Source organism: Bradyrhizobium sp. Crot121, assembly GCF_059512385.1.
Genome location: NZ_JCAMOR010000010.1, coordinates 1 through 56,582, shown reverse-complemented (window position 1 = coordinate 56,582; position 56,582 = coordinate 1). Strand labels below are relative to the sequence as shown.

Sequence of the window (56,582 nt, the reverse complement as noted above, 5' to 3'; positions counted from 1 at the left end):
TCACGAAAACTCAACTCGATGCCGTTCATGGCGGCGGAGATTGACGGGCCCGACCACTGCCGTCAATCGAAAATCGATTTTTCCTATTCTCGAGTTCCGCGACGCGACGACGTGCTTCGCAGCGTGTTCGCCGCGAGTGGTGCTGGTATTTCGGATACCATTTCGCAGTCGCAAAAAGTCTGACCGCTTGAAGACGGAGCAGGGCGATGCGCCATTGCAGTAGCAAGTCGGAACGGTTCGGCGTCCAGTCTAGGCCGCGTGGATCGAACGCTGCTTCTGGTCGAGCAGAGCAGGGATCTGTTCGGCCGGAACCGGGCGGCCAATGAAATAGCCCTGGGCCTCGTCGCAATTGGTCTGGCGCAGATATTCGAGCTGGTCCGCCGTTTCCACGCCTTCCGCCACCACGCCGATGCGCAGCTCCTGCGCAAGCCCGATCACGGACTTGACGATCGCAGCGCAGTCGGGCTGCACCAGCATGTCGCGGATGAAGGATTGATCGATCTTGATGCGGCTAAAGGGCAGTTTGCGCAAGTATGTCAGCGACGAGAAGCCGGTGCCGAAATCGTCGAGCGCAACCCTCACCCCCAAATCCAACAGCGAGTTCAGGATCGACAAGGCTGATCCATACTTTGCGATCAGCATCGATTCCGTGATCTCGATCTCGAGCCGTTCGGGGCGCACGCCGGCTCGCGCAAGCGCCTGCACGATCGTCTGCAGGATGCCGGCATTGTTGAACTGCACCGCGGAGAAGTTCACGGCCACGCGGATGTCGTCGGGCCATTCCGCAAGCGCCAGGCAGGCGCGGTGGACCACCCATTCGCCGATCTGGTGAATCAGCCCGGTCTCTTCCGCGATCGGGATGAAGTCACCAGGCGACACCAGCCCACGCTCGGGATGCTGCCAGCGCAGCAGCGCTTCGAACCCGGTGATGCGGTTTTCGCCGATCTCGATGAACGGCTGATAGACCAGGAATAACTCGTTGCGCTCGATTGCCCCTTCCAGATCCCGCCGCAATGCCAGGCGATCGCGCGCCGACTTGTCGTCGCCGGGTTCGAAGAAACAGATCGTGCCGGGTCCCGCCTTCTTGGCGCGATACAGCGCGATGTCGACGTGTTTCATGAGGTCGTGGGGCGTGTTGCCGTCGCGCGGCGCCAGCACGATGCCGACGCTGGTTGCCCCGAACGCTTCGCGTCCATCGATCACCAACGGATCGTCGAAGGAGGCAACGAAACACTCGGCGATCTCGAAGGCCTCTTTCGGCCTGGTCAGATTGGCCATGATCAGCGCGAACTCGTCGCCACCGATGCGCGCGACGTGTTCGGTGGCGCGGGTGCAGCGCTGCAATCGCGCAGCCGCCTGGATCAGAAACTCGTCGCCGGCGGGATGGCCGAACTTGTCGTTCACTTCCTTGAAGCGGTCGAGATCGAGCAGCAGGACGGCAAACTCCTCGCCGGTGCGTGCCAGCCGGTCAAGCGCGGCTTCCAGGTTTTCGTTGAAGGCAATTCGGTTCGGCAGCCCCGTCAGCAGATCCCGCCGCACGGTCCGCTCCGCCTCAAGCTGGGTGATGATGCGCCGTGTGAATTCGAAGGAATTGACGAACACGGCGCGGAGCAGGACGAAGCCATAGATTGCGAGCAGGATTGCAACCAGCAGGTAGACAAAATCGCCAATCCTGTACAGGCAGATCGCGGAGCCGATGAAGATCGGCGTGGTGAAGGCGATGGTGGCGATCGGGATGGTGGCGAAGGCGAGCGCACCGCCCGCAAGCATTCCGGCGCAAAGACAGGTGATCACCAGTTGACCGCCATTCGAGGCGTTGGCAAAGAACGCCACCGGAACGATCGCCCACGCGGACCCTAGTACGACTGCATTTAGCACCAATCGATGCATGGTGCGTCGAGAGACGAATTGCGGCTTCGCGATCCGTCGCGACGCGCGTGACTGCCATCCGAGCCATGCTGCGCCGCCGGCCACGGCCGCGGTCCAGATGCTGGCACGAAGCCAGTCCGCCGAGTGCCAGAGCGCGATCGCAAGTATGATCGCATTGCAGATGTTGGCCAGCATGAAGCCGACGGCATGGCCGAGCACAAGCGACATCTGCTCGGAGCGGATATAGCCGGCGCCGGTCTCGTCGGTTGCCGGTCCGCCGAACGCGGCGAGATCGCCGGCGAACAGTTTTGAGAGATATGAGCTCAGATACGTCCGCATCCCTCGCCCTGCAGGCCTGGCCCCAAGGCGGGCGCCGATTGCGGAACCTCGCTGCAAAGCTTTGACAAACTATGAATTATGGACCGGGCGGACATTGCAACAAGACGTTGTGATAACCGCGTGCGCGTGCATCGCTAACAAATCGATACAAATGCGCTTGACCGCGATTGAGCGCGGCGCCGGCGGAGCCGCCAACTGAGCGCGGCAGTCAGGGCCCTCAGGCGAAGGCGCATGGCCATAAGTCTTTTCAAATTGTAGCTTTGTCTGTACGACCACAGAAAATAAAAACCCTGGGGGAAACAAAATGAACAATAACAATGACAGCTTGGAATTTGATTACGTCATCGTCGGCGCCGGTTCCGCCGGTTGCGTGCTCGCCAATCGCTTGAGCGCCGACGGCAAGAATTCGGTGCTGCTGCTCGAAGCGGGACCCAGGGACACCAACATCTGGATCCATGTGCCGCTCGGCTACGGCAAGCTGTTCAAGGAAAAAACCGTCAACTGGATGTACCAGACCGAGCCCGAGCCGGAACTCCACGGGCGCCAGGTGTTTCAGCCCCGCGGAAAAGTGCTGGGCGGTTCGAGCTCGATCAATGGTCTGCTCTATGTGCGCGGCCAGCACGAGGATTACGACCGCTGGCGTCAGCACGGCAATGCCGGTTGGGGCTATGACGACGTGCTGCCTTATTTCAAGCGGGCGGAAGACCAGCAGCGCGGCGCGAATAAGTATCACGGCGCCGGCGGTCCGCTGCCGGTCTCGGACTGGCGGCATCACGATCCGCTGTCGGAAGCCTTCGTGAAGGCGGCGGCCGAGGTCGGCATTCCCACCAATCCCGATTTCAATGGCGCGACGCAGGAAGGCGCCGGCTTCTTCCAGACCACGACGCGGCGCGGGCGCCGCGCCAGCAGCGCGTTCTCCTATCTGCGCCCGGCGATGAAGCGCGGCAATCTGCATGTCGAGACCTCGGCGCTGGCGCAGCGCATCGTCTTCGAAGGCCGCCGTGCTCGTGCGGTCGAATTCAAGCAGGAGGGGCGGGTCCGCACGGCGCGTGCGCGGCGCGAGATCCTGGTCGCCGGCGGCGCCTACAACTCACCGCAACTGCTGCAGCTCTCCGGCGTCGGTCCGGCGGCGCTCTTGAAGAAGCACGGCATCGAGGTCGTGCTCGACCAGGCGGGCGTCGGCAATGATCTGCAGGATCATCTGCAGGTGCGGCTGATCACGCGCTGCCTGCAACGCGTCACGCTCAACGACGTCGTCAACCATCCGCTGCGACGCCTTTGGGCGGGCGCGCATTATGCGGCCTTGCGGCGCGGCCCGCTGACGATCGCCGCCGGCACTTCGGGCGCATTCTTCAAGACCGATCCGCGACTGGCGACGCCGGACATCCAGATCCACTTCATCCCGTTCTCGACCGACAAGATGGGCGAGAACCTGCACATGTTTTCAGGCTTCACCGCCTCCGTCTGTCAGCTCCGCCCCGAAAGCCGCGGCTCGCTCCGCATCAAGAGTGCGGACGCTTCCGTGCCGCCGGAAATCCGCATCAATTATCTGTCGACCGAAACCGACCGTCGCGCCTTCATCGACGGCCTCCGCATCCTGCGCAAGATCCTCGCAGCGCCGGCGCTGAAGACCTATTGCGCGGAAGAGATCGAGCCGGGTCCGAAGACGATCAGCGATGAGGACCTGCTCGATTTCTGCCGCCGCACCGGCTCAACGGTCTATCACCCGACCTCGACCTGCCGCATGGGCAACGACGCGCTGGCCGTCGTCGACCAACGGCTCAAGGTGCGCGGCATCGAAGGTTTGCGCGTGGTCGATGCTTCGATCATGCCCGACCTGATGTCAGGCAACACCAACGCGCCGACGATCATGATCGCGGAAAAGGCGTCGGACATGATTTTGGAGGATGCGCGCTGATCGTCTCTCCCCGCCTGCGGCAGGGGAATCGCATATGGATTTGCGGCCTCTATTGCGTTGTTTTGCAGGATGGATTCTGAGAGCGGCTCCCACAAGGCGGAGGGAGTCGTATGGGGAAGTTCAAGAAGGCTTTTCGGCGGTTGTCGGACCCACGTGCAGCGAATGCACGACACGACCTTCTGGAGGTACTGGTTATCGCCTTGGCGGCGGTCCTGTGCGGAGCAGAGACCTGCTCGGACATGGCGGAGTTCGGACAGGCCAAGGCAGACCTGCTTCGGCTGTTTCTGCGCCTGGAACATGGGATTCCCAGCCACGACACTTTCAGTCGCGTGTTCCGTTTGCTCGAGCCGGAAGCCTTCGAGGCAGCGTTCCGGCGCTTCATGGCGGCGTTTGCCAAGGCCAACCGGCTCAATCTCAGCGGGGTGGTCGCGATCGACGGCAAAGCGCTGCGAGGCGCCTTCGAGCGCGGTTCGCGCTACGAGCCTCTGCATCTGGTCAACGTCTTTGCGGTGGAAGCGCGCATGTCGCTGGCCCAGCAGAAGGCTCCCGGCCGCAACGAGACCAAGGGGGCGTTGGAGGTATTGGCGCTGCTGTCGCTCGAAGGCTGCGTCGTCACGGCCGATGCGCTGCATTGCCATCGTGCAATGGCCAAGACGGTGCTCGATCGCGGTGGCGACTACGTGCTGGCGATCAAGGCCAACCGTGGACCTCTGTTCAAGACTGTGGTCGCGCAGTTTGCCCGGTCCGGCGAGCGCAGGGCCGTCAAGACGGTCGAACCGTCCACCCACGACCGGCGCGAAGCGCGCCGGGCAACCATCATGCGCAATACCAGCCTGGCTGCCGTCCATGGCTTCCCGGGCGTCGTTGCGATCGGCCGCGTCACCTCGCGCAGGCAATTGCAGGGCAATCGCGCCGAGCCGCCGGTCGTGCGCTATTACGTGCTCTCCAAGTCCATGTCCGCCAGGCGGCTGCTGCAGGTCACGCGCAGTCATTGGACCATCGAGAACCAATTGCACTGGGTGCTTGACGTCCACTTCGACGAGGACGGCAACCGGGCCAGAATGGACAATGCTCCCGAGAACCTCGCCATCCTGCGCAGGCTCGCGCTCAACATCCTTCGGTCTTGTCCTGGTCCCACCTCCATACGTCGAAAAATCAAGCGCGCCGGCTGGGACGACAGCTTCCTCCTCACCTTGCTCGGCCATATGCGATAGCCCTGCCGCCTGCGGGGAGAGGCCGGATCGCATCGCAACATGCGATCCGGGTGAGGGGAGCCTCCGCGAATCCGTCTGCCACCATATACGCGGCGAGAGCCCCTCACCCCAACCCTCTCCCCGTAAGAACGGGGAGAGGGAGAAGAAATAGCTAACCTCGATACGCCCGCACCCGCTGCACCATCTGCTCGACATGGGCGATCGGCGTCTCCGGCTGGATGCCGTGGCCGAGATTGAAGATCAGCCGGCCCTTGCCGTAATTCTCCAGCACATCGTCGATTGCGCGATCGAGCGCGTCGCCGCCGGCGATCAGCGCGAGCGGATCGAGATTGCCCTGCACCGCGGTGCGGCTCTGCACGCGTTCGCGGATCATCGCCGGCTCCGCAGTCCAGTCGATGCTGACGGCGTTGACGCCGGTTGCTTCCACATAGGCGGGAAGCATGCCGGCCGCGCCACGGGGAAAGCCGATGATCTTGGCGTCCGGCACCTGCCTGCGCACACCCTCGACGATGCGCCGCGCCGGCTCGATCGACCAGCGTTCGAATTCGCGCGGCGGCAGCACGCCCGCCCAGGTGTCGAATAGCTGCAGGCAGTCGGCACCGGCTTTCAACTGACCGACGAGATAGTGGATCGAATTCTCCACCAGTACGTCGATGATCTTTTCGAATGCCGCGGGCTGTCGATAGGCCATCATCCGCGCCGGCGCCTGATCGGGCGTGCCCTGGCCCGCGACCATATAGGTCGCGACCGTCCACGGCGCGCCGCAGAAGCCGATCAGCGCGATCCTGTCGTCAAGCTCGCGTCGCACGCGACGCAGCGCTTCAAAGACCGGCTCGAGCTTTGTGAAGTCCGCATGCGCGGCAAGCGACTTCACTTTCTCCGGCGTATCGAGGGGATCAAGCCGCGGGCCTTCGCCGGCCTCGAACCGCACCGAGCGTCCCAGCGCATAGGGAATCACGAGGATGTCGGAGAAGATGATCGCCGCATCGAAGTTGAAGCGGCGGATCGGCTGCAGCGTGACTTCGGCGGCATAGTCCGGTGTGAAGCAGAGGTCGAGGAAGCTGCCGGCCTTGGCCCGCAATTCGCGATATTCGGGCAGATAGCGGCCGGCCTGCCGCATCATCCAGATCGGCGGGATCGGCTGGCGCTTGCCGGCAAGCACATCAAGGAGCGGCTTGGGAGAATCTTGGGACAAGAAAGGTTCCTGCTGAAACGGCTGACATTTTGACGCTTCTGATACACGGCGCGCCGCGTCCGGCCAAGGCGGATCTGGAACCGCCGGCGAGCACGGTGCGTTGATCCCGCGCAAATGGAGGGAGCATATGGCTGAGAAATTCAATCCGGCGCCGCATGACAAGCATGCCGATGACCCGCGCGAGGCGCTCGCCGCCGATCGCGAGACGCACGAGAAACTTGAGGCTGGCCTGGAGCACACCTTTCCGGCCTCCGACCCCGTGAGCGCGGCCCAACCTTCGCCGACCAAGGACAATGGCGAGCGCGAAGGCCCATCGCTCTGGGAAAAGGCGAAGGCATTGTTCCGCTAACCGTCGTCGTCCTCGGACGACGGTCACACTTAATAATGCGGCGGCCGCTCGTTGATCGGAGCGGCCGTGTTGCTTTCGGCTTCCTGCAACCGCTCGCGCAATTCCCCCATTTGTCGCGTCAGCGCATCGATCTGCTTCCATTGCGCGGTGATGGTCTCGTTCAGCGTCTCGATCGTGTCGTCCTGATAGGCGATCCGCGTTTCCAGCGCATCGATGCGCTCGGCGAGTGTCTTCGCATCAGGCGTCTTGGCGTCAATCATGGGCGGTCTCTTTTCCGCGCTCGCGCAAGCCGTGGCCGAGCGCGACCCGTTCGTCGAATACGAAACATTCGCCGCGCCAGCGGCTCTCCTGCTTCGGCATCTCTTCCAGATATTTCAGAATGCCGCCCTTGAGGTGGTACACTTCACCGAAGCCGCGCGCGAGCAAAAAGCTGCTCGCCTTCTCGCAGCGGATGCCGCCGGTGCAGAACATCGCGATCTTCCGGTGCCTGGCCGGATCGAGCTCGCGCGCGGCAAAGTCCTTGAACTGTCCGAAACTCTTGATGCCGGGATCGACCGCGCCCTCGAACGTGCCCAGCGCGACCTCGAAGGCGTTGCGGGTGTCGATCACAAGCGTGTCAGGATCGGCGATCAGCGCATTCCACTCGGCGGGATCGACATAGATCCCGACCTGCCGCGTCGGGTCGACGGAGGTATCGCCGAGCGTGACGATCTCCTTCTTCAGCCGCACCTTCATTCGCCGGAACGGCATTGCGGAGGCTTCCGAGAATTTCAGCTCCAATCTGTCGAGCCGGCCGCCGAACAGCGCGCCGTGCCGCAGTTCCCCGACAAAGGCGTCGATCGCCTCGGCGCGTCCCGCGATCGTGCCATTGACGCCCTCGCTCGCCAGCAGGATGCTGCCCCTCAACCCGAGACCCGCAGAGATTGCGTGTAGGGGGTCGCGCAGCTCCCGGTAATCGGGCAGGCTGGCGAATTGGTAGAAGGCGGCGACTTTCAGCGGCATGGCGCGGATTTATCAGGCAGTTGGGCCAGCGAAAACCCTTAGTCGGATTTCCCGGCGCAACGCAGCTCTGGCATGCCAGCCATTGCAGAGAACGGCACGAATATGTCATGTAGCTCCCGCCCCGCCGGGAACTCCAATGCAGAACAACCAAGTGAGCTACCTTTAATGAGAAACTTCCATTTCGCCGGCCGCTCCACCGTCCACTCGCTCAACGGCATGGTGGCGACGTCGCACCCGGAGGCCGCGCTGGCGGCGATCGACGTGATGCGCGAGGGCGGCACGGCAGTGGATGCGGCGATCGCTGCGTCCGCGCTGCTGGCGGTGATCGAGCCGCAATCGACCGGCATCGGCGGGGACTGCTTTGCGCTGGTGCAACCGAGAGGCGAGGGCAAGATCACGGCCTATAACGGCTCGGGCCGCGCGCCGATGGCGGCGACCGCGGAATGGTATCTCGAGCGCAAGATCCATTCGGTGCCGCTGACCTCGGCGCATGCGGTGAGCATCCCCGGCGCCATCGATGCCTGGCAGACGATCCTGAACGATCACGGCAAGTTCGGCCTCGACAGGCTGCTGCAACCGGCGATCAAGGCCGCGGAAGAGGGCTATGTCGTCGCGCCCCGCATCGCCTTCGACTGGAAGAACCAGTTCGAGAAACTGAAGAACGGCACCAACACCGCGCGCTATCTGTTGCCGCACGGCAAGCCCGCGGTCGCGGGCGACGTGATCCGCCAGCCCGAGCTCGGCAAGACGCTGCGTGCGATCGCAAAGGACGGCCCGAAGGCCTTCTACACCGGTGAGATCGCCGAGGACATGGTCGCGACGCTGCGCAGCATCGGCGGCCTGCACACGCTGGACGATTTCGCTGATCATTCGACCGAGGTCACCGCGCCGATCGGCACCATCTACAAGGGCTATGACGTCTGGCAGTGCCCACCGAACGGCCCGGGCATCACGATGCTGGTGATGCTCAACATCCTCTCGCGTTTCGATCTGACCAAGTTCCCCGCGCTCAGCGTCGAACGTTTCCATCTCGAGGCGGAGGCCGCGCGCATCGCCTACATGATGCGCGAGCAGCACATCGGCGATCCGCGGCACGTGCATGTGGATGTCGCCGGCATCCTGGCCAAGGAATTCGCCGACGAATACATCAAGAACATCCGCATGGACCGGCTGCTGGAACTGCCGAATGTCGCGCCGCCGATGAATCCGTCGACGGTCTACATCACCGTGGTCGACAAGGACCGCAACGTCTGCTCCTTCATCAACTCGATCGCGCACTCCTTCGGCTCGGCGATCGTCTCCAACAAGACCGGCATCCTCTTGCAGAACCGCGCCGGCGGCTTCCGCATCCAGCCCGGCCATCCCAACTGCATCGCGCCGGGCAAGCGTCCCCTGCATACGATCATCCCAAGCCTTGCGACCAAGAACGGCCGCGCAATCATGCCGTTCGGCGTGATGGGCGGGCAGTACCAGCCGGTCGGCCAGACCCGTGTGCTGACCAACATCCTCGACTATGGCTGCGACGTGCAGGAAGCAATCGATATGCCGCGCGGCCTGCATTACGAGGGCGTCTATCAGCTCGAGGACAGCGTGCCGGCCGCGATCGTCGAAGGCTTGAAGAAGATAGGGCACAAGACCACCAGCGTGGTTGCTCCGCTCGGTGGCGGGCAGGCGATCTGGATCGACTGGGACAAGGGCACGCTGACCGGCGGTTCCGATCCGCGCAAGGACGGCTGCGCGCTCGGTTACTAGAGCATTTTCTCGGTTCTGATTGAATCAGAACCGAGGCTCTGGATTCTCCTCTCGACGCGTTTTCTTCACGCGAACCGGTATCCGCTTCGCTCGAAAACGCTCCAAGCGCGTCTTCAGCATCCTGGAACTGGCGCTGCTTCACAGCGCTGTGCTTCGTCATCTCCGGAACAACGCTTCACTGCCTTTGTTAGGGCGGTGAGGCGCAGGCGTGCGCCGCAATTCCTTTCGCAAGCGGAGCCCGTCATGGATGACAAGACAAATCCGCAATCTCGTTCCAGCTTCAATCGGCGTTCGTTCCTTGCGGGAGCTGCCGGCGGCGCGATGTTCCCGCTGACGGCACGCGCGGCCGGACCGGCGACGACCACGATCCCCTCGACACAGGATCCCACGCTTCCCGTTCCCGTGACGCTGCGCGTCAACGGCCAGGACAATGCCCTCAACATCGATGCGCGCACCACGGTGCTCGACGCGCTGCGCGAGCATATAGGGCTCACCGGCAGCAAGAAGGGCTGCGACCACGGCCAGTGCGGCGCCTGCACCGTGCTGATCGAGGGGCGTCGCGTGCTGTCCTGCCTGACGCTCGCGCTGTCGGCGCAGGATCACGAGATCACCACGATCGAAGGTCTCTCCAACGGCGCGCGGCTGCATCCGATGCAGCAGGCCTTCATCGACCAGGATGCCTTCCAGTGCGGTTATTGCACGCCAGGCCAGATCATGTCGGCGATCGCCTGCGTGAAGGAAGGCCACGCCGGCAGCGACGAGGACATCCGCGAATATATGAGCGGCAACATCTGCCGCTGCGCCGCCTATCCGAACATCGTGGCCGCCGTGAAGCAGGCGGCGCCCGAAATCCTCTCTGGCTAGCAAGGGCATACCCATGCGATCCTTTGCCTATCAAAGAGCCGCCGATCCCTCTGCGGCCATCCAGGCGCTGGCGGCGGCAAGCGCCAGCAATAATCCCCTGACCGAAGCCGAAATCCAGCCGCTTGCCGGCGGCACTACGCTGCTCGACCTGATGAAGCTCGACGTGATGCGCCCGCGCGCAATCGTCGACATCAATCCGCTGTCGCCGACGTGGGCTACGGTCAGCCTGGAGAACGGCAATCTGCGCCTCGGCGCGATGGCGCGGATGGCCGACGTCGCCGCCAATCCGGAGATCCAGCAGAACTATCCCGTCGTCGCCGACTCGCTGAAGCTCGCCGCGAGCGCGCAGCTTCGCAATATGGCCACCCTCGGCGGCAACGTGCTGCAGCGGACCCGCTGCACCTATTTCCGCGACGTCAGCTATGAGGCCTGCAACAAGCGCAATCCGGGCTCGGGCTGCGCCGCGATGGACGGCTTCAACCGCACCCACGCGGTGCTCGGCACCTCGGACAAATGCATCGCAACCTATCCCGGCGATTTCGCGCAGGCCCTGATCGCGCTCGATGCGAGCGTGGACATCACCGGCAAGTCCGGCACCCGGACTATTCCCTTTGCGCAATTGCACAAGGCGCCTGGCAACACGCCGCAGCTCGAGACCACGCTCGAGCCGGGTGAACTGATCTCCGGTTTCACCATCCCCGGCCGCTGGCCGCGCTCGGCCTATCTCAAGGTGCGGGACCGCCAGTCCTACGAATTCGCTTTGGCATCGGCTGCGATCGCGCTCGATGTTCAGGACGGCACGGTGCGAGATGCGCGCATCGCACTTGGCGGTGTCGCAACGCTGCCATGGCGGGCGCGCGACGCCGAAGCTGAGCTCAAAGGCCAGAAGTTCGACGATGCACTGGCAGAACGAGTGGCTGAAATCGCCTTCGAAGGCGCATCCGCGCGTAGCCATAATGAATTCAAGATCGAGCTCGGCAAGCGCGTCGTCGCCCGCGCGCTGCATCAGGCCATGACCATGGAGATCTGACGATGACGACAGCCGCTCCTGCTCCCAAGGCCAATATGGGCCAGCCGATCCCGCGCTATGATGCCGTCGCTAAGGTGACCGGGACGGCGCAATATGCTGCCGACATGCCACTGCGCGATCCGGCCTATGCCTATCTCGTCACCAGCGCGATCGCGAAGGGCCGTGTCGACAACTTCGACCTGTCCGAAGCGCAGAAGGTGCGCGGCGTTGTCGATATCGTGACGCATGAGAATGCGGAGCACCTCGAGCCCGCAAAGTTCTTTAGCAATGGCGGCTATGCGTCCACGACCAATCAGCCGCTGCGATCTCCTGACATTGCCGAGGAGGGCCAGATCATCGCGGTCGTGCTCGCGGATACCTATGAGGCGGCGCGCGAGGCTGCGCATCGGGTCAAGGTGAGCTATACGGCGGCGACGCCGACTGCGAGCTTTCATTCGCCCGGCACGGTCGCGGCCCGCGCCAAGGGCCAGCTTGCGATGTTCAAGGACGACCCGAAGGTCGGCGATTTCGACAAGGCGTTCGAGGAGGCGGAGGTGCAGATTTCCGCCGAGTATGAAACGCCGCCGCAGCACCACAATCCGATGGAGCTGTTCGCCACCAGCGTCGCCTGGAATGGCGACAGCCTGACCATCTACGAACCAAGCCAGTTCGTCCACGGCCTGAAGAACGGAGTTGCCACCCAGCTCGGCATTGATCCGGACCGGGTGCATGTGGTCAATCCCTATGTCGGCGGCGCCTTCGGCTCGAAGGGCTCGATGACCCCGCGCACCGCGATCATGGCAAGCATTTCCCGTCGCCTGCGCCGCCCGGTGAAGCTCGTCGCCACGCGCGACCAGGGCTTCAACGTCTCGACCTACCGCGCCGAGACGCGCCATCGCGTCGAACTCGGCGCGACGAGCGACGGCAAGCTGACGGCGTTGCGGCACGAGGGCTGGGAAATTTCATCGCGCGCGGACGCCTATTGCGTCGGCGGCACCAAGACCACGACACGGCTCTATGACTGCCCGAATGTCGACAGCCTGGTCTGGATCGTGCGTGCCGACCGCAACACGCCGGGCTTCATGCGCTCGCCGCCGGAAGTGCCCTACCTCTTCGCGCTGGAAAGCGCGATGGACGAATTGGCGTATCAGTTGAAGATGGACCCGATCGAGCTGCGGCGCGTCAACGACACGAACCGGGAGCCGATCGGCGGCAAGCCTTACACGTCTCGCTCGCTGATGGCCTGTTTCGATGAGGGGGCCAAGGCGTTCGGCTGGGCGGAGCGCAACCGCGAGCCCCGATCGATGGCGGACGGCGAGTGGCTGATCGGCTATGGCTGCGCCACCACCTGCTATCCGACCCAGATGGCGCCGGCCGCGGCCCGCGTGCGGCTGCGGCGCGATGGGCGCGTGCGCGTCGAGATCGCCGGTCACGAGATCGGCAATGGCGCCTACACCGTCATCGCGCAGGCGGCCGCCACGAGGCTCGAGGTTCCCGTCGAGAAGGTCACCGTCGTGATCGGCGACAGCGACTTGCCGCCGGCGCCGGTGGCCGGCGGCTCGAACTCGACCGCGAGCACCTGCTCCACCGTGATGATGGTGTGCGACCAGGTCAGGCAGCGGCTGCTCAAGGCCCTGATGCCGAACGAAGGGCAGACCGTCGGCCAGACGCCGTCAGGCGGAGCCTCGCGCAGTGACCAGCGGCTCGATCTCGATCGTGAGGCAGCGTTCGACGCGCTCGGCGTCAGCGTGATCGAGGAGTATGGCGAGTGGAAACCCGACGGCGCGCCGGCGGACTCATTCCGCGCCATGCATAACGGCCAGGTGCGCATGGTCGGCGGCCCGGAGTTCGGCGGCAGGATCGCCTACGCTTTCGGCGCCGACTTCGTCGAGGTGCGCGTCAACCGCTTCACGCATGAGATCCGGGTGCCGCGCGTGCTCGGCGCCTTTGCCGCCGGCCACATCATGAACCCGCGCTCCGCGCGCAGCCAGCTGATGGGCGGCCTGATCTGGGGCGTGGCCTCCTCGCTGCATGAGGCGACCGAGCTCGACGAGCGCTATGCGCGCTACGTCAATGACAATCTCGCCGACTATCTCGTGCCGGTGAACGCCGATATTCCTGACGTTGAGGTGATCCTGCTCTCGGAGGAGGACACGCAGATCAATCCGGCCGGCGTGAAGGGGCTTGGCGAGCTCGGCAATGTCGGCACCAACGCGGCCGTCTGCAACGCGATCTTTCACGCCACCGGTCAGCGCATCCGGAGATTGCCGGTGCGTTTGGAAAAGATCGAGGTATAGCGCGTCGAAAAAGAGCTAGGGAAATCGCCTGCCTTGCGTTAGAGACGTGCCGCCCTACGTAAAGAAGGTAGTTGCGATGCGCTCCAGCCGACGTACCATCGTCAAGACCATCGCTGCCGTCGCGGCCGCGATCTCCGTTCCCGCCATGTCGAAGATGGCATTGGCCCAACCAGCAGGAAAGACCGTGACGACACCTTCAGGACTGCAGATCATCGATACCAAGGAGGGCACCGGTGCTTTCCCGAAACCCGGCCAGATTTGCGTCATGCACTACACCGGCTGGCTCTACGAGAACGGCCAGAAGGGCAAGAAATTCGACTCGTCGGTGGATCGCAACGAGCCGTTCGAATTTCCGATCGGCCAGCGCAAGGTAATCACCGGCTGGGACGAGGGCGTCGCCACGATGAAGGTCGGCGGCAAGCGCACCCTCATCATCCCGCCCAATCTGGGCTACGGCGCGCGCGGCGCCGGCGGCGTGATCCCGCCGAATGCAACGCTGATGTTCGACGTCGAATTGCTGGCCGTGAAGTAGAGGCCCAGCTCTCGCTCTCCGTCATGCCCGGGCTTGTCCCGGGCATCCACGTCTTGGCCGGTCGCCCGAAAGCGCGTGGATGGCCGGGACCCGGCTACGCCGAGGCTTCGCCGGGCACTCCAGTGTCAGTCCGGCGAAGCGATAGCGAAGACGGGCAAGCCCGGCCATGACGAGCTGTTTCATCTGGCCTATGACCGCGAGTTTCTATAGCGTTACCGCGATAGTCTTTTTGAAGGCAGCAGAGATGAGCGGCACCCACGACCACTCGCATTCCCACGATCACGACGAACGCTGGAAGCATGACGGCGTTCGCGTCATTCCCGGCAACCAGCTCGATCCGAACGTGCCGTCGACAGCCGGCATGGACCGCAAGGCCGCGATCAACTTTGCCCGCGTCGGCGCGCAAAAACTTTGGGCCGGCACCGTCACCATCAAGCCCGACGCCAAGACCGGCGCGCACCATCACGGCCATCTCGAAAGCATCATCTATGTCGTGAAAGGCAAGGCGCGGATGCGCTGGGGTGAACACCTGCAATTCACGGCGGAAGCCGGCCCCGGCGATTTCATCTTCGTGCCGCCCTATGTGCCGCATCAGGAGATCAACGCCAGCCCGGACGAAGTGCTCGAATGCGTGCTGGTCCGCAGCGACGGCGAGGCGGTCGCGATCAACCTCGACATCGAGCCGGTGGAGAAGCCGGAGACGGTGCTGTGGGTCGATCCGGTGCACCGGCATCCGGATGAGAAGAAGTGACGGAGCGGTACTCTAGAATTGCCGCGATCGATACTGCTCGTACTCCCGCCGGCACGCTTTGCTGAACCCATGCAGGAGGTCGATGGTGTGGTCTTTGACCATGCCTCGCATCTCGACGAAGCTCTTGTCCGGCTCGGCATAGGTATCGAGGATTCTCTGCGCAACCCGTTCGGCCTCGTCAACGATCTCGGTGGATGACAACACCCGCATCCGCGAGATCTTGGCATAAAGCCCGACCAGATCCGGAACGTCGGGATTCTCATGCTGGAGCGCGTCGATGTAGCATTTTGACGCGATCTCGATGAATTCGCGATAGATGTCCTGCCGGCGCAGATTTTCGCCGGCAGACCATTGCGATTGCACCATGGCGCGCTGGGTGAACCAGGCGGCCGTTGCCGACGTCAGGCCTCCGATGGCGGCACCGGCGAGTGCCGCAAAACCCGAGATCAGCGATGCATCGATCATTCGACGATCATAGCTGGGCGGCGTGGTTTGAAAAGTCCAGCCTATCATTGCTGACGGCTCGGTCGGCTCAAGAAGTCCAGGAGGCGCTGATCTTCGGCGCCGCGGCGGGGCCAGTGTCAAGCCCGGTCTTCCAATGCAGGCATTTGGTGGTTCGCCCAATCCCGGGATTGAAGGCATTGCAGGGGTCGAGCGCCTTGTAGTGTTCTAGCAGCGCAGGCTTTGCGTGATAGAGATGGCCGACATTGTGCTCGGCCGGATATTCGGCGCCGCGCTGATCGAGCAGTTTCCACATCTGCTCCTCGATCGCCGGACAATCATGTCCTTTCGCCACGATGTAGTCCTGGTGGAAGACGTGGCAGAAGAAGTGGCCGTAATAGAGCTTGTGCAGAAGCTTTGCGTCGATGTCGGGCGGCAGGCTTTCACACCACTGCTCGTCGTTGCGGCGGAGCGCGACATCCAGGGCAACGATGTCCTCGACCTCGCGGCCGTGGACGGCGCGATAGCGCACCGCAGCGCCTGCGGCGGCGAAGCGGTGGAGCATCGCCTTGGCGCCCTCGTCGTCGGTACAGGTGAAGAAGTCGCCGTTCTCTGAGGGAAAGATCGATTTCAAATATTGAGCCGCTTCCTCGATGCCGTCATCACCCATTTGCAGGATCAGGTGATGCTCGAAGCGATCGCGATACTCCATCATCCGTTTCGGCAGGTGACGCGGAAACAGCGAGCTTGCGAATTGCATGATGCGGTCGCTGAGGTGGCTCGGCAGGCAGGACAGGCGTTCGCAGATGCCGTCAAAGCGTCCCTTGATCGCGAACAGCAGCGGTAGCCAAGCGGTGCCGAGATAGTGGATCGCGAGAAAAGTATCCTTGCCGTATTTTTCCGCGATATCGAAGGCTGTGCGGTGCAGATATTCGCCGGAAATCGGCAGCGAGTTGAAGTTGGCCAGGATGTGCCGGCGGATCGTCTCGAGTTCGGAAGGATCGTTGGAGCCAATATAGAAGGCGCCGGTTCGCGCGGTCTTGGCGAAGGTATCGAGCCGCACCGCCATCAGCATCACCTTGCCGGCGCTGCCCGATGCCTCGAACAGCCGGTGCGGATCGGCATTGAAGCGAGCAGCGGTCGGCGCCTCGATGTCGCGGACATGCGTCGCATAATCATGGTCGGACGCCAGCCGGTTCGGATCGTTTGCGACGTCGGCTTCCGTGAAGGCTCCCTTCTCCAGCCTTTCCAGCATCGCCTCGGGATCATTGCCGAGATCGATGCCGAGATGGTTGACGAGATGAACGTCGCCGGCCTCATCCAGCCGGGCGAACAGGGCGAGCTGCGTGAAGGCAGGGCCGCGGTGGATCAGCGCGCCGCCTGAATTGTTGCAGATACCGCCGAACACGGAGGCACCGATGCAGGACGAGCCGATCACGGAATGAGGGTCCCGTCCCAGCGGCCGCAACCGGTCCTCGAGCTGGTAGAGCGTCGTACCGGGCATGCACACCACCTGCTTGCCTTCGTTGACAAGATGGATGCCGGTGATCCGCATGGTGTTGATCAGCACGATGCCGCGGTCATAGTCGTCGCCGTCGGGCGTCGAGCCACCGGTAAGGCCGGTATTGGCGGCCTGCATGATCACGATCTTGTTCGCGGCCGCGCAGGCCTTCAACACCCGCCACTGCTCCACGAGGGTGCCGGGACGGACCACCGCGACTACAGAACCATGTCCGAAACGGAAGCCCGTGCAGAATCTGCGGGTGCTCTCCATGCCGGTCAGCACATGGGATCTTCCGACGATACCGGAAAGACGCTTAAGGAGGGCGGCGTCATCCGTGACGCTCGTGCGGCCATCATTGATCGAGCCGGGTGACAGACGAACAGCAGGCTCCATGGCGAAGGGCTCCGACTATTTCAACACAGCCGTGGTCGTCTATTCGTAAGGCTGACTTCTCAGGAATGTCAAAAGCCAAGGGCCGGATTTTGCAACCTTGACGCAGGCGTGATGCAAGATCACCGTGCGAATAGACAAGTCATGATAACTCAAAGACGCCATGCGCTCTCCCGTCATTCCGGGGCTCGCGAAGCGAGAACCCGGAATCTCGCGCCACAGCGTCGGAAGAGAGAGTCCTGAATAACAATTGCCCCGTCATTGCGAGGAGCCAACGGGTCCCGCCTCTGGCGGGCCCGATGACAGGCTCCGCGACGAAGCAATCCATGCCTCCGCAAGTGGTGAGATGGATTGCTTCGCTTGCGCTCGGAATGACGGTGAGCTTGAAGCTCACGCAAACACGCGGTGGTCAATCGTCCCGTTCGGCACCACGTAGCCGTAGCGCATGTTCGACGGCTCCACGCCGGCCTTCTCGTACTCGGATCGCATCATCGCGAAGCGGTCGCCCTTCAATTCCAGCATCGCGCGCTTGGGCTGGATGTCGTAGAGCCGCGCATTGTTGTCGCCGAAGATCGCGCGCTTCACCGGTCCGTCCGCGGGCCCGAGCGGCGGATAGCCGAAGTTCTTCTGCATCACCTCGGGGATCTCGAGTCGTCTCAAGCCCTCGATCTGCCATTGCGGTGCGCCGGTCCAGAGCGAGTCCGAGCCCCAGCAGACATGGTCGACGCCGAGTCCCTTGATCAGCGTACCCATGAGCGCGGCGCAGACATTCGGCTCCGCCACCAGCGTGGTGGCAAACAACTGTCCGACATCGCCATAGACATTGTTGACGCCATACTGCGCGGGGATGTCGGCGAGGTCGCTGGTCCAGGCGATGCGGCCGGTGCGCTCGAATTCGGCGAGCGCCACCTTGGGGTCGCCGCCGACATGGCGATAGGCGGAGTGATAGATGATGAAGTTGAGCTGCGGCCAGTCTTTCGCGGCTTGCCCGACATCGGCGACGTCGGCGAAGCCGCGCAGGTTCGGATATTGCTTCTCGATACCCGGCGGGAACAGTCCCTTGTGCACGCAGACATTCTTGATGCCCGCCTTCAACATCTTCTCGTAACCCTTGTAGGCGACCTTCTCGTCGTCCATCCGCCACGGATAGCGGCTGATCTCCTTGTGGGTGTTGTCGCCGATCGTGTAGCCCTTGCAGGACTCCGGCTTCAGCGCCAGCGCCGCATCGAGCTTGTCGAGCCAGCCGGGCTGGCCGGGCGTGAAGATCGCGTGACAGAACACCCGACGCGAGCCGGCCTCGTCGTTGATCTTCTTGCGCGCGTCCGCCATCTGCTCGTTGGTCAGGAACCAGTCCTGCTCGATGTCCGATGGCGCCGACGAGATCAGCGCGATCTTGGTGTCGGAATCGAGAAACATCTCCTTCTTGTAGTTGTTGAACTTCAGATCCTCGATGGTCTGCTCGTGGTCGCTGAGCTGCTTGTTCCAGCCGGCCTTGCCGACCGCCTTGCGCATCTCGACAAAGCCCATGATGCGGGTGTCGTCACGCAGGAAATGCGTGTGCATGTCCATGATGAACTGGTCTTTCAGCGCGTCCGCGCGTTCCTGCGCCATCGCCGGCGTCGCGGCTTCGGCCCTGCTCACCGCGAACAGCGGTCCATAGACCTCGTTCATCGCCACGAAGGAGGCCGCCATGCCCGCTGCGGTCTGGAAGAATCTCCGGCGGTCCATGCCTTGCTTGATGCCGATCTCATCGGCCATCGCGAGCAGCCGCGCCTCGACCTCGCGCTGCCGTTCGTTCTGCGGGTCGGGATAGAATTCGTCGCTGGAGACGATCTGGGTCGGGATCGGTGTCGGATATTGGCAAAGTTCCGACGGCATCAAAGCTGCAAGTTCTTCTTCGGTGAGATTGCTGCTCATGAAGTGCTCCCTGATTGCGCCGGGTTTTCTCCGGTCTGGCGGCGGCAAAGACTAGGCTCAGTTTTGCAAAGCGTCCGCGACTTCTTCCCGCGGCAATGTTCACAAACGCGTGCGTCGAGTTTTGCAACGCGTGCGTACAGCGCGATTATCTTCAGCTCTCTCGCAACGCCGCGCCAACGCTGCTAAAGTCGTGAGCAACGATCGGACGGAGAATCCGAAACCACCGGGGAGACAAGCGATGGCGCGTTCCGAACACAGGGTCCCACGGCGCACGGTCATCAAGGGCATCGGCGCCGGTATGGCCGTCGGCACAATCGGCGCGTCGCCGCTGCGGGCCGAGACGCCGGTTCCGCCGCAAGGCGAAGAGATCTGGAGCAGCGAATACTGGGCGAAGAAGGGCGATGTTCCGCTCTGGATGTACCGCAAGCGGATCGGCGCCCCGAAGGCCGGGGAGCCGTCGCGGCCAGTGGTGTTCTTCGTTCACGGCTCGTCGGTGACTTCGCGCGTGTTCGACGTCAGCGTGCCCGGCAAGGGCGAATACTCCGTGATGAATGAATTCGCCCGCTATGGTTTCGACTGCTGGACCATGGATCACGAGAATTACGGCAAGTCGGGTCGCACCTCGGGCAATTCCGATATCGCCAGCGGCGTCGAGGACCTGAAAGCCGCCGTCGAGGTCATCGCCGGTGCGACCGGCCGGCAGAAATACCATTTCATCGGCGAGTCCTCGGGCGCGCTGCGCGCCGGCGCCTACGCCATGGCCGCGCCCGAGCGCATCGATCGGCTGGTGTTTGCGGCCTTCACCTACAAGGGCGAGGGATCGCCGACGCTGACAAAGCGCGCCGAACAGCTCGACTATTTCCGCTCGCACAATATGCGCAAGCGCGACCGCGACATGATCCGCTCGATCGCGACCCGCGACAAGCCCGGCACCTCGGACCCCGCGGTGATGGAAGCGCTCGCGGATGCGGAATTGCAGTTCGGCGACCAGATCCCGACCGGCACCTATCTCGACATGACCGCCAACCTGCCGGTGGTGCATCCGGAAAAGGTGCTGGCGCCGGTGCTGCTGGTCCGCGGCGAATATGACGGCATTGCGACCGTCGCCGATCTCGAAGAATTCTTCAACCGGCTGCCGAACGGCGATCGCCAGTTCGTCATCCTCCCCGGGACCGCTCATTCGGTGGTGCTCGCGATCAACCGGCAGTTATTCTGGCATGTGACGCGCTCGTTCCTGACCATGCCGACGCCGATCGCGACGTAATGACGCGACTTTCTCCACCGTCATTGCGAGGAGCGCAGCGACGAAGCAATCCATGTCTTCGCAGGTGGCGAAATGGATTGCTTCGCTGCGCTCGCAATGACGGGTGGGGTTCCTGCCGCAAAAAATTTTGCACCCCCCTTGTCGGACTCCCGCCCGCCCATCCGTCCTTGGGCCGAACCCCATGCAAAGGAGCCCTTGATGTCCAAAATGATCTTCGTGAACCTGCCGGTCAGCGACCTCACCCGCGCGACCGCCTTCTACCAGGCGATCGGCGCCGCCAAGAATCCGCAGTTCTCCGACGATACCGCCTCCTGCATGGTGTTCTCCGACACCATTCACGTCATGCTGCTCACACATGACAAATTTCGGCAGTTCACGCCGAAGAAGATCGCTGACGCAAAAACGTCGAGCGAGGTCCTGATCTGCCTTTCCGCCGACGGCCGCGACGCCGTCGACGACATGGTTGGCAAGGCCACCGGCGCCGGCGGCAGTGCCGACCCCGGGCCGAAGCAGGATTTCGGCTTCATGTACGGCCGCAGCTTCGAAGATCCGGACGGCCACATCTGGGAAGTGATGTGGATGGATCTCGAAGCGGCCGCCAAAGCCGCGACCGCTGGCGCTTGATCGTCGATCGCGTAGAGGAGTTTCTCATGTCCAAGATTACCCCTTGCCTGTGGTTCGACGGCGAAGCCGAGGAAGCCGCCAAGCTCTACGTTTCGCTGTTGCCGGATTCCCGGATCGAGACGGTCCAGAAGAACATCATCGATGGTCCCGCCGGCAAAGCGGGTACAGTGCTGTTGGTGGAGTTCACATTGGCTGGTCAGCGCTTCATGGCGCTGAACGGCGGGATGAAAATGGAATACACCTACGCTGCCTCGTTTGTGATCGACTGCGCGGACCAGGCCGAGGTCGATCGGCTCTGGGACGCACTGCTCGCCAATGGCGGCAAGGCCGAGCAATGCGGCTGGCTCAGGGACCGCTTCGGCGTTCCCTGGCAGATCGTGCCGAGCGTCCTACCCAAATATCTTGGCGGCCCGGACAAGGCCGGCGCAGCGCGCGCGATGCAAGCCATGCTCGGCATGGTCAAGCTGGACATCGAAGGCTTGCGCCGCGCGTATGAGGGGAAGTCAGCGCCATAATCCGCGCAGATGCGTAGGGTGGGCAAAGCGCAGCGTGCCCACCTTTCTTGCACCGAACGTGGATGGTGGGCACGCTTCGCTTTGCCCACCCTACGCGTCTGAGTCCTACAACGCCGTTTCCTGGTGACGATCGGCGCGAAATACGTTCAATGCGATGGACAGAAGAATCGGCGGCGCTCACAATTGACATCCTTGCTGCACCACGATCGCCGAAGACATCGTGCCAAAATCACCTTCCATTTCGTCCGCGCGCACCGTTCTCACTGCGCTCATCATCTTCATCGTCGCGCATCTGTTGCTCCTGATCGGCGTCAGCGCGCCGGAAAAATTCTACTTCGACGAGGTGCATTACGTGCCGGCGGCGCGGCAAATGCTGGAGCCGGTGATACGAGAGCCGATGCTCAACCCGATGCATCCGCCGCTCGCCAAGCAGTTCATCGCGCTGTCGATCAGGACGTTCGGGGACAATCCGTTCGGTTGGCGCTATCCCGCCGCACTGTTCGGAGCGCTGGTGCTGGTTGGGGTCTATCTCGGCGGACTGGCCCTGTTCGCCCGGCAGTCGTCGGCGATCGCCGCAACGCTGCTCGCCGCATTCAACCAGATGCTGTTCGTGCAGTCGCGGATCGCGATGCTGGATATTTTCGCGCTCGCCTTCGGCCTGTTCGCGATTGCGGCGTTCGCCCACGGCTTCAGGCAGGCTCGGCCGCAGCTCTACTTTGCGCTTGCCGGGATCGCATCCGGCCTCTCTGCCGCCTGCAAATGGAGCGGCCTGTTCGTGCTAGCGACCTGCATCGCCATCGTCGCCGTAATTCGGCTGATGCAAGGCTCGCGCACGCGGTTCGCCGATCCCAAGCCGGAGGACTGGTACCAGCCCGACCTCTGGCCCGATTTTCGTCCCCATCACTTTGCCGCATGCTTCGCGCTGCTGCCCGCGATCGTCTATCTCGCGAGCTTTGTTCCGCTGTACGGATTTTCGTTTCCCGATATCCTGGAGGCGCAACGCCGCATCTTTGCCGACAACACTACGACCGCGATCGCCGGCCACACCTATATGAGCTCTTGGCCGTCCTGGCCGTTCCTGGTGCGTCCGGTCTGGTATCTCTTCGACAAGCTCGGCGACAACAGCATCGCCGCGGTGGTCCTCCTCGGCAATCCCCTGATTCTGTGGCCGGCGCTGGCCGCGCTCACCGTAGCCTTGCGCGACTGGATCGTGGTGCGGCGGGCGGACGCGTTCCTGGTGCTCGCGTTCTATTTTGGTCCCTATCTCGCCTGGGCATTGCTGCCGCGCACGCTCGGCTTCATCTATTACTACCTGCCGGCCGCGACCACCGCGAGTTTTGCCCTGGTCTACGCGCTGACCCGCGCCGGCACTCCGCGCTGGCTGTTATGGGCCTTCGTCGCCATCGGTGCGCTGGGCTTTGCGGTCATGCTGCCGATCTCGGCGGCCTTCATCGGCACCTCGACGGCGGCCTTCAATCACCTGATGCTGTTCCGAAGCTGGATCTGAGATGTCGCGGCAGGCTTGACGGGCCGTAACGGCTCATGGATTTTTGCATGCAAAGGTAGGTCCATCGATTTGCGTCAAGGGCAGTGGAACGACCATCATGCTGGAGCGTCTCTTCGATTCGTCAACGCTTTCCCCGCACGGAATGTGCCTGCTGTGCGAGCCTGGGCTGATCTGGCTCCACGTCATCTCCGACGCGGTGATTGCGGCGGCCTACTTCTCCATCCCCATAGCGCTGGTCATCTTCGTGTCGAAGCGGCGCGACGTCGCGTTCGGCTGGGTCTTCTGGGCTTTTGCGCTTTTCATCCTGTTCTGCGGCTTCACCCATGTGCTGTCGATCGTCACGCTCTGGGTGCCGATCTACGGCATCGAGGGCATCGCCAAATTGTTGACGGCCGCCGCCTCCATCGTCACCGCCGCCATGCTGTGGCCGCTGCTGCCGAAGCTCTTGGCGCTGCCCTCGCCGTCGCAGCTCCGCGAGGCCGAGGACTTGCTGCGACAGTCGCAGCAGGTGACCGGCGGCGTGGCGCACGATTTCAACAATCTGTTGACGGTCATCAGCGGCAACCTCGAAATCGCCGCGCGCAGCGTACAATCGGACGGCGGCGCCAAGCGCGACCGGCTGGCGCGCGTGATCGGCAATGCCTCCAACAGTGCACAGCGGGCGGCGGTGTTGACGCAGCAACTCCTCACCCATGCGCGGGGCGAGCCGCCCGATCTCAAGCCCGCCTACCAGCCGCCTCTTCCAACCGCCGTCCCCGTCAAGGAGGACGTCGTCCCGGTCGTCGGCAGCGCCGGCAATGAGACGATCCTGGTGGTCGAGGACGAGGCCAGCGTGAGGTCCTTCCTCGTGGAGACCCTGCAGGACCTCAACTACAAAGTCCGCGAGGCCGCCGATGGCTCGGCCGCGCTGGCGCTGTTCAAGGGCGGGCGGTTCCATGTCGACCTGCTGCTCACCGACATCATCATGCCCGGCCTGAATGGCCGCGAATTGGCCGATGAACTGCACCGTATCCAGCCTGACCTGAAGGTGCTGTTCATGACCGGCTATGCGGGCAACGCCGTCGGCGGCGAGGATCGGCCCGACGACGACGTATCGCTGTTGCAGAAGCCGCTGACGCAGACCGTGCTCGCGGCAAGGATCAGGGAAATGCTCGACAAGCCCGTGACGTAGCCCGGATGCAGCGAAGCGTAATCCGGGTTCATCTCGCCACGCAGCGAGCATCCCCGGGTTGCGCTGCGCTTCACCCGGGCTACGGCGAATGGATTTCGAGGGCGATCTGCAGCTCGGTCGCGGCGAGCTCGGCAATCTCCTGGCTCGTAGCAAATCGGCTCACGACCGCGACCGCTGGTCGCAGTTCGCCTTTGCTTCATCCCACTGCAATACAGGAAAAATAGCTTTCCGCCGGAAACGCGGCCGCGAGCCAATGCGTGCTGTATTGGCCGGTGTCACGCCGGTTTCATTCCAAGGGAGATTTTTCCGATGCGACGATTGATCCTGGCTGCTGCGTTCTCGGCTGTTGCCTTTGCGCCTGCCTTGGCCAAGCCGGTGGCCTGCACCACGGAGAACATGGCCAAATCGACGGCCTCGATGAACACGATGCCGGAAGGGCCCGGCAAGGCGGCGATGGCCAAGAGCATCAGCAAGGCCAATAGCGAGATGAGCAAGGGCAACATGCGCGGCGCCTGCAAGCACTACCTGGAGGCCCAGGCGGCCAAGTAAACAAGACCGACCACCGAGCTTGGGCCGCGCCACCTGGCGCGGCCTTTTCCTTGCCTGCGTCCCGTGGTCGGGAATCCATGATCATCGTCTTCGCGCAAACGCTTGGCTTTGGCAGGGCGGAAATCCAGTGTCCACTTTTCCGGATCATGCACTACATTGCGGGCAATGCCCCGCCCGATTCCATCCCATCCTCTGAGCAGGATCGACGCCCGCCGCATCTGGCTGCGCGCCCAAAGGCTCGACACGCCGGTGCCGTTTGGCGATGGGCCGGCCGCCGTGGCCGCCGCGGTTGAGCATCTCGGCTATGTGCAGATCGACACCATCAACGTGATCGAGCGTGCCCACCATCACATCCTCTATAGCCGCATCCCCGACTACCGCCGCGCCGATCTCCGTCACGCCCAGAGCGTCGACAGGAGCGTGTTCGAATACTGGACCCATGCTCTCTCTTATGTGCCGGCCGGGGATCTGCGCTACTTCCTGCCGGCGATGCGGCAGCACAGGCGCGAGGGCCACAAATGGTTCAACTCGGTTACGCCCGCCGACATGCGCAAGGTGATGCGCCTGATCCGCCAGGGACCGCTCACCATCCGCGACATCGACGACGACGTGCTGGCGGAAAAGGAGCATCTCTGGCAGAGCCGCAAGCCGTCAAAGCGTGCGCTGCAGCTCGCCTTTTACACCGGTGCCCTCACGATCAGCGAGCGCAACGGCATGCTGAAGACCTACGATCTGATGGCGCGGCATTTCGGCTGGGACAAGCCGCCGAAGCCGGCCTCGGCGCGCGAGATCACCGCCTATGTGCTCGACCGCGCGCTGCGGTCGCAGGGCGTGGTCAGCCTGGATTCGATCTGCCATCTCGATGCGCCCAGCAAGAAGCCGGTGCGGCGCCTGATCGAGACCCGCCTGCGGCGAGGCGAACTGGTGCCGGTCGCGCTCGAAGGCGCCGGCAAGCAGGAGCACTGGGCGCGCCCTGAGGCACTGCAGCCGGCGGGTGAGGGCGATCCAACCCTGGTCCACATCCTCTCGCCCTTCGATCCGCTCATCATCCAGCGCAAGCGCAGCGAACTGTTCTTCGGTTACGGCCACCGTTTCGAGGCCTATGTGCCGAAGGAAAAGCGCCTGTTCGGTTATTTTGCGCTGCCGGTCCTGGTCGGCGACGAGATCGTCGCCGCCATCGACCTGAAGACCGACCGGGCGAACAAGAAGCTCCTGATGCAGAAATGGAGCTGGGTCGGCAGCGCCGCCAAGCGAGGCGCCCGCAAGGAGCTCAAGCCCCGCATCGAGGAAGAACTGCATAGATTCGAGCGCTTCCAACTCGCCAACTGAGGACGCGCAGAGCGATTGGCGCGCAATAACGGATGGATTCCGTTCGCCACTTTCTCCGCTGTCATTCCGGGATGCGCCGCAAGGCGCAGGCCCGGAATCCATTGGGCCACGTGCGCCGGCGGAGCCATGGATTCCGGGCTCGATGCTGTGCATCGCCCCGGAATGACTACGGCGAGTAGCTAACCTAACTAACTAATCCGCCCTACATGGCTCCAAGTTTCGTCTCGGGAACCCGCGGCCTCCCGGCCGGTTAGTTTATTGCAACTAATTTCAGGGAGGCATTATGGGCAAGGATAAATCAATTCTCGACAAGATCACGGACACAGTGAAGGGCGTCGCCAGCACCGCCGGCGGCGCATTGAAGCCGGACGAAGAGGCCACGAAAGCTGACGAGCGCACGGCGACCTACGTCCCGCTCGCCGCCGACGGCCTCGTTTCCGATCCGATGGTGCCGCCGATGGCAACGGCCCCGCCGCGCAAGCGGCGCGCCGCACCCAAGCCGGCGCCAGCAAGCGCAAGACGGACGGCGGCCGCGGCAAAGAAGGCCGCGAGGAAACGGTCGGCCAGCAAAGCCGGCAAGAAATCCGCCAAGAAGCGCTCGGCCAAGGCGGCCAAGAAGACCGCGAAGAAGACCAAGGCCGCAAAGAAGACTCGGAAAGCACGGCGGTAGCGGTCGGCCTCGCGCCAACTCTCCCCGTCATTCCGGGATGCGCCGCCAGGCGCAGGCCCGGAATCCATCGCGCCACATGCCCAGGTGGCGCCATGGATTCCGGGTTCGATGCTGCGCATCGCCCCGGAATGACGAGAGCGGTGGCGGCGGATTACGCTTCGCTAGTCCGCCCTACGTAGCTTGATTGGCATCGCACAACGATCCAGCGCCACGCCGAGCAAAATCCCGGCGGCATAAGCGACGATATTCCATGCCGAGAAGATGCGGCCCAGCAACAGCGCGCCGGCGGTCGTCAGCCTGAAGGCATCGAGCCACGGCGTATGCACCAGCCGAAACAATTCCACGCCCACCGCAATCGCAAGCGCGATCAAGGGCACTGTGCGCCGCGCCCATCCCGGCGCGGCAATCGCGACCAGGAAGAACACCATCGTCCCCCACAATAGCGAGCCGCCATACTTCACGACGAATGCTGGGAGCCCCACGCCGAAGCCGAACCGGCGCAGCGCCAGCCCGGCAATGGTGACCGAAAGACAAAGCAGGACGCGGACAATCATGAGCGGGCAAGCCTGGTGGGAGACGGAGCTAAAGCTCAGGTCCGCGCCCGGCGCAAGTTCGCACCCGAGGCCGTGCGCGCCGCACCCCGCGGAGATCCTTGTCACAATTCCGATTGACAGCGTGCGCCTGATGCTCAAAACCCCCAGGCAATAGCAATAACAGCCCTCGGGGGGACACCCATGAGCCAGACCACCACGCTTGCCACCGCCGCGAGTGCGAAGAGCGAGATCGAGACCTCGACCATCCGCGCCATCTCGGCGCGCCTGATCCCGTTCCTGGTGCTGGCCTACTTCTTCTCCTATCTCGACCGCGTCAATCTCAGCTTCGCCGCGCTGACCATGAACGCGGACCTGAAGTTCTCGCCGCTGGTCTTTGCCTGGGGCGCCGGCATCTTCTTCATCGGCTATTTCATCTTCGAGGTGCCGAGCAATCTCGCGCTGGAGAGATTCGGCGCCAGCCGCTGGATCGCCCGTATCATGGTGACCTGGGGCGTGATCTCGGCGCTGATGGCGACGGTCAGCGGCGAGACGAGTTTTCTTGTGCTGCGCTTCCTGCTCGGCGTGGCGGAAGCCGGCTTCTTCCCCGGCATCATCCTTTATCTGACCTATTGGTATCCGGCCGAATACCGCGCCCGCTTCATGGCCGCGTTTGCGGTCGCCGTTCCCGTGTCCACGGTGATCGGCGCTCCGATCTCCGGGCTTCTGCTCGGGCTTGACGGCGTGATGGGGCTGAGGGGCTGGCAGTGGCTCTTCATCATCGAGGGCGTCCCCTCGGTCCTGCTCGGCATCGTCACCTGGTTCTATCTCACCGACAGGCCGGAGAAGGCGAACTGGCTGACCGCGGAGCAGAAGGCGTGGCTCAAGGCAAAGCTTGACGCCGAGGCCGCGGCCAAGCAGGCGGTCAGGCATTTCACGCTCGGCGAGGCGCTGTCCTCGCCCAAGGTGATCACGTTGAGCCTGATCTATTTTGGCTTCGTCGGCGCGCTTTATGGCATGCAGTTCTGGCTGCCGCAGATCGTGAAAGCCTTCGGCCTCACCAACGCGCAGACCGGCTTCGTCACCGCGATCCCCTATCTGTTCGGCACCATCGCAATGGTGCTGTGGGCGCGGCACTCCGACGCCAGGCGGGAGCGCGTCGCCCATGTCGGCGGGCCGCTGTTGCTCACGGCGCTCGCGCTCGGCGTCTCCAGCTACCTCACCGATCCCATCATCACCATGGTCGTCTTGACGATCGCGGCGATCGGGATCTTCTGCACCTTCGCGGTGTTCTGGACATTGCCGACCGCCTGGCTCTCCGGCACCGCGGCGGCCGGCGCCATCGCGCTGATCAATTCGATCGGCAATCTCGCCGGCTTCGGCGGCCCCTATCTGATCGGCTGGGTCAAGGACGCCACCGGCAACACCTCGACCGGCCTGCTTGTGCTGTCGCTATTGCCGCTCGCCGCCGGCCTCCTCACGTTCCTCGGCGGCCACGAGACCAAGACCGAATTCGCCAGCGCGAAGTAGCGCAGCTTCGCCATCGGACATGCCGTAGCCAGGATCGAGCGCAGCGCAATCCGGGGCTGGTCTATCCATACGGCCAGAACCCCGGATTGCGCTGCGCTCCATCCGGGCTACCCGCCATCGCGACCCCCTTTGCCCGCAGTCAATCGGCCATGCCCAAACTCACGATTTAGTGTTGATCACTGACGATTATTGACATTCGTCAGTGCTCAATCGATAGTCTTCATCAGACATCAGCCCGATGGAGAGACCGATGTTCGCCCGTTCTATTTTCGCAAATTATTACAAGCTTTTAGCTGGCGCGCTGCTGGCGGCGGCGGCGATTTCGCTGGCCGGCTGCGACGAGACGGTCGCCGAGAAAGCCGATCCCGGGCGTCCGGTCCTGGTCTCCATGGTGCATTATGAGGCCGAGACCCCCGACCGCAGCTTTGTCGGCACGATCAAGCCGCGCATCGAGAGCGACATGGGCTTCCGGGTCGCTGGCAAGGTCGCAAAGCGCCTCGTCGAAGTCGGCCAGACCGTCGATATCGGCCAGCCGCTCGCCACCCTCGATGAAGTCGATCTGAAGCTGCAGGCCGAGCAGGCTGAAGCCGAACTGCGCGCCGCCACCGGCGTGCTGGCGCAGGCGGCGGCCGCCGAGAAGCGCGCCAAGGACCTGCGGGCCAAGGGCTGGACTACGGACGCGCAGTTGGACCAGAGCAGCGCCGCGGCGGATGAGGCCCGCGCCCGCCTCAACCGCGCCGAACGTTCGGTCGAACTGACTAAGAACTCTCTTTCCTATGCGACGCTCGTCGCCGACACCCGCGGTGTCGTCACCTCGACCCTGATTGAACCCGGCCAGGTCGTGGCCGCCGGCCAGACCTCAATCCGCGTTGCGCGGCTCGGCGAAAAGGAGGCGGTGGTCGCGATCCCCGAGACCTTGCTCGGCCGCGCCAAGACCGGCGTCGCCACCGTGACGCTGTGGTCGGAGGCCAATAAGAAGTACGCCGCAAAGCTCCGTGAGGTCGCGCCCTCGGCCGATCCGGCAACCCGCACCTATCTCGCCAAGTTCTCGCTGCCGGAAGCCGGCGACGACGTCTCGCTCGGCATGACGGCGACGCTGACGCTCGCCGATACCGATACCGAGCGCGTGGCGAAGCTGCCGCTGTCGGCGCTGTACAGCCAGGGCGGCGAGCCCTCGCTCTATGTCGTGGGCGACGCCGGCGAGATCACGCTGAAGCCGGTCAAGGTGAAGGCCTATGAGAGCAATTGCGTCGTGATCGCAGGCGGCGTGGAGGAGGGCGCGAAAGTGGTGGCGCTCGGGGTGCAGAAGCTCGACCCGGCCCAGAAGGTCCGCGTCGTGGCGTCGCTGTCGTTCTGATCCGTCGGCCGTAAACGGTTTTGGATATTGGAGGGTGACATGAAGCGCTTCAACCTGTCGGGCTGGGCGGTGAGCCATCCGACCCTGATCCTGTTCCTGATGATCGCACTCGCCGCCGCCGGCTACTTCTCCTATCAGAAGCTTGGCCGCGCCGAGGATCCGTTCTTCACGGTGAAAGTGGTCAACGTCTCCGTGATGTGGCCGGGCGCCACTGCGAACGAGATGCAGACCCAGGTCGCCGATCCCATCGAGAAGAAGCTGCAGGAACTGCCGTATTTCGAGAAGGTGCAGACCTATTCCAAGCCGGCCTTTGTGGCGATGCAGGTGACGTTCCGCGATTCGACGCCGCCGAAGGACGTGCCCTATCTCTTCTATCTCCTGCGCAAGAAGCTGGTCGACGTGCAGGGCCAGTTGCCGCAGGGAATCCTCGGTCCCGTCGTCAATGACGAGTTCTCCGACGTCGATTCCATCCTCTATATGATGACCGGCGACGGCGCCGATTACGCGCAGTTGAAAAAGGCGGCCGAAGGCTTCCGCCAGCGGCTGCTGCGCGTGCCGGGGGTGACCAAGGTCGACTTCTACGGCACCCAGGACGAGCGCATCTATGTCGAGTTCTCCCACGCCAAGCTCGCTACGCTCGGCATCACCCCGCAGGCGCTGTTCGACTCGCTCGCCAAGCAGAACAATGTCACCCCGGCCGGCACGGTCGAGACGTCCTCGCAGCGCGTGCCGCTGCGCGTCACCGGCGCGCTCGACGGCGCCAAGGCGGTGGCTGAGACCCCGGTCGAGAGCAACGGCCGCGTGTTCCGGTTGGGCGATATCGCAACCGTCACCCACGGCTTCGTCGATCCGCCGACCTTCACCGTGCGCCAGGAAGGCAAGCCCGCGATCGGCATCGGCATCGTCACCGCCAAGGGCGCCAACATCCTCGAGCTCGGCAAGGACGTCGAGAAGGCGACCGCCGAATTCATGAAGGCGGTGCCGCAGGGCATCGAGGTCGAGCAGATCGCTGACCAGCCGAAGGTGGTCGAGCATGCGGTCAGCGAGTTCGTGCACTCCTTCGTCGAAGCGCTCGCGATCGTGCTGTTCGTCTCCTTCCTCGCGCTCGGCTGGCGCACCGGCATCGTGGTGGCGCTGTCGGTGCCCTTGGTGCTCGCGATCGTCTTCATCGTCATGAACGCGATGTCGCTCGACCTGCACCGCATCACCTTGGGCGCGCTGATCATCGCGCTCGGCCTCTTGGTCGACGATGCCATCATCGCGGTCGAAATGATGGTGGTGAAGATGGAGCAGGGCTGGGACCGCATGCGCGCCGCATCGTTCGCCTGGGAATCCACGGCGTTTCCGATGCTGACGGGCACGCTGGTCACCGCAGCCGGCTTCCTGCCGATCGGTTTTGCCAATTCGGCGGTTGGCGAATATGCCGGCGGCATCTTCTGGATCGTTGCGATCGCGCTGGTCGCGTCCTGGTTCGTCGCGGTGATCTTCACGCCCTATATCGGCGTGAAGCTGCTGCCCAACATCAAGGTGCATCATAACCACGATCCGCACGCGATCTACGAGACCCGGCTTTACCGCGGTTTGCGCGCGGTGGTGCAGTGGTGTGTCAATCACCGCATCACGGTGGTGGCGTCCACGGTCGGCGTGTTCGTCGCCTCGATCGTTGCCTTCGGCCACGTCCAGCAGCAGTTCTTCCCGCTCTCCGAGCGCCCCGAATTGTTCCTGCAGCTCCGCCTGCCGGAAGGCACCGCCTTCAACGTGACCGAGAAGGCCGTCAAGAAGGCCGAGGACCTGTTGAAGGGCGACAAGGATATTGCGACCTACACTGCCTATGTCGGCCAGGGCTCGCCGCGCTTCTGGCTCGGCCTCAACCCGCAACTGCCGAACGAGGCCTTTGCCGAGATCGTAATCCTGTCCAAGGACGTCGAGGCGCGCGAGCGCATCAAGGCCAAGATCGAGAATGCGGCGGCCAATGGCGCGCTGAACGAGGCGCGCGTGCGCGTCGACCGCTTCAATTTCGGCCCGCCCGTCGGCTTCCCCGTTCAGTTCCGCGTGATCGGTCCCGACGCCCAGAAGGTGCGCGATATCGCCTATCAGGTGCGCGACATCATGCGACAGAACCCGAACGTCAAGGACGTGCAGCTCGACTGGAACGAGCAGTCGCCCTACCTGAAGCTCGTCGTCGACCAGGACCGTGCCCGCGCGCTCGGGCTGACCCCGCAGGAGGTCTCGCAGGCGCTGTCGATGCTGATCTCGGGCGCGCCGGTCACGACCATCCGCGACGGCATCGAGAAGGTCGGCGTGGTCGCCCGTGCCGTGCCGTCCGAGCGGCTCGATCTGGGGCGCGTCGGCGATCTCACGATCACCTCACGCAATGGTGTCGCGGTGCCGCTGCAGCAGATTGCCAAAATCGAATATGCTCATGAGGAGCCAATCCTGTGGCGGCGTAACCGCGACATGGCGATCACCGTGCGCTCCGACGTCGTCGACGGCGTACAGGCACCCGATGTCACCAACCAGATCTCGCCCAAGCTCAAGGAGATCCAGAACCATCTCGAGCCGGCCTACCGGATCGAGCCGGGCGGCGCGTTCGAGGAATCGGCCAAGGGCAATGCCTCGATCTTCGTGCTCTTCCCGATGATGGTGCTGGTGATGCTGACGCTGCTGATGATCCAGCTCCAGAGCTTCTCGCGCCTGATCCTGGTGTTCCTGACGGCGCCGCTCGGCATCGTCGGCGCTTCGCTGGGCCTGAACGTCGCCAACCAGCCGTTCGGCTTCGTGGCGCTGCTCGGCCTGATCGCGCTCGCCGGCATGATCATGCGCAACACCGTGATCCTGGTCGATCAGATCGAGACCGATGTTGCCCACGGCCTGACACGCAAGGAGGCGATCGTGGAGGCCACGGTCCGCCGCGCCCGCCCGGTGGTGTTGACCGCACTGGCCGCGATCCTGGCGATGATCCCGCTGTCGCGGTCGGCGTTCTGGGGCCCGATGGCGATCACCATCATGGGCGGCCTGTTCGTCGCGACCTTCCTGACGCTCTTGTACCTGCCGGGCCTTTATGCCCTATGGTTCCGCAAGAGCCTGGAGGAGAGCGGCGCGGGCGAGGAAGCCGCTTCGGCGGCGCAGCATGACGGCAATGCACGCCCGGCAATTCCGCTTGCTGAAGCCGCTGAATAGTTGAACAGTGAATACATAATTGAGTCCTCACAGATGACGCTGGTTTCGGAACATATCGAGAGTGACACTCGGGAGCGGATTCTCGTGGTGGCCGAACGGCTGTTCCGTCAGATCGGCTATCAGAAGACCACCGTCGCCGACATCGCCAAGGAGCTCCGGATGAGCCCTGCCAACGTGTATCGCTTCTTCGATTCGAAGAAGGCGATTCACGAGGGCGTGGCGCGGACGCTGATGGGCGAGGTCGAAATCGAGGCGCAGCGGATCGCGCAGGCACAGGGGCCGGCGGCTACACGCCTGCGCGACCTGATGAAGACCGTCAACCGCATGAACACCGAGCGCTATGTTGGCGACTCCAAGCTGCACGAGATGGTCGAAATCGCGATGCAGGAGGACTGGGGCGTCTGCGTGGCCCATATGGAAATGATCGCCTCCACCATCGGCCTGGTGATCGGGCAGGGAGCGGCTTCCGGCGAGTTCGAGGCTCCGGACGTGCAGCTCGCCTCGCTGTGCGCCTGCACCGCGATGATACGCTTCTTCCACCCGCAGATGATCGCCCAATGCGCCACCAAGCCGGGCCCGACCATCGACCAGATGATCGATTTTGTGATCGCGGGTCTCTCGCCGCGTGGTAAGTAAGCTGGGCTACAGACAACAGAGAGAGCCCAGCGTGACCGCGAAAGACCTGCATTATTACGAGCCGAAGAACGGCCACGGCCTCAAGCACGATCCCTTCAACGCCATCATCGCCCCGCGCCCGATCGGCTGGATCTCCTCGCGCGACACCAAGGGCCACGTCAATCTCGCGCCCTACAGCTTCTTCAACGGCTTCTGCTACGTCCCGCCGATCATCGGCTTTTCCTCGACGTCCTGGAAGGACAGCGTTGCCAACATCCAGGAGACGAAGGAGTTCGTCTGGAATCTCGCCACCATGGATCTGGCGAAGCAGATGAACGAGACCGCCGCCCACGTCGCCCGTGATGTCAGCGAGTTCACGATCGCCGGCTTGACAGCGGCGCCCAGCAAGATCGTCAACGTGCCGCGGGTGGCGGAGAGTCCCGTGTCCTTCGAGTGCAAGCTGACCCAGATCGTCCAGCTTGAGGGCGCCAATGGCGAGAAGGCGCAGGCCTGGCTCACGCTCGGCGAAGTCGTCGCCGTCCACATCGACAAGGCCATGATCAAGGACGGCGTCTACCAGACCGCCGCCGCGCGCCCCATCGTCCGCGCCGGCCGCCGCGGCGACTATTTCGAGATCCGGCCTGAGGCCATGTTCGAGATGGTCCGCCCGGATTAGGTGGGACGCGTAGATGCGTAGTCCGGGTGAAGCGCAGCGCAACCCGGGATAATCGAATCCGTTTGCGAGATAACCCCGGATTGCGCTGCGCTCCATCCGGGCTACGAAGCTCATCCCGGGAACTGGCACCGCGCTTCGGTCGTTATATCGACCGCGTCAATTCGCGCCAATTTGCCAGCGAAGTGTTCACTTCTGTCGGCCACTTTCCGCTAAAATATGCTGGAACGCGCCGCCGATCATGAGGATACCGCCATGAGTTTCCGTCGCGACTTCGTCACCAAGCCGATCTTTGGGTTCGCCCGCGGCGTGATGCCGACCATGTCGGACACCGAGCGCGAGGCGCTGGAAGCCGGCGATGTCTGGTGGGATGCCGACCTCTTCAGTGGCAATCCCGATTGGTCGAAGCTGCTCGCCTATCCCCAAGCCGAACTCACGGACGAGGAAAAGGCCTTCTTGAGCGGCCCCGTCAACGAGCTCTGCAGGATGCTCGACGAATGGAAGATCTTCTGGGAGTGGCGCGACCTGCCGCGCGAGGTCTGGGACTTCATCAAGCGCGAAAAATTTTTCGGCATGATCATCCCGAAGGAATTCGGCGGCCTCGGCTTCTCGCCTTATGCGCATTCCGAGGTGGTGCGAAAACTCTCCTCGCGCTCGCTGACCGCCGCCGTCACCGTGATGGTGCCGAACTCGCTCGGCCCCGGCGAGCTGCTGATGCGCTTTGGCACCAAAGAGCAGCAGGAGAAATGGCTGCCGCGTCTGGCCTCGGGCCACGACATCCCGTGCTTCGGCCTCACCAGCCCGGAAGCAGGATCGGATGCGGCCTCGATGGTCGACACCGGCATCATCTGCAAAGGCAATTTCGAGGGCGTTGAGGTGATCGGCCTGCGCCTCAACTGGCACAAGCGCTACATCACGCTCGGACCGGTCGCCACGTTGCTCGGCCTCGCCTTCAAGGCTTACGATCCCGATCATCTCCTCAGTGACCAGGAAGAGCTCGGCATCACGGTCGCGCTGATCCCGACCCATCTGCCCGGCGTTACGATCGGCCACCGCCATCTGCCGGCGATGCAGGTGTTCCAGAACGGCCCGAACCGGGGCCACGACGTTTTCATCCCGCTCGACTACATCATCGGCGGCAAGGAGCGCCTTGGACAAGGCTGGAAGATGCTGATGACGGCGCTCGCCGCCGGCCGCGGCATCTCGCTGCCGTCATTGTCGGCGGCCGGCGCCGCCTATGCCGCGCGCACCACCGGCGCCTATGCCCGCATCCGCGAACAGTTCGGCATCTCAATCTCCAAGTTCGAAGGCGTCGAGGAGCCGCTCGCCCGCATCGTCGGTACCGCCTATCTGCTCGACGCCGCGCGGCGATTGACCTGCGCCGCGCTGAACGCGGGCCATCATCCCGCTGTCATCTCCGGCATCATGAAACTGCACGCCACCGAGCGGATGCGGATCGCGATCGACGACGCCATGGACATCCATGGCGGCAAGGCCGTGATCGACGGCCCGCAAAACTATCTCGGCAATCTGCATCGCGCGGTGCCGGTCGGCATCACCGTGGAAGGCGCCAATATCCTCACCCGCAATCTGATCGTGTTCGGCCAGGGCGCGATCCGCGCCCATCCTTATCTGCTCGAGGAGATGGCCGCGCTTGGCGAAGCCGACCGTGCCAAGGGCCTGGACGCCTTCGACAAGGCGCTATGGAAGCATATCGGCCATACCTTCAAGACCATGTTCCGCGCGATGGGGCGAAGCTGGACCTTCGGCCTGTTCGCACCGGCTCCCGATGCGGGCGACGCCACGAAATTCTACCGCCAGCTCTCGCGCTACTCTTCGGCCTTTGCGATTTGCGCCGACATGGCGCTGCTCACGCTCGGCGGCGCGCTCAAGCGCAAGGAGATGCTCTCGGCCCGTTTCGGCGACATCCTCTCCGAGCTCTATCTGCTCTCCGCCGCGCTCAAGCGCTGGCAGGATGAAGGCCGACAGAAGGAAGATTTCGCCGCGCTCGAATGGTGCATGGCGAGCGGCTTCAAGACCATCGAGAACCGTTTTGCGGAGATCCTCGCCAACCTGCCGAACCGCTTCATTGCAGGCTTCCTGAAGCTCTTGATCCAGCCGTTCGGGGCGCGCGTGCTCGGGCCTTCCGACCGCGTCGTGCATCAATGCGCCGCGCTGGTGCTGGAGCCGTCGGCCGCGCGCGATCGCATCACGCCCGATCTGGCCTTCGTCGAAGACGACGGCGGTGTGGCGCGGCTGGAGAAGGCCTTCCGCCTGTTCACCGCGACCGAGGATATCGCCAGGCACATGCGCGCCGCGCGCCTGCGCGATCCACACGAAGCGGTGAGGAAGGGCGTCATCACCCAATCCGATGCCGACAAGCTCATAGCCGCCCGCGCGGCGGTCGCCGCGGTGATCGAGGTCGACGATTTCGCGCCCGAGGCGCTGTCGCCGATTTACAGGAAGGGTGCCGACGTGCATCAGTTCTTCCAGGAATTGGGAGAGCAGAGGGCTGCGAGCTGATGGCGCGACCGGTCTTTATCGTCGACGGCAGCCGCACGCCGTTCCTGAAGGCGCGCTCCGGTCCAGGACCGTTCACGCCTGTTGACCTTGCCGTGCAATGCGGCCGGCCGCTATTGGCGCGGCAGCCGTTCGCGCCCGATGCCTTCGATCAGGTGATCCTCGGCTGCGTCAATGTCATTGCCGACGAGATGAACCCGGCGCGTGTCGCCGCGCTCCGGCTCGGCATGGGCGAGAAGATGGTCGCCTTCACCGTGCAGATCAATTGCGGCTCCGGCATGCAGTCGATCGACACCGGTTATCGCTATATCCGCGAAGGCACAGCCGATCTCATCCTCGCCGGCGGCGCCGAGGCGCTTAGCCACGCGCCTCTGGTCTGGTCGAACGCCGGCGTGCGCTGGTTCGCTGGCCTCGCCGGCGCCAAGGGCATGGGTGCGAAGATCGCCGCCTTCTTCAAGCTCCGCCCCGGCTATTTCAAGCCGATCATCGGCCTGGAGCGCGGGCTGACCGATCCCATCACCGAGCTCAACATGGGGCAAACAGCCGAGGTCGTCGGCCATCTCTTCGGCATCACCCGCGCACAATCGGATGCCTACGCCGCAGAGAGTCACCGCCGTCTGGCGAAAGCGCAAGCCGAAGGCTGGCTGAAGGGCGAAGTCGAGACCTCGTTCTCGCGCGACGGCAGGTTCTACGATCACGACGACGGCGTCCGCCCGGACTCGACGCCGGAGACCTTGGCAAAACTCAAGCCGGTGTTCGAGCGCCCATGGGGCCAGGTCACCGCGGGCAATTCCTCGCAGATCACCGACGGCGCTTCCTGGGTGATCCTCGCTTCCGAGGAGGCGGTGGCCAAGCACGGGCTGAAGCCTAAGGCCGTCATCCTCGACAGCCAGTGGGCCGCGCTCGATCCTAGCATCATGGGGCTCGGACCCGTGCTCTCGGTGACCGCGCTCTTGAAGCGCAATGACTTGAGCTTGCAGGACGTCGAGACCTGGGAGTTGAACGAGGCCTTTGCGACGCAGGTGCTCGGCTGCCTTGCGGCCTGGAACGATGAAAAATTCTGTCGCGAGATCCTCGGTCTCGACGGCGCGGCGGGCGAAATTGATCGTGCGAAGCTCAACGTCGATGGCGGCGCGATCAGCCTTGGCCATCCCGTCGGCACCAGCGGCAACCGCATCGTGCTGCATCTCGTCAACGCCATGAAGCGGCTCGGCACGCGGCGCGGCATCGCCACCGAATGCATCGGCGGCGGGCAGGGCGGCGCCATGCTGATAGAGACGGTGTGATCATGGATTCGCAGATCATGAACGTCCTTGCCGGCCGCGTGCTCGAACTCGGGCCCGCGCCGGAAGCCGGTCCCTACAAGCATTTCAAGCTGACGCGCGATGGCGACGGGATCGCCTGGCTCCTGTTCGACCATGAAGGCGCCAGCGCCAACACGCTGAACGCCGAAGTGCTCAAGGAATTCGATGCGGTGCTGGCCGCGCTCGAAAGCCAGCGGCCGACCGGCCTCGTCATCCGCTCGGCGAAGACAAGCGGCTTCATCGCCGGCGCCGATGTCAACGAATTCCGGGGCGCCAGCGATGCGCGTCTGGTCCAAGCCGAGATCGGCCGAGCGCATGCGGTGATCGACCGGCTCGAAGCGCTGCGCGTGCCGACGGTCGCCGTGATCCACGGCTTCTGCCTCGGCGGCGGCTTAGAAGTCGCGCTGGCCTGCCAGTCGCGGATTGCCATCGATGGCGCGCGGTTCGGCTTTCCCGAGGTGATGCTCGGCCTGCACCCCGGCTTAGGTGGCACTGCGCGCTTCACGCAGCTCGTCAACCCGATGCAGGCGATGAGCCTGATGCTGACGGGCAAGACCATCGATGCGCGCCGCGCCAAATCGCTCGGCCTGGTCGATGCGGTAACGCAGGAGCGTCATGTCAGGAACGCGGTGAAGGACGCCGTGTTCGGCCGCATGAAGCGCGCCAGGCCCGGGCCGGTCAACACGCTCTTGAATTTCGGCCCGGTGCGCGGCTTTCTCGCCTCCCGCATGCGCAGCGAGGCCGCCAAGGCCGCGCCGCAGGCGCATTATCCCGCGCCCTACGCGCTGATCGACCTATGGGAAAAATACGGCAGCGAAAAGCAGGCGATGCTTGCGGCCGAGAAGCGTTCCTTCGCCGAATTGATGGTGACGCCGATAGCGCAGAGCCTGATCCGCGTCTTCTTCCTGCGCGAGCAGATGAAGAAGCTCGCAGGAGGCGGCAACAGGATCGCGCATGTTCACGTCATCGGCGCCGGTGCCATGGGGGGCGATATCGCGGCATGGTGCGCAGGGCAGGATCTGCGCGTCACGCTGTCGGACATGAAGCCGGAGCCGATCGCAAGCGCGATCAAACGCGCCAATGATCTCTATGGGAAGATCATCCGCAAGCGCACGGAGGTGCGCGACGCGCATGATCGGCTGATCCCGGATATGGACGGCGAGGGCGTGCGTAATGCCGATCTCATCATCGAGGCGGTGCCGGAAAAGCTCGAGCTGAAGCAGAAGGTCTATGCCGGCATCGAGCCGAAGATGAAACCGGGCGCAATTCTTGCGACCAACACCTCCAGCATCCCGCTGCAGGATCTGCGCGCGACGCTGGAAAAGCCCGCGCGCTTGCTCGGTCTGCACTTTTTCAATCCGGTCTCGCGATTGCAGCTCGTCGAGGTCGTCAGCCATGACGGCACCGACGCCGAGCTGTTGAAGCAGGCGCTCGCTTTCGTCGGCGCCATCGACCGCCTGCCGCTGCCCGTGAAGAGCTCGCCGGGTTTCCTCGTCAACCGCGCGCTGACGCCCTACATGCTGGAAGCGATGCTGCTGCTGGACGAGAAGGTCGACAAATCAGTCATCGATGCGGCGGCAAAGAAGTTCGGCATGCCGATGGGCCCGATCGAGCTTGCAGACCAGGTCGGCCTCGACATCTGCCTCGATGTCGGCGACATGCTGCGCTCGAAATTCGGCGACCTCTTGCCGCCGACACCGGCGTGGCTGCGCGAGAAGGTCGCCAAGGGCGAGCTCGGCCGCAAGACCGGCAAGGGCTTTTACGTCTGGAAGGACGGCAAGCGGGAGCAAACAGCTCCGGCATTGGCCACCGAACCGACACAGGAAATGATCGATCGTCTCGTGCTGCCGATGTCGAACGTCTGCGTCGCCTGCCTGCGCGAGGGGATCGTCGAGAATGCTGACGTGGTCGACGGCGCCATGATCTTCGGCACCGGCTATGCGCCGTTCCGCGGCGGTCCGCTGAACTACGCCCGCACGCGCGGTGTCGAGAATGTGGTGTCTGCCTTGCAGGCACTCGAGCAAAAATTCGGCGGCCGTTTTGCGCCCGACGCCGGCTGGGAGAGTTTCAAGTGACTGACACCAAAGTTCCGCTGGCACAAAACGAGCCGCAAGGCGATCTCTGCATCCGCACGCTGGCGATGCCGGCGGATACCAACGCCAATGGCGACATCTTCGGCGGCTGGCTGCTGAGCCAGATGGATCTCGGTGGCGGCGTGTTCGCCTCGAAGGTCGCGCGATCGCGCACCGTGACGGTCGCGATCGAGGCGATGAATTTTCGTAAAGCCGTCTATGTCGGCGATCTCGTCTCGGTGCACGCCAACCTTGTGCGGATCGGTCGCACCTCGATCGCCGTCCATCTCGAAGCCTGGGTGCTGCGACGGAAAGAGCGGCAATCGATCCTGGTGACCGACGGCAATTTTACCTACGTCTCGATTGACGACCACGGCAATCCGCAGCCGATCCAGCGCGATGGCGCGACGCTTGCGACGTAGAGCATGGTCCGGAAAAGTGGCAGCCGGTTTTCCCTGCGACAAACGCGGAGCGTTTGCGCGGAGATCATGCTCAAACAAAGATAAGATCACGATCCGATCTCAAATCGGATTGTGATCTGGACGTCTCATCGCTTACACATGATTGTTATCAGCCGCTCGTATCCCACCTCTCGCGAAAGCAGGTGATTCGGTGCTCGGAGGGCCGAGCAAGTGCGGTCATTTCGTGGCGCCAAGCATCGGTTTTCGCATGACACGGCGGCGAGGCCTGAGGAACAATCAGGCTCTCTTCCCGTTATTGGCCCGCACTTCAATCGGGACTGGGAATGTCTGATACCTACATAATCGAAGTCGGCTCCAATCCGGCCGGAATCGTCGTACGCGATGAGCGTGGCTATCGCTTCTTCGCAGCCAGTCATCAGTTCAACCGGCTCGAAGGCCAGGTCTTCCGCAACGCCCGCGAAGCCGAACGCGCCGCCCGCCGCCTCGCCGACGGCGAGTTGAAGCTGGCATCATAGATTCCAGGACGGTCTCTCCGTCTTCCCTTGCGAAAGCAGGGACCCATAACCACAATCGTGTGTGTGTGGCATGAGCAAGTAGTTGCAGCGGAGCACACTACATAGGCCTGTGGTTATGGGTCCCGGCTCAAGGCCGGGACGACGCCTGGAGACAATGACGCCTTAATCGGCGACGTCTCCTGCGTTGACCTTGGCGCCAAACCGCCGCAGCATGCGGCTTTCGATGCCGCAAGGTGCCGCCGTGCCCGTATTGACCCATCGCCAGACCGAAATCCTCAACCTCGCGCGCGCCTTTGGCCGCGTGATGGTGGAGGACTTGGCAAAACGTTTCGAAGTCTCCGCGCAGACCATCCGCAAGGACCTCAACGATCTCTGCGACCGCCGTTCGCTGACGCGCATCCATGGCGGCGCGATCATCGCGTCCGGCGTGGAAAATCTTGCCTATGAGGCGCGGCGCTTCGTCGCCGCCGAGGAGAAGAAGGCGATCGGGACAGCGGCTGCGGCGCGCATTCCGAACGGCTGCTCGCTCTTCATCAACATCGGCACCACGACGGAGGAGGTCGCGAGCGCGCTGACCTCGCATGAGGGTCTGCTCGTCATCACCAACAACCTCAATGTCGCGATGCTGCTCTATCGCCATCCCCGCATCGAGGTAGTGGTGGCAGGCGGCACCGTGCGCCGTGCCGACGGCGCCGTGGTCGGCTCCACCGCGACGCAACTGATCGGCCAGTTCAAGGTCGACTACGCGATCATCGGCGCGTCGGCGATCGACGAGGAGGGTGCGCTTTTGGATTTCGACTATCGCGAAGTCCAGGTCGCCCAGGCCATCATCGCCAACGCCCGCAACGTGATGCTGGTGGCGGACTCAACAAAACTCCGCCGCAGCGCCCCGGTCCGCATCGCCCATATCAGCCAGATCCAGACTTTTATTACCGACACCGAATTGCCGGCGGGACTCGCCAACATCTGCCACAGCAGAGGCATCGAGGTGGTCGTGGCGATGGATAAGCCGGCCGCCGATATCGACGACACCGCGCCTGAGCCCGCACCGGTGACACTGCGAAGCGTCTAGCACCGCCGGTGGCCTCGCCCTTCGAGACGCCTGCTTCGCAGGCTCCTCAGGCTGAGGAGATAGATGCGAGCGCGCCGCTCTCTCCCCGGTCATTGCGAGCGCAGCGAAGCAATCCATCCCGCCACTTGCTGCGGCATGGATTGCTTCGTCGCTATCGCTCCTCGCAATGACGGCCCTGGCACAGCCGTCTGCCCCTCATCCTGAGGGGCGCGGAACGCGCGTCTCGAAGGATGAGGCCCCGCTGCAGAACCCGTTATCCTTCATCCCCAAGTCGTAGACCCGGTTCCCCATTTTCGGTTTGCTTTCGTTTTCCTTTGTGATCTAATCAAATCCGAAAGCGAAATCGCCGAAAGCGAACGCGTGCGGCCGGGGAAGCGTCTGTTGGATCGGATTTTCGACCTCGCAATCATTGGGGGCGGCATTAACGGCTGCGGCATCGCGCGCGACGCGGTGGGCCGGGGTAATTCCGTGTTCCTCTGCGAAATGAATGACTTAGCGAGCGGGACATCGTCCTGGTCGACCAAGCTCGTGCATGGCGGGCTGCGCTACCTCGAATATTACGAGTTCCGCCTGGTCCGCGAAGCCCTGATCGAGCGCGAGATTCTCTGGCAGATCGCGCCCCACATCATCCGCCCCCTGCGTTTCGTTTTGCCGCACCACGCCGGCCTGCGCCCGGCCTGGCTGCTCCGGCTCGGGCTGTTCCTTTACGATCACATCGGCGGCCGGCACCTGCTGCCGCCGACACGGACGGTGGATCTCACCCGCGACGAGGTCGGCAAGCCCCTGATCAAGAATCGCTACGTCAAAGGGTTCGAGTATTCGGACTGCTTCGTCGACGACGCGCGGCTGGTCGTGCTGACCGCGCGCGATGCGGCCGATCGCGGGGCAGAGATTTGCACGCGCACCCGTGCCGTCGAGATCAGGCAGGCCGACGGCCTCTGGAATGTCACGGTCGAGGACGACGGCAGCGGCGCGCGGCGGACGGTGCGGGCGCGGGCGCTGGTCAATGCCGGCGGTCCCTGGGTCGAGGAGGTGCTTGCTTCGGGCGCCGGCGTCAACGCGCGCGCAAAAGTGCGGCTTGTGCAGGGCTCTCATATCGTCGTGAAGAAGCTTTACGACCACGACCGCGCTTACATCTTCCAGAACGCGGATGGCCGCATCGTCTTCGTGATTCCTTACCAGGGTGAGTTCTCGCTGATCGGCACCACCGACCGCGACTACGACGGCGACCCCGCCAAGGTGAAGGCGACGGAGGAGGAGATCAGCTATCTCTGCGCCTCCGTCAGCGAGTATCTGGCGAGGCCGGTGAAGCCGGAGGATGTGGTCTGGACCTATTCCGGTGTGCGCCCGCTCTATGATGACGGCGCGAGCGAGGCAAAGGCCGCGACGCGCGACTACGTGTTCGAGCTCGATACGCCCGGCGGCGTGCCGCTGCTCTCGATCTATGGCGGCAAGATCACGACCTACCGGCGATTGGCCGAAGAAGCGCTGGAGCGGCTTGCGCCCTACTTGCCCAGTGCAAAAGCCAGTGAGGGCTGGACCGGCAAGGCGCCGCTGCCCGGTGGCGAGATGGATGTCTCCGCGGTCGACGCGCTCGCTGCGGAACTGGTGCGCGACTATCCGTTCCTGTCGGCGGCGCATGCGAGCCGGCTCGCGCATGCCTACGGCACGCGTGCGACAAAAGTACTCGGCAGCGCGGAATCGATCGGCGATCTCGGAAAGTCCTTCGGCGCCACCTTGACGGAAAGCGAAGTCAGGTACCTGATGGCGAACGAATGGGCGTTGACCGCCGAAGACATCGTCTGGCGCCGCTCCAAATTGGGTTTGAGGATGTCGGCCGCCGAGATATCGGCGCTCGACGAATGGATCGCCGCTCATGGCCTGTCCGGCGAACGTCCGCTACGCGAAGCGGGAGGACGGCCATGAGTGTCTCGCTCGACCACGTCACGCGCACCGTGGACGGCATCCCGGCCATCCACGATGTCTCGCTGACGCTCGAGCGCGGCACGCTCAGCGTGCTGCTCGGCCCGACGCTATCGGGCAAGACCTCGATCATGCGGTTGCTCGCCGGCCTCGACAAGCCGACCACCGGCCGCGTGCTGGTCGACGGCAAGGATGTCACCGGCATCGACGTGCGCCGGCGCTCGGTCGCGATGGTCTATCAGCAGTTCATCAATTATCCCTCGCTTTCGGTCTATGAGAACATCGCCTCGCCCTTGCGTGTGCAGGGGCGGCCGCGCGAGGAGATCGACAAGCGCGTGGCGGATGCCGCAAAGCTGTTGCGGCTTGAACCGTTCCTGAAGCGCACGCCGCTGCAATTGTCCGGCGGTCAGCAGCAGCGCACTGCGATTGCACGCGCACTGGTCAAGGGCGCCGACCTCGTGCTGCTTGACGAGCCGCTCGCCAATCTCGATTACAAGCTGCGCGAGGAATTGCGCACCGAACTGCCGCGCATCTTCGAGGCGTCAGGCGCGATCTTCATCTACGCCACCACCGAGCCTTCGGAAGCGCTGCTGCTCGGCGGCGACACCATCTGCATGTGGCAAGGCCGCGTGCTGCAGGCCGGCGCCAGCTGGAAGGTGTATCGGCAGCCCGAGACGCTGCGCGTCGCCCAAGTCTATTCCGATCCGCCGCTCAACATCGTCAATATCGAAAAGAAGAACGGCGCTGTGCACTATCCCGGCGGCATGCAGGCGCCAACGGCCGGACTCTATCTGGGCCTTGCCGATGGCGCCTATCGCGTCGGTTTCCGTGCGCACCAGCTCGAAGTCGGCCGCCACGCCACCGGCCGCCATACCTTCCGGGCGACCGTCACGGTGACCGAGATCACCGGCTCCGAGAGCTTTGTCCACCTGCAGCACGGCTCCGCCAACTGGGTCGCGGTGCTGCACGGCGTACATGAATATGAGCCCGGGCAGGCGCTCAACGCGGCGCTCAATCCGGACGATATCTTCGTGTTCGACTTGGCCGACCGCCTGGTCGCAGCCCCTGGCCGGAATTGAGGGAGATGGCGCATGGCCCGCATTGACCTCGTCGATCTCGCGCACTCCTACAGCGGCAATGACGCGCCGCCGGAATCCTTCGCGCTGAAGCCGGTGACGATGACCTGGCGGCAGGGCGGCGCCTATGCGCTGCTCGGCCCCTCCGGCTGCGGCAAGACCACGCTGCTGAATCTCATTTCAGGCATCGTGACGCCGTCGCGCGGACAGATCCTGTTCGACGGCAAGGACATCACGCCGCTGTCGACGCAGAAGCGCAACATCGCGCAGGTGTTCCAGTTCCCGGTCATCTACGACACCATGACGGTCGGCGAGAATCTGGCTTTTCCGCTGAAGAACCGCGGCGTGCCGAAGGCGGAGATATCAGCGCGCGTGAAGCGGATCGCGGAGCTGCTCGACCTTGCGCCCTACCTTAACCGCAAGGCGACGCGGCTCACCGCCGATGCCAAGCAGAAGATCTCGCTCGGCCGCGGATTGGTGCGATCCGACGTCGCCGCGATCCTATTCGACGAGCCGCTGACCGTCATCGACCCCGAATTGAAATGGCAGTTGCGTTCGAAATTGAAGGCGCTGCACCGCGAGCTCGATCTCACGATGATCTATGTCACCCACGACCAGACGGAGGCACTGACCTTCGCTGACACCGTCGTCGTCATGCATGACGGCCGCGTGGTGCAGAGCGGCTCGCCGGCCGAACTGTTCGATAAGCCCGCGCACACCTTTGTCGGCTATTTCATCGGCTCGCCCGGCATGAACATCGTGCCGGCTCACGTCGATGGGCGCGAAGCGCGGATCGATGGCCACACCATCGGCCTGCACCGCAATTACGGCGTGCTGCCCGCGGACGCGAAAATCGAGATCGGGGTGCGGCCGGAATTCGTCGACATCGCGCCGCCCGCCTCCGGCCTGCTCGCGGCGACGATCGAGCGGATCGACGATCTCGGCCGCATCCGCTTTGCGCGGGTGCGCGTCGGCGATTCCAAATTCGCGGCACGTGTGCCGCCGGGATTTTCGGTGCCCGACAACATGGCCGGGCTCGTGTTCGATCCCGCGCATGTGCACGTCTATGCCGACAGCCGCCTGGTCGAGGGGGTTGCGTGATGGACAAGACGGTCAACCAGAAAGCCTGGTTCCTGGTGCTGCCGGTGTTCCTGGTGGTGGCGTTCTCCGCGATCATCCCGCTGATGACGGTGGTGAACTATTCGATGCAGGACACGTTCGGCAACAACCAGTTCTTCTGGAACGGCGTCGGCTGGTTCAAGGAATTGCTCGATCCCACGACCGACCTCGGCGAGCGCTTCTTCGCCTCGCTGTGGCGCAACCTGATCTTCTCAGCGATCATCCTCGCGATCGAGATCCCGCTTGGCATCGTGGTCGCGCTGTCGATGCCGCGCGAGGGCTGGACCGTCGCGGTCTGCCTCGTGATCCTGGCGCTGCCGCTGCTGATCCCGTTTAACGTGGTCGGCACCATCTGGCAGATCTTCGGCCGTCCCGACATCGGCCTGCTCGGCTACACGCTGAACAGCCTGGGTATCCCTTACAACTACGTCTCCAACGAGTTCGACGCCTGGGCGACCGTGATCGTGATGGACGTCTGGCACTGGACCAGCCTGGTGGCGCTGCTCTGCTACGCCGGCCTGAAGTCGATTCCCGATGCGTATTACCAGGCCGCCCAGATCGACGGCGCATCGCGCTGGGCGGTGTTCCGCGCGATCCAGTTGCCGAAGATGAACCGCGTGCTCCTGATCGCGGTGCTGCTCCGCTTCATGGACAGTTTCATGATCTATACCGAGCCGTTCGTCGTCACCGGCGGCGGGCCGGGCAATTCGACCACCTTCATCTCGATCGAGCTGGTCAAGATCGCGCTCGGCCAGTTCGATCTCGGCAAGGCCGCCGCGCTGTCGCTGGTCTACAACCTCATCATCCTGATCGTCTGCTGGGTATTCTACACCGTCATGACCAATGCCGGCGCCGAGCGCCCGCAAAAAGAGGTAGCTGTGTGATGGGCACGATTCCCGGGCGCCGCCTCATCATCTCGCTGTTCCTGATCTTCCTGTTGTTGCCGATCTACTGGCTCATCAACATGAGCTTCAAGACCAACGGCGAGATCGTCTCGACCATGACGCTGTGGCCGCACCAGCCGACGATCGAGAACTACATGCGCATCTTCACCGACGAAAGCTGGTATTCCGGCTACATCAACTCGCTGAAATATGTGATCATCAACACCGTGATCTCGATCTCGGTGGCGCTGCCCGCGGCTTACGCGTTCTCGCGCTATCGCTTCCTCGGCGACAAGCACCTGTTCTTCTGGCTGCTGTCGAACCGCATGGCGCCGGCCGCGGTCTTTGCGCTGCCGTTCTTCAATCTCTATTCGGCGATCGGCCTGTTCGATACGCCCTGGGCGGTGGCGCTGGCGCATTGCATCTTCAACGTTCCGCTCGCGGTCTGGATCCTCGAAGGCTTCGTCTCCAGCGTGCCGCGCGAGATCGACGAGACCGCGTTCCTCGACGGCTATTCCTTTCCGCGCTTCTTCATCAAGATCCTGGTGCCCTTGATCGCAAGCGGCATCGGCGTGGCCGCCTTCTTCTGCTTCATGTTCTCCTGGGTCGAGCTGCTGCTCGCGCGCACGCTCACCTCTGTCTATGCCAAGCCGATCTCCGCGGTGATGACGCGCACGGTTTCCGCTGCCGGCATGGATTGGGGCCTCTTGGCGGCCGCCGGCGCGCTCACCATCATCCCGGGCGCGCTCGTGATTTGGTTCGTCCGCAACTATATCGCGCGCGGCTTCGCGCTCGGCCGCGTGTAGGAGGCGCCCGATGGAAAGTATCGCATGGATGGCCTGGACGCTGCCGACGGCGATCTTCTTTGCGCTGCTCGGCATGACGCTGGCGCTGATGACCTGGCTCGCGGTCGCCTATCCCGAAGCCGAGCGCGTCGGCGTGCTCAGGATTCCGACCACGCGCGGCGATCGTCTCTTCATCTCGCTGGTGCTCGCCGCTGTCATCCATCTCGTCTGGATCGGGCTCGTCGGCGCCGACTCCATCTACACGCTGCCCATTGGGGAGGAGGGCGTCGAGGTTTCGAGCCTGTGGCTCGCCACACTGATTTCGCTTGCCACGGCCGTTGTGATTTTCCGCACCGTCTGAGGAAGTGAAGAAGAGCAGATCCGGGATCAACCCGGACCTGGATTTTAATTTGTCGCCATAACCGGAGGAACCGCCATGCGACACTTGAGAGGAAGGAACCTGACCAGGAGCCGTTGGCTCGCGATGACCAGCGCCGCCGCGCTGCTTGTGGCTGCCGCGGGCGTTGCCGCACCGGCGCGCGCCGACGACGCCGTCAACCAGAAATGGATCGACAGCGAATTCCAGCCTTCGACGATCTCGAAGGACGACCAGATGAAGGAGCTGCAGTGGTTCGCGAAGGCGGCCGAGCCCTTCAAGGGCATGGAAATCAACATCGTCTCGGAAACCATTACGACGCATGAATATGAGGCGAAGACGCTCGCCAAGGCATTCAGCGAGATCACGGGCATCAAGCTCAAGCACGACACCATCCAGGAAGGCGACGTGGTCGAGAAGCTGCAGACCCAGATGCAGTCCGGCAAGAACGTCTATGACGGCTGGATCAATGATAGCGACCTGATCGGCACGCATTTCCGCTACGGCCAGACCATCGTGCTGTCGGACTACATGACCGGCGAGGGCAAGGACGTCACCGATCCCTATCTCGACGTCAACGACTTCATCGGCAAGTCGTTCACGACGGCGCCGGACGGCAAGCTCTATCAGTTGCCCGACCAGCAGTTCGCCAACGTCTATTGGTTCCGCTACGACTGGTTCACCAACCCCGACTACAAGGCCAAGTTCAAGGCCAAGTATGGCTACGAGCTCGGCGTGCCCGTGAACTGGTCGGCGTATGAAGATATCGCCGAGTTCTTCACCAACGACATCAAGGAGATCAACGGCGTCAAGGTCTACGGCCATATGGACTATGGCAAGAAGGACCCCTCGCTCGGCTGGCGCTTCACCGACGCCTGGCTGTCGATGGCGGGCAATGGCGACAGGGGCATCCCGAACGGTCTGCCGGTCGACGAGTGGGGCATCCGCATGGAAGGCTGCCGCCCCGTTGGTTCGTCGGTCGAGCGCGGCGGCGACACCAATGGTCCGGCCGCCGTCTACTCGATCACCAAATATCTCGAGTGGCTCAAGAAGTACGCCCCGCCGCAGGCGCAGGGCATGACCTTCTCCGAATCGGGCCCGGTGCCGGCGCAGGGCAACATCGCCCAGCAGATCTTCTGGTACACCGCGTTCACCGCCGACATGGTGAAACCAGGCATTCCCGTCATGAACGCAGACGGCACGCCGAAATGGCGCATGGCCCCGTCGCCGCACGGCGCGTACTGGAAGGAAGGCATGAAGCTCGGCTATCAGGACGCCGGCTCGCTGACGCTGTTGAAGTCGACGCCGGCGGACCGCCGCAAGGCAGCCTGGCTCTATCTGCAGTTCATCGTCTCCAAGACGGTGTCGTTGAAGAAGAGCCATGTCGGTCTCACCTTCATCCGCGAGTCCGATATCTGGGACAAGTCGTTCACCGAGCGCGCGCCCCAGCTCGGCGGCTTGATCGAGTTCTACCGCTCGCCCGCGCGCGTGCAGTGGACCCCGACCGGCAACAACGTGCCTGACTATCCGAAGCTCGCCCAGCTCTGGTGGCAGAACATCGGCGATGCGTCGTCGGGTGCGAAGACGCCGCAACAGGCGATGGACGCGCTCGCCGCGGCCCAGGATTCGGTGATGGAGCGGCTCGAGAAATCAGGCGTGCAGGGCGCCTGCGGCCCGAAGCTGAACAAGAAGGAGAAGCCGGAATACTGGTTCGCCAAGGCCGAGAAAGATGGCACCATCGCGCCCCAGCGCAAGCTCGCCAACGAGAAGCCGAAGGGCGAGACGGTCGACTACGACACCCTGATCAAGTCGTGGCCCGCCACTCCGCCGAAGCGCGCCGAGGCGAAGTGATCTCTTGCAACGCCGTCATGGCCGGGCTTGTCCCGGCCATCCACGCGTCGCCGCGCGTGTGGGAAGACGTGGATGCCCGGGACAAGCCCGGGCATGACGGAGAGAGACAAAAGGCCGGGAGCAATCCCGGCCTTTCGTCATTCCGGGGCGCGCGAAGCGCGAGCTATGATGTGCAAGTGCACATCAGAGAATCCATCGTGCTGCAGAGGATGCCGTGAAATGGATTCCGGGCTCGGCCCTGCGGGCCGCCCCGGAATGATGGTGGGAGAGAGATGTCGTCCTTTTCTCCCGTCATTGCGAGCGAAGCGAAGCAATCCATCTCTCCGCTTGCGGAAGTATGGATTGCTTCGTCGCTTCGCTCCTCGCAATGACGGCGGTGTTCGCGGCTACTGCGCCGCTTCCGCGGCCTCCAGCGTCGGATAGTCCGTGTATCCCTTCGCGCCGCCGCCGTAGAACGTGGCCTTGTCCCATTCGTTCAGCGCTGCGCCACTCTTCAGGCGCTCGACCAGGTCGGGATTGGAGATGAACAGCTTGCCGAACGCGATCAGGTCGGCGGCACCGGATTCCAGCACCTTGTTCGCCAGCGCGAAATCATAGCCGTTGTTGGCCACATATGCCTGCTTGAAGCGCTTGCGCAGCGACGCATAGTCGAACGGTGCGACATCTCGCGGCCCGCCGGTCGCGCCTTCGATGACGTGGATATAGACCAGCTTCAGCGCATTGAGTCCGTCGACGATGTGATCGAACAGCGGCTGCGGGTTGGAGTCCGAGACGTCATTGGCCGGCGTCACCGGCGAGATGCGGATGCCGGTGCGCTCGGCGCCAACTTCCGCGGCAACCGCCTTGGAGACTTCCAGCATCAGGCGCGCGCGGTTCTCGATCGATCCGCCATAGGCATCGGTGCGCTTGTTGGTGCCATCCTTGGCGAACTGGTCGAGCAGATAACCGTTGGCGCCGTGGATCTCGACGCCGTCAAAACCGGCTTCGATCGCGTTCGCTGCGCCGCGCCGGAAGTCTTCGATGATTCCAGGTATTTCGGAAAACTCGAGTGCCCGCGGTTCGGACACGTCGGTAAAGCTGCCGCCCACGAAGGTCTTGGTCTTGGCGCGGATCGCGGATGGCGCAACCGGCGCGCCGCCGTTCGGCTGCAACAAGGTGTGGGAGATGCGGCCGACATGCCAGAGTTGGATGACAATGCGTCCGCCGCGCGCATGCACGGCGTCGGTAACCTTGCGCCATCCCGCAATCTGTTCCTTCGAATAGATGCCGGGCGTGTCCTGGTAGCCCTGGCCCTGCTGCGAGACCTGGCTCGCCTCGGTGATTAGAAGGCCGGCGGAGGCGCGCTGCGCGTAATAGTCGACCGCAAGCGGGCTCGGAACGAAGCTCGACGGTGCCGCGCGGTTGCGCGTCAACGGCGCCATCACCGCCCGATTGGGCAGCGTCAGCGGACCAAGCTTGAAGGGCTCGAACAGTTTGGAGGATTGGCTCATGCGAAGGTTTCCAGAAATGAACGATAGGCAAGAGTTGTGCATTGCGGCGATGGACGCAATGCCCCAGTAGAATTTGTTCCAAATCCGGATGTGAGCAGCAAGAACGACCTCTTGAACAAGTCTGTCACAGAGGCGTCATTTCCCGAAGCGGACTTCCGTCCTAGCGAACGGACGGCATCGCCGCTTCGGTCGGCTGGGTCCGCCCGCGCATCCGTGCCAGCAGTTCCGCTGATGGCCAGGAATCCGCCGGCAATCCATATTTGATCTGCATCGCCTTCACGGCGCTGCGGCTCGCCTGTCCGAGCACGCCGTCGACCTTGCCGACATTGAAGCCGGCGCGCACCAGGAGCTGCTGCAATTCCTTCATCTCATTGAACGGCAATTGGGCCACGGGTCCCGAAGGCCGCAGCATCGGCGGGCTGCCTGCGATGCGGGACGCAAGATAGCCGGCGGTGGTCGAATAGATCAGCGAATTATTCCATTCGGTGTAGGCGGCGAAATTTGCATAGGCCAGGAACGCCGGTCCCATTCGTCCCATCGGCAACAGCAGCGATGCCGGCATGTCATCATTCGGCAGCGGCCTTCCATCAGGATAGGCTATTCCCAGTTGAGCCCATTTCGAGCGGGGCAGCTTGGTCGTGAGATCGGCCTGGTCCCACGGAAAGCCGGATGCGGTCACGCGCACTTCCTGCAGCCACGGCTCGCCGCGCCGCCACTTCAATCCGTTGGCGATGTAGTTGGCGGTCGAGCCGATCACGTCGGGCCCGCTGCTCAAGAGGTTGCGATGGCCGTCACCGTCATAGTCGACGGCATAGTTGAAATAGTGCGTCGGCAGGAATTGCGTCTGCCCGAGCTCGCCGGCCCAGGAGCCGACCATCTCATCGGCCGAAAGGTCGCCGCGGTCGATGATCTTCAAGGCCGCGATGGTCTCGTTCTGGAACATCTCCGAGCGCCGGCAATCATAGGCAAGCGACACCAGCGAGGGCAGCGTCGGCAGATTGCCCATGTTGGCGCCGAAGTCGCTCTCCAATCCCCAGAACGCGGCGATCACCGCCGGCGGCACGCCGTATTCCTTCTCGGCGCGCGCGAACGCCGCCGCATAGGTCTTGATGCGCTGCTGTCCCTGCTGCATCCGATAGGGCGCGGCCATTCGCCCTGCAAACTCGGTGAAGATCTGGCCGAACACGCGCTGCCCGCGGTCGCGGTTGACGATGCCTTGGTTGTAGACGAGGTAGGGCGAGGCTTCCGCGATCGCCTGCTGCGACACCCCTTCGGACACCGCGCGCTGCTTGAGATCGGCAAGGAAGCGCTCGAAGCTCTGGCCATTATGGCAAGCCGCCGCGCGCGAGGAGGGCACTGTGGCAGGCCGCGCAGCCGTCGGAGGCTGACGTGTGGGTGCCGGCAACAACTGCTGCGCGGAGGCCGCAGATGCCGCAATCATCGTGACGGCCGCGATCGCAAATCGGGTCTTGAACATCAGAACTCGCCGCAGGAGGGGTGGATTCGAAAGAGAGCGCTGATTTTACGTGAAGCTTCGCGCGCGGGCTATCCCTCACTCCACCGTCGTCCCGGGCTTGACCCGGGACCCATAGCCACAGGAAGTTGTTGTGGCGCGAGCAAGCGGTTGCGGCGAAGCACATTACAAAATCCTGTGGTTGGGTCCCGGCGTTCGCCGGGACGACGCGGGGGAGATACCTCCCGCGTCGCCCCGACGCACCTTGCGCCCCTTGCGGTACCTATGGGAAAATCCCTACCTAAGCTGCGCCTGCAACAGTGGTTTTTCCGCAACGACGCAGGGGAAACGGCGATGAATTATTTCAAGACAGCCCTTCTGCTGGCCGGCCTCACCGCCCTGTTCATGGGGATCGGCTATCTCATCGGCGGCGCCAGCGGTGCGATGATCGCGCTGGTGGTTGCGGCCGCGACAAACCTGTTCACCTACTGGAATTCCGACCGCATGGTGCTCAGGATGTACGGCGCTCATGAGGTCGATGCGCGCACCGCGCCCGAACTCGTCGGCCTCGTCGCCGAGCTCGCGAGCCGTGCCGGCCTGCCGATGCCGCGCGTGTTCGTGATGGACGAGGCGCAACCCAACGCGTTTGCCACCGGCCGCAATCCGCAGAATGCCGCGGTTGCCGTCACCGCTGGCATCATGCAGCAGCTCAGCCGCGAGGAGCTCGCCGGCGTGATCGCGCATGAGCTTGCGCATATCAAGAACCACGACACGCTCTTGATGACGATCACCGCCACCATCGCCGGCGCGATCTCGATGCTGGCGCAGTTCGGCATGTTCTTCGGCGGCCACCGCAACAGCAACAGCGGTCCAGGCGTCGTCGGCTCGATCGCGCTGATGATCCTGGGGCCGCTGGGAGCCATGCTGGTGCAGACGGCGATCAGCCGCACCCGGGAATATGCCGCCGACAATCTCGGCGCGCGTATAGTCGGCCAGCCGATGTGGCTCGCTTCCGCGCTGATGAAGATCGAGAATGCCGCGCACCAGGTGCCGAACTTCGAGGCCGAGCGCAATCCGGCGACCGCGCATATGTTCATCATCAATCCGTTGTCGGGCCATGGCGTCGACAATCTCTTCTCCACCCACCCGTCGACCGAGAACCGCGTCGCGGCGCTGCAGCAGCTCGCCGCCGAGCTCGGCGGCGGTGCTGCACCTACCGCCGGCGCGCGCTATCCTTCCCGCAGCCCATGGGGCGGCGCATCCACCTCGCGTGGACCGTGGGGCTAGTCGAGAATTTGTAGGGCAGGTTAGCGAAGCGTAACCTGCCATCGCGTAGCGCGCCGGCGCAAGACGTAACCCGCCCTACGAATTGGAGGTGCCGGATGCAGCGCGCGCTGATCATCCTCGGACTCCTGCTCCTCGCCGCCGGGCTGCTGTGGCCGGTGATCGGCAAGCTTGGGCTCGGCCGGTTGCCTGGTGACATCCATGTCGAGGGATCAAACTATTCGTTCTATTTTCCACTGATGACGTCGCTATTGCTCAGCGTCGTGCTGAGCGTGATCATCTGGCTCGTCAATCGCTAGAGCGTTTTCGAGCGAAGTGGACACCGGTTCGCGTTAAGAAAACGCGTCAAAACAAGAATCTAGAGCGAAGGTTCCCTTGGATCCTGCCGCCCGCGGCCCCGTTTCTGCCGAAAATACGGCGGATTGGCGCAGTGCAATCGGCCGCGCTGGTGCTACACTCGTAAAAGCAGAGGATCACGCTGGAAACAAGCATGGCCTTGTTTGGTTGGGGCAGAGAGGTGCCGTCAGAAGAGGTCCTGGACGCCAGGGCCGGCGCGGATGCGTTGTTGCGGGCGCTGGACAAGGTGGTCGCGACATATCTCGAAAAGGCCGATCACGGCGATCTCGTCTATCCCGCCTGTAAGCGCAAATCGAATGATGCGAGCGCCAGCCCGCGCGAAATCTGGCGCCACACGCGGCTGGAAGGGATGCGCTATCTGACCATGATTCCGGGACGCGACTCCGCGCTGCTGACGGAGCCATCGCGCCAGGCCGAGACGATCGACGGCTTCCTGCGCCAGCAGCCGCACGAGGACACGGTGATCGATTTCACCGGACGCGCGGTCGACGATGTCGCGATTGCGATCGTCGCCGGGCTGAACTGGCTGAACCATTGCGCGCAGCTCGCCAAGGTCGATCGCGCGAAGTCGTCGGGCACCTTGCGCAACTTCCGCAAAGTCGTGACGGTCGCCCAGCAATGGTGGGGCATGGAAGGCGCCGAGGCCCGCTGCAGGAACATGCAGCAGGCGCGCGAACTGCCGCCCTTGATGCTCAATCTGGTCTGGCTCGAATGCACCCATCTCGCCAAGGACATCACCGCCGCTGCGGTGTTTGGTGCGGCCGGCGAAGCAAGCGATGCATCGACGCGCTTCGAGGCTGCACTCGATCCGGATGAGCCGGCCGGGTGAGGGGCGACGCGGCGCCCTGCTGCGACAATCTCCGTCGTCATTCCGGGGCGCGCGCAGCGCGAGCCCGGAATCAATCGAGCCGCGAGCGCATGTGAAGAAATGGATTCTCTGATGTGCAATTGCACATCATAGCTCGATGCTTCGCATCGCCCCGGAATGACGGCCCCCCGTCATTGCGAGCAGAGCGAAGCAATCCATGCCTCCGCTTGTGGCGCTATGGATTGCTTCGCTCTGCTCGCAATGACGATGTGGCTGCTTTCGGTGCGACATAACGACCCGTCGGGCAAATCAGTCGAAAGTCTGTCCATCCCTCGCACAAAAAACATTCCGCTTTCGCCGTCGGGCAAATCAGCACTATGACTCCGCGCGTCTCACCCAGATGAGGGGCGGGTC

50 protein-coding genes (1 of these 50 running past the window's edge) are annotated in these 56,582 nt (G+C 63.6%); 39 read left to right on the top strand and 11 right to left on the bottom strand.

The window, feature by feature from the left end:
* Window positions 1-29, bottom strand: the 5' end (the start) of a protein-coding gene (locus tag AC5ZGW_RS12165) for a GntR family transcriptional regulator (protein WP_130224977.1). It extends 700 nt beyond the left edge of the window; only the first 29 of its 729 coding nucleotides appear in the window; it begins with the start codon at window positions 27-29; its stop codon lies off the left edge, out of view.
* Window positions 30-249: 220 nt separating this feature from the next.
* The gene (locus AC5ZGW_RS12160) at window positions 250-2,208 is read right to left on the bottom strand and encodes a putative bifunctional diguanylate cyclase/phosphodiesterase (RefSeq protein WP_130224976.1); all 1,959 of its coding nucleotides are present in this window, start codon (window positions 2,206-2,208) and stop codon (window positions 250-252) included.
* Between the two features lie 304 nt (window positions 2,209-2,512).
* Here AC5ZGW_RS12160 and AC5ZGW_RS12155 point away from each other — a divergent pair, with 304 nt between their 5' ends.
* Entirely contained in the window at window positions 2,513-4,126 is a 1,614-nt protein-coding gene (locus AC5ZGW_RS12155) for a GMC family oxidoreductase (protein WP_130224975.1), read from the top strand.
* 110 nt (window positions 4,127-4,236) lie between these two features.
* Complete coding sequence (locus AC5ZGW_RS12150; RefSeq protein WP_130224974.1) at window positions 4,237-5,340, top strand: ISAs1 family transposase; 1,104 nt, start codon at window positions 4,237-4,239, stop codon at window positions 5,338-5,340.
* A 151-nt stretch (window positions 5,341-5,491) separates the two neighbouring features.
* On the opposite strand, the gene hemE is transcribed toward AC5ZGW_RS12150, so the two are convergent.
* Complete coding sequence (gene hemE, locus AC5ZGW_RS12145; RefSeq protein WP_130224973.1) at window positions 5,492-6,535, bottom strand: uroporphyrinogen decarboxylase; 1,044 nt, start codon at window positions 6,533-6,535, stop codon at window positions 5,492-5,494.
* 127 nt (window positions 6,536-6,662) lie between these two features.
* On the opposite strand from hemE, the gene AC5ZGW_RS12140 reads away from it, so the two are divergent.
* The gene (locus AC5ZGW_RS12140; protein ID WP_130224972.1) at window positions 6,663-6,884 is read left to right on the top strand and encodes a hypothetical protein; all 222 of its coding nucleotides are present in this window, start codon (window positions 6,663-6,665) and stop codon (window positions 6,882-6,884) included.
* A gap of 29 nt (window positions 6,885-6,913) precedes the next feature.
* On the opposite strand, the gene AC5ZGW_RS12135 is transcribed toward AC5ZGW_RS12140, so the two are convergent.
* Window positions 6,914-7,144, bottom strand: coding sequence for a SlyX family protein (locus AC5ZGW_RS12135; protein WP_130224971.1), 231 nt, complete (start codon window positions 7,142-7,144; stop codon window positions 6,914-6,916).
* The gene (gene trhO, locus AC5ZGW_RS12130) at window positions 7,137-7,886 is read right to left on the bottom strand and encodes an oxygen-dependent tRNA uridine(34) hydroxylase TrhO (RefSeq protein ID WP_130224970.1); all 750 of its coding nucleotides are present in this window, start codon (window positions 7,884-7,886) and stop codon (window positions 7,137-7,139) included. The genes AC5ZGW_RS12135 and trhO overlap by 8 nt, the downstream gene beginning before the upstream one ends.
* 165 nt (window positions 7,887-8,051) lie before the next feature.
* Between trhO and ggt the strand changes: the two genes are divergently transcribed.
* The 6 genes from ggt (at window position 8,052) to AC5ZGW_RS12100 (ending at window position 15,091) form a co-directional block, all read left to right on the top strand.
* Entirely contained in the window at window positions 8,052-9,638 is a 1,587-nt protein-coding gene (gene ggt / locus AC5ZGW_RS12125) for a gamma-glutamyltransferase (RefSeq protein ID WP_130224969.1), read from the top strand.
* Window positions 9,639-9,881: 243 nt separating this feature from the next.
* Window positions 9,882-10,502, top strand: coding sequence for a (2Fe-2S)-binding protein (locus AC5ZGW_RS12120; protein WP_130224968.1), 621 nt, complete (start codon window positions 9,882-9,884; stop codon window positions 10,500-10,502).
* Window positions 10,503-10,515: 13 nt separating this feature from the next.
* Entirely contained in the window at window positions 10,516-11,532 is a 1,017-nt protein-coding gene (locus tag AC5ZGW_RS12115) for an FAD binding domain-containing protein (protein WP_130224967.1), read from the top strand.
* Window positions 11,533-11,534: 2 nt separating this feature from the next.
* Window positions 11,535-13,808, top strand: a complete 2,274-nt coding sequence (locus AC5ZGW_RS12110; RefSeq protein WP_130224966.1) for a xanthine dehydrogenase family protein molybdopterin-binding subunit — start codon at window positions 11,535-11,537, stop codon at window positions 13,806-13,808.
* A 145-nt stretch (window positions 13,809-13,953) separates the two neighbouring features.
* Window positions 13,954-14,340, top strand: a complete 387-nt coding sequence (locus AC5ZGW_RS12105; RefSeq protein WP_409334764.1) for an FKBP-type peptidyl-prolyl cis-trans isomerase — start codon at window positions 13,954-13,956, stop codon at window positions 14,338-14,340.
* 244 nt (window positions 14,341-14,584) lie between these two features.
* A complete protein-coding gene (locus AC5ZGW_RS12100; protein ID WP_028162586.1) occupies window positions 14,585-15,091 on the top strand; it encodes a cupin domain-containing protein in 507 nt (168 codons plus the stop codon).
* A gap of 12 nt (window positions 15,092-15,103) precedes the next feature.
* Here AC5ZGW_RS12100 and AC5ZGW_RS12095 read toward each other — a convergent pair whose 3' ends face one another.
* From AC5ZGW_RS12095 to AC5ZGW_RS12085, 3 genes are all read right to left on the bottom strand, one after another.
* On the bottom strand, window positions 15,104-15,556 hold the full coding sequence (locus AC5ZGW_RS12095; protein WP_130224965.1) for a hypothetical protein: 453 nt from the start codon (window positions 15,554-15,556) through the stop codon (window positions 15,104-15,106).
* A gap of 67 nt (window positions 15,557-15,623) precedes the next feature.
* A complete protein-coding gene (gene dld / locus AC5ZGW_RS12090) occupies window positions 15,624-17,429 on the bottom strand; it encodes a D-lactate dehydrogenase (RefSeq protein WP_130224964.1) in 1,806 nt (601 codons plus the stop codon).
* Window positions 17,430-17,816: 387 nt separating this feature from the next.
* Complete coding sequence (locus AC5ZGW_RS12085) at window positions 17,817-19,343, bottom strand: amidohydrolase family protein (protein ID WP_130224963.1); 1,527 nt, start codon at window positions 19,341-19,343, stop codon at window positions 17,817-17,819.
* Window positions 19,344-19,581: 238 nt separating this feature from the next.
* Here AC5ZGW_RS12085 and AC5ZGW_RS12080 point away from each other — a divergent pair, with 238 nt between their 5' ends.
* The 9 genes from AC5ZGW_RS12080 (at window position 19,582) to AC5ZGW_RS12040 (ending at window position 26,972) form a co-directional block, all read left to right on the top strand.
* Complete coding sequence (locus AC5ZGW_RS12080; protein ID WP_130224962.1) at window positions 19,582-20,607, top strand: alpha/beta hydrolase; 1,026 nt, start codon at window positions 19,582-19,584, stop codon at window positions 20,605-20,607.
* A 198-nt stretch (window positions 20,608-20,805) separates the two neighbouring features.
* The gene (locus AC5ZGW_RS12075) at window positions 20,806-21,231 is read left to right on the top strand and encodes a VOC family protein (RefSeq protein WP_130224961.1); all 426 of its coding nucleotides are present in this window, start codon (window positions 20,806-20,808) and stop codon (window positions 21,229-21,231) included.
* A gap of 26 nt (window positions 21,232-21,257) precedes the next feature.
* Entirely contained in the window at window positions 21,258-21,746 is a 489-nt protein-coding gene (locus AC5ZGW_RS12070; protein WP_130224960.1) for a VOC family protein, read from the top strand.
* A 220-nt stretch (window positions 21,747-21,966) separates the two neighbouring features.
* Complete coding sequence (locus AC5ZGW_RS12065; protein ID WP_245474616.1) at window positions 21,967-23,253, top strand: phospholipid carrier-dependent glycosyltransferase; 1,287 nt, start codon at window positions 21,967-21,969, stop codon at window positions 23,251-23,253.
* A gap of 97 nt (window positions 23,254-23,350) precedes the next feature.
* Window positions 23,351-24,424, top strand: coding sequence for a response regulator (locus AC5ZGW_RS12060; protein ID WP_130224958.1), 1,074 nt, complete (start codon window positions 23,351-23,353; stop codon window positions 24,422-24,424).
* Window positions 24,425-24,512: 88 nt separating this feature from the next.
* Window positions 24,513-24,746, top strand: coding sequence for a hypothetical protein (locus tag AC5ZGW_RS12055; protein ID WP_130224957.1), 234 nt, complete (start codon window positions 24,513-24,515; stop codon window positions 24,744-24,746).
* Window positions 24,734-24,973 (top strand): hypothetical protein, encoded by a 240-nt coding sequence (locus AC5ZGW_RS12050; protein ID WP_028162577.1) that lies wholly within the window; start codon window positions 24,734-24,736, stop codon window positions 24,971-24,973. The genes AC5ZGW_RS12055 and AC5ZGW_RS12050 overlap by 13 nt, the downstream gene beginning before the upstream one ends.
* Window positions 24,974-25,138: 165 nt before the next feature.
* A complete protein-coding gene (locus AC5ZGW_RS12045) occupies window positions 25,139-26,302 on the top strand; it encodes a winged helix-turn-helix domain-containing protein (RefSeq protein ID WP_165435120.1) in 1,164 nt (387 codons plus the stop codon).
* A gap of 283 nt (window positions 26,303-26,585) precedes the next feature.
* Window positions 26,586-26,972 carry a hypothetical protein gene (locus tag AC5ZGW_RS12040; RefSeq protein ID WP_207230985.1) on the top strand — a complete coding sequence of 129 codons (387 nt, stop codon included), beginning with the start codon at window positions 26,586-26,588 and terminating at the stop codon, window positions 26,970-26,972.
* Between the two features lie 161 nt (window positions 26,973-27,133).
* Here the strand turns inward: AC5ZGW_RS12040 and AC5ZGW_RS12035 are convergent, their stop codons facing one another.
* Window positions 27,134-27,526 carry a ribosomal maturation YjgA family protein gene (locus AC5ZGW_RS12035; protein WP_130224955.1) on the bottom strand — a complete coding sequence of 131 codons (393 nt, stop codon included), beginning with the start codon at window positions 27,524-27,526 and terminating at the stop codon, window positions 27,134-27,136.
* 180 nt (window positions 27,527-27,706) lie between these two features.
* On the opposite strand from AC5ZGW_RS12035, the gene AC5ZGW_RS12030 reads away from it, so the two are divergent.
* The 18 genes from AC5ZGW_RS12030 to AC5ZGW_RS11945 all read left to right on the top strand — a co-directional run bounded on the left by AC5ZGW_RS12030 (window position 27,707) and on the right by AC5ZGW_RS11945 (window position 50,776).
* Window positions 27,707-29,032, top strand: a complete 1,326-nt coding sequence (locus AC5ZGW_RS12030; RefSeq protein ID WP_130224954.1) for an MFS transporter — start codon at window positions 27,707-27,709, stop codon at window positions 29,030-29,032.
* Window positions 29,033-29,282: 250 nt separating this feature from the next.
* Entirely contained in the window at window positions 29,283-30,389 is a 1,107-nt protein-coding gene (locus AC5ZGW_RS12025) for an efflux RND transporter periplasmic adaptor subunit (RefSeq protein ID WP_130224953.1), read from the top strand.
* A 39-nt stretch (window positions 30,390-30,428) separates the two neighbouring features.
* The gene (locus tag AC5ZGW_RS12020; RefSeq protein ID WP_130224952.1) at window positions 30,429-33,569 is read left to right on the top strand and encodes an efflux RND transporter permease subunit; all 3,141 of its coding nucleotides are present in this window, start codon (window positions 30,429-30,431) and stop codon (window positions 33,567-33,569) included.
* A 33-nt stretch (window positions 33,570-33,602) separates the two neighbouring features.
* Window positions 33,603-34,205, top strand: coding sequence for a TetR/AcrR family transcriptional regulator (locus AC5ZGW_RS12015; RefSeq protein ID WP_130224951.1), 603 nt, complete (start codon window positions 33,603-33,605; stop codon window positions 34,203-34,205).
* Between the two features lie 31 nt (window positions 34,206-34,236).
* Window positions 34,237-34,860, top strand: coding sequence for a flavin reductase family protein (locus AC5ZGW_RS12010; RefSeq protein WP_130224950.1), 624 nt, complete (start codon window positions 34,237-34,239; stop codon window positions 34,858-34,860).
* 252 nt (window positions 34,861-35,112) lie between these two features.
* Entirely contained in the window at window positions 35,113-37,380 is a 2,268-nt protein-coding gene (locus AC5ZGW_RS12005) for an acyl-CoA dehydrogenase (RefSeq protein WP_130224949.1), read from the top strand.
* Window positions 37,380-38,663 carry an acetyl-CoA C-acetyltransferase gene (locus AC5ZGW_RS12000; RefSeq protein WP_130224948.1) on the top strand — a complete coding sequence of 428 codons (1,284 nt, stop codon included), beginning with the start codon at window positions 37,380-37,382 and terminating at the stop codon, window positions 38,661-38,663. Before AC5ZGW_RS12005 ends, AC5ZGW_RS12000 begins: the two co-directional genes overlap by 1 nt.
* Before the next feature lie 2 nt (window positions 38,664-38,665).
* Window positions 38,666-40,756, top strand: a complete 2,091-nt coding sequence (locus AC5ZGW_RS11995) for a 3-hydroxyacyl-CoA dehydrogenase NAD-binding domain-containing protein (RefSeq protein ID WP_165435119.1) — start codon at window positions 38,666-38,668, stop codon at window positions 40,754-40,756.
* Window positions 40,757-40,821: 65 nt separating this feature from the next.
* Complete coding sequence (locus AC5ZGW_RS11990) at window positions 40,822-41,175, top strand: acyl-CoA thioesterase (protein WP_207230986.1); 354 nt, start codon at window positions 40,822-40,824, stop codon at window positions 41,173-41,175.
* Between the two features lie 323 nt (window positions 41,176-41,498).
* Window positions 41,499-41,690 (top strand): hypothetical protein, encoded by a 192-nt coding sequence (locus tag AC5ZGW_RS11985; protein ID WP_130224945.1) that lies wholly within the window; start codon window positions 41,499-41,501, stop codon window positions 41,688-41,690.
* Between the two features lie 241 nt (window positions 41,691-41,931).
* Window positions 41,932-42,762 (top strand): DeoR/GlpR family DNA-binding transcription regulator, encoded by an 831-nt coding sequence (locus AC5ZGW_RS11980; RefSeq protein WP_130224998.1) that lies wholly within the window; start codon window positions 41,932-41,934, stop codon window positions 42,760-42,762.
* A 381-nt stretch (window positions 42,763-43,143) separates the two neighbouring features.
* The gene (gene glpD, locus AC5ZGW_RS11975) at window positions 43,144-44,688 is read left to right on the top strand and encodes a glycerol-3-phosphate dehydrogenase (protein ID WP_130224944.1); all 1,545 of its coding nucleotides are present in this window, start codon (window positions 43,144-43,146) and stop codon (window positions 44,686-44,688) included.
* Window positions 44,685-45,764 carry an ABC transporter ATP-binding protein gene (locus AC5ZGW_RS11970; protein ID WP_130224943.1) on the top strand — a complete coding sequence of 360 codons (1,080 nt, stop codon included), beginning with the start codon at window positions 44,685-44,687 and terminating at the stop codon, window positions 45,762-45,764. Before glpD ends, AC5ZGW_RS11970 begins: the two co-directional genes overlap by 4 nt.
* 12 nt (window positions 45,765-45,776) lie before the next feature.
* Window positions 45,777-46,862: an ABC transporter ATP-binding protein gene (locus AC5ZGW_RS11965; RefSeq protein ID WP_130224942.1), complete on the top strand. Its 1,086-nt coding sequence runs from the start codon at window positions 45,777-45,779 to the stop codon at window positions 46,860-46,862.
* Entirely contained in the window at window positions 46,862-47,764 is a 903-nt protein-coding gene (locus AC5ZGW_RS11960) for a carbohydrate ABC transporter permease (RefSeq protein ID WP_130224941.1), read from the top strand. The genes AC5ZGW_RS11965 and AC5ZGW_RS11960 overlap by 1 nt, the downstream gene beginning before the upstream one ends.
* Entirely contained in the window at window positions 47,764-48,570 is an 807-nt protein-coding gene (locus AC5ZGW_RS11955) for a carbohydrate ABC transporter permease (protein ID WP_130224939.1), read from the top strand. The genes AC5ZGW_RS11960 and AC5ZGW_RS11955 overlap by 1 nt, the downstream gene beginning before the upstream one ends.
* 10 nt (window positions 48,571-48,580) lie before the next feature.
* Window positions 48,581-48,910 (top strand): DUF2160 domain-containing protein, encoded by a 330-nt coding sequence (locus AC5ZGW_RS11950; protein ID WP_130224937.1) that lies wholly within the window; start codon window positions 48,581-48,583, stop codon window positions 48,908-48,910.
* A 123-nt stretch (window positions 48,911-49,033) separates the two neighbouring features.
* Complete coding sequence (locus AC5ZGW_RS11945; RefSeq protein ID WP_207230984.1) at window positions 49,034-50,776, top strand: ABC transporter substrate-binding protein; 1,743 nt, start codon at window positions 49,034-49,036, stop codon at window positions 50,774-50,776.
* 386 nt (window positions 50,777-51,162) lie between these two features.
* Here the strand turns inward: AC5ZGW_RS11945 and AC5ZGW_RS11940 are convergent, their stop codons facing one another.
* A complete protein-coding gene (locus AC5ZGW_RS11940) occupies window positions 51,163-52,266 on the bottom strand; it encodes an alkene reductase (protein ID WP_130224933.1) in 1,104 nt (367 codons plus the stop codon).
* Window positions 52,267-52,426: 160 nt separating this feature from the next.
* Complete coding sequence (locus AC5ZGW_RS11935; protein WP_130224931.1) at window positions 52,427-53,743, bottom strand: lytic murein transglycosylase; 1,317 nt, start codon at window positions 53,741-53,743, stop codon at window positions 52,427-52,429.
* 330 nt (window positions 53,744-54,073) lie between these two features.
* Between AC5ZGW_RS11935 and htpX the strand changes: the two genes are divergently transcribed.
* The 3 genes from htpX (at window position 54,074) to AC5ZGW_RS11920 (ending at window position 56,189) form a co-directional block, all read left to right on the top strand.
* Window positions 54,074-55,006 carry a zinc metalloprotease HtpX gene (gene htpX, locus AC5ZGW_RS11930; protein ID WP_130224929.1) on the top strand — a complete coding sequence of 311 codons (933 nt, stop codon included), beginning with the start codon at window positions 54,074-54,076 and terminating at the stop codon, window positions 55,004-55,006.
* Window positions 55,007-55,101: 95 nt separating this feature from the next.
* A complete protein-coding gene (locus AC5ZGW_RS11925; protein WP_130224927.1) occupies window positions 55,102-55,302 on the top strand; it encodes a DUF2905 domain-containing protein in 201 nt (66 codons plus the stop codon).
* A gap of 191 nt (window positions 55,303-55,493) precedes the next feature.
* Complete coding sequence (locus AC5ZGW_RS11920) at window positions 55,494-56,189, top strand: hypothetical protein (RefSeq protein WP_130224925.1); 696 nt, start codon at window positions 55,494-55,496, stop codon at window positions 56,187-56,189.
* Window positions 56,190-56,582 lie beyond the last annotated feature (393 nt).

What these genes read in the sequence shown, in the direction of transcription:
- AC5ZGW_RS12045 (WP_165435120.1), top strand. Translation starts at nt 25,139, where the DNA reads ATGCCCCGCCCGATTCCATCCCATCCTCTGAGCAGGATCGACGCCCGC.
- AC5ZGW_RS12035 (WP_130224955.1), bottom strand. Translation starts at nt 27,526, where the DNA reads ATGATTGTCCGCGTCCTGCTTTGTCTTTCGGTCACCATTGCCGGGCTG.
- AC5ZGW_RS11970 (WP_130224943.1), top strand. Translation starts at nt 44,685, where the DNA reads ATGAGTGTCTCGCTCGACCACGTCACGCGCACCGTGGACGGCATCCCG.
- AC5ZGW_RS12005 (WP_130224949.1), top strand. Translation starts at nt 35,113, where the DNA reads ATGAGTTTCCGTCGCGACTTCGTCACCAAGCCGATCTTTGGGTTCGCC.
- AC5ZGW_RS12085 (WP_130224963.1), bottom strand. Translation starts at nt 19,343, where the DNA reads ATGAGCAGCAATCTCACCGAAGAAGAACTTGCAGCTTTGATGCCGTCG.
- AC5ZGW_RS12030 (WP_130224954.1), top strand. Translation starts at nt 27,707, where the DNA reads ATGAGCCAGACCACCACGCTTGCCACCGCCGCGAGTGCGAAGAGCGAG.
- AC5ZGW_RS11995 (WP_165435119.1), top strand. Translation starts at nt 38,666, where the DNA reads ATGGATTCGCAGATCATGAACGTCCTTGCCGGCCGCGTGCTCGAACTC.
- AC5ZGW_RS12075 (WP_130224961.1), top strand. Translation starts at nt 20,806, where the DNA reads ATGTCCAAAATGATCTTCGTGAACCTGCCGGTCAGCGACCTCACCCGC.
- AC5ZGW_RS12015 (WP_130224951.1), top strand. Translation starts at nt 33,603, where the DNA reads ATGACGCTGGTTTCGGAACATATCGAGAGTGACACTCGGGAGCGGATT.
- AC5ZGW_RS11920 (WP_130224925.1), top strand. Translation starts at nt 55,494, where the DNA reads ATGGCCTTGTTTGGTTGGGGCAGAGAGGTGCCGTCAGAAGAGGTCCTG.
- AC5ZGW_RS11925 (WP_130224927.1), top strand. Translation starts at nt 55,102, where the DNA reads ATGCAGCGCGCGCTGATCATCCTCGGACTCCTGCTCCTCGCCGCCGGG.
- AC5ZGW_RS12070 (WP_130224960.1), top strand. Translation starts at nt 21,258, where the DNA reads ATGTCCAAGATTACCCCTTGCCTGTGGTTCGACGGCGAAGCCGAGGAA.
- AC5ZGW_RS12080 (WP_130224962.1), top strand. Translation starts at nt 19,582, where the DNA reads ATGGCGCGTTCCGAACACAGGGTCCCACGGCGCACGGTCATCAAGGGC.
- AC5ZGW_RS11965 (WP_130224942.1), top strand. Translation starts at nt 45,777, where the DNA reads ATGGCCCGCATTGACCTCGTCGATCTCGCGCACTCCTACAGCGGCAAT.
- AC5ZGW_RS11990 (WP_207230986.1), top strand. Translation starts at nt 40,822, where the DNA reads ATGCCGGCGGATACCAACGCCAATGGCGACATCTTCGGCGGCTGGCTG.
- AC5ZGW_RS12055 (WP_130224957.1), top strand. Translation starts at nt 24,513, where the DNA reads ATGGATTTCGAGGGCGATCTGCAGCTCGGTCGCGGCGAGCTCGGCAAT.
- AC5ZGW_RS11960 (WP_130224941.1), top strand. Translation starts at nt 46,862, where the DNA reads ATGGACAAGACGGTCAACCAGAAAGCCTGGTTCCTGGTGCTGCCGGTG.
- AC5ZGW_RS12135 (WP_130224971.1), bottom strand. Translation starts at nt 7,144, where the DNA reads ATGATTGACGCCAAGACGCCTGATGCGAAGACACTCGCCGAGCGCATC.
- AC5ZGW_RS12040 (WP_207230985.1), top strand. Translation starts at nt 26,586, where the DNA reads ATGGGCAAGGATAAATCAATTCTCGACAAGATCACGGACACAGTGAAG.
- ggt (WP_130224969.1), top strand. Translation starts at nt 8,052, where the DNA reads ATGAGAAACTTCCATTTCGCCGGCCGCTCCACCGTCCACTCGCTCAAC.
- trhO (WP_130224970.1), bottom strand. Translation starts at nt 7,886, where the DNA reads ATGCCGCTGAAAGTCGCCGCCTTCTACCAATTCGCCAGCCTGCCCGAT.
- htpX (WP_130224929.1), top strand. Translation starts at nt 54,074, where the DNA reads ATGAATTATTTCAAGACAGCCCTTCTGCTGGCCGGCCTCACCGCCCTG.
- AC5ZGW_RS12110 (WP_130224966.1), top strand. Translation starts at nt 11,535, where the DNA reads ATGACGACAGCCGCTCCTGCTCCCAAGGCCAATATGGGCCAGCCGATC.
- AC5ZGW_RS12060 (WP_130224958.1), top strand. Translation starts at nt 23,351, where the DNA reads ATGCTGGAGCGTCTCTTCGATTCGTCAACGCTTTCCCCGCACGGAATG.
- AC5ZGW_RS11985 (WP_130224945.1), top strand. Translation starts at nt 41,499, where the DNA reads ATGTCTGATACCTACATAATCGAAGTCGGCTCCAATCCGGCCGGAATC.
- AC5ZGW_RS12020 (WP_130224952.1), top strand. Translation starts at nt 30,429, where the DNA reads ATGAAGCGCTTCAACCTGTCGGGCTGGGCGGTGAGCCATCCGACCCTG.
- AC5ZGW_RS12160 (WP_130224976.1), bottom strand. Translation starts at nt 2,208, where the DNA reads ATGCGGACGTATCTGAGCTCATATCTCTCAAAACTGTTCGCCGGCGAT.
- AC5ZGW_RS12120 (WP_130224968.1), top strand. Translation starts at nt 9,882, where the DNA reads ATGGATGACAAGACAAATCCGCAATCTCGTTCCAGCTTCAATCGGCGT.
- AC5ZGW_RS12025 (WP_130224953.1), top strand. Translation starts at nt 29,283, where the DNA reads ATGTTCGCCCGTTCTATTTTCGCAAATTATTACAAGCTTTTAGCTGGC.
- AC5ZGW_RS11935 (WP_130224931.1), bottom strand. Translation starts at nt 53,743, where the DNA reads ATGTTCAAGACCCGATTTGCGATCGCGGCCGTCACGATGATTGCGGCA.
- AC5ZGW_RS12105 (WP_409334764.1), top strand. Translation starts at nt 13,954, where the DNA reads ATGTCGAAGATGGCATTGGCCCAACCAGCAGGAAAGACCGTGACGACA.
- AC5ZGW_RS12100 (WP_028162586.1), top strand. Translation starts at nt 14,585, where the DNA reads ATGAGCGGCACCCACGACCACTCGCATTCCCACGATCACGACGAACGC.
- AC5ZGW_RS12000 (WP_130224948.1), top strand. Translation starts at nt 37,380, where the DNA reads ATGGCGCGACCGGTCTTTATCGTCGACGGCAGCCGCACGCCGTTCCTG.
- AC5ZGW_RS12095 (WP_130224965.1), bottom strand. Translation starts at nt 15,556, where the DNA reads ATGATCGATGCATCGCTGATCTCGGGTTTTGCGGCACTCGCCGGTGCC.
- AC5ZGW_RS11955 (WP_130224939.1), top strand. Translation starts at nt 47,764, where the DNA reads ATGGGCACGATTCCCGGGCGCCGCCTCATCATCTCGCTGTTCCTGATC.
- AC5ZGW_RS11950 (WP_130224937.1), top strand. Translation starts at nt 48,581, where the DNA reads ATGGAAAGTATCGCATGGATGGCCTGGACGCTGCCGACGGCGATCTTC.
- AC5ZGW_RS12150 (WP_130224974.1), top strand. Translation starts at nt 4,237, where the DNA reads ATGGGGAAGTTCAAGAAGGCTTTTCGGCGGTTGTCGGACCCACGTGCA.
- AC5ZGW_RS12115 (WP_130224967.1), top strand. Translation starts at nt 10,516, where the DNA reads ATGCGATCCTTTGCCTATCAAAGAGCCGCCGATCCCTCTGCGGCCATC.
- AC5ZGW_RS12140 (WP_130224972.1), top strand. Translation starts at nt 6,663, where the DNA reads ATGGCTGAGAAATTCAATCCGGCGCCGCATGACAAGCATGCCGATGAC.
- AC5ZGW_RS12050 (WP_028162577.1), top strand. Translation starts at nt 24,734, where the DNA reads ATGCGACGATTGATCCTGGCTGCTGCGTTCTCGGCTGTTGCCTTTGCG.
- AC5ZGW_RS12155 (WP_130224975.1), top strand. Translation starts at nt 2,513, where the DNA reads ATGAACAATAACAATGACAGCTTGGAATTTGATTACGTCATCGTCGGC.
- AC5ZGW_RS11945 (WP_207230984.1), top strand. Translation starts at nt 49,034, where the DNA reads ATGACCAGCGCCGCCGCGCTGCTTGTGGCTGCCGCGGGCGTTGCCGCA.
- AC5ZGW_RS11940 (WP_130224933.1), bottom strand. Translation starts at nt 52,266, where the DNA reads ATGAGCCAATCCTCCAAACTGTTCGAGCCCTTCAAGCTTGGTCCGCTG.
- dld (WP_130224964.1), bottom strand. Translation starts at nt 17,429, where the DNA reads ATGGAGCCTGCTGTTCGTCTGTCACCCGGCTCGATCAATGATGGCCGC.